This window comes from Streptomyces rimosus subsp. rimosus (assembly GCF_000720725.1).
Taxonomy (GTDB): Bacteria; Actinomycetota; Actinomycetes; order Streptomycetales; family Streptomycetaceae; genus Streptomyces; species Streptomyces rimosus_A.
The window spans coordinates 1-44,289 of record NZ_JOCQ01000070.1 but is presented as its reverse complement, the minus strand read 5'-3'; the positions used below and the strand labels follow the sequence as shown (position 1 = coordinate 44,289).

The following is a 44,289-nucleotide window of genomic DNA, read 5'->3' as shown; positions in this document are numbered from 1 at the left end:
GTCCGGGGATGGGGGGCCTGGGACGGGGGCCTGGGACGGGAGGGGGTCAGAACGTCAGCACCCCTCTGGCCAGCCGCCCCCGCCGCATGTCCTCCACCGCCTTCGGGAAGTCCTCGATCGCGTACGTCCTGGTCACCAGCTCGTCCAGGAGGAGGCGGCCCTCGGCGTAGAGGCGGGCGTAGCGGGCGATGTCGCGCTGCGGGCGGGCGGAGCCGTAGCGGCAGCCCAGGATGGACTTGTCCAGGTACATCGACGCGACCGGGAACGACGCCTCGGCGGCGGCCGGCGGTACGCCGAGCAGGACCGCCTGCCCGTGCCGGTCGAGGAGGTCCACGGCCTGCCGGATCAGCCGCACGCTGCCCACGCACTCGAAGGTGTGGTCGGCGCCGGTCGGCAGCACGGTCCGCACGGCCTCGACCGTGTCCGGCACCGCCGACGCGTCGACGAAGTGCGTCGCCCCGAACTGCCGCGCCACCGTCTCCTTCGCCGGGTTGACGTCCACCGCGACGATCACCGAGGCGTTGGCCAGCCGGGCGCCCTGGAGGACGTTCAGCCCGATGCCGCCCGTGCCGATGACCACCACCGTGTCCCCCGGCTCCACCCGCGCGCGGTTCAGGACGGCGCCGACCCCGGTCAGTACGCCGCACCCGATCAGCGCCGCCGAGGTCAGCGGGATCTCCCGGGCGATCCGCACCGCCTGCACGGCCTTGACGACCGTGCGCTCCGCGAAGGCCGAGTTGGACGCGAAGCCGTACACCGCCCGGCCGCCGTGCCGGAACGGCTTGCCGGGCCTGCCGATCGACGCGCGGCACATCGTGGGCCGGCCGCGGTCGCACTCCGCGCACGTCCCGCAGTTGGCCAGCGTGGACAGCGCGACATGATCTCCTGCCGCTACGTGTGTGACCCCGTCCCCCACCTCCTCGACCACGCCCGCGCCCTCGTGCCCCAGCACCACGGGCACCGGATAAGGAATCGTCCCATCGACCACTGACACATCGCTGTGGCACAGCCCCGCCGCCCGGATGCCGACCAGCACCTCGCCGGGCCCCGGCCCCCGTACCTCCAGGTCGGCCACGACCCGCGGCGGCTGCCCGCCCTCGAAGATGACGCCCCTCATCAGCGCTTCCGCCCTCCGTCGAGGCCGAGCACACGCCCGGCGATGATGCTGCGCTGGATCTCGTCCGACCCGCCGTAGACCGTGTCGGCCCGGCTGAACAGGAACCGCCGCTGTGCCGCGTCGAGTTCGTACGGGGCGTCCGCCGACCAGTCCCCCGGCCCGGACGCCGCGCCCGCTCCCCGTACGTGCATCGCCAGCTCCCCCATCCGCTGGTGCCACCCGGCCCACAGCAGCTTCGCCACACTGGGCGCGCCCGCGTCACCGGCGGCGGGCCCGAGGGTGCGCAGCGCGTTCCAGCGCATGACGCGCAGCTCGGCCCACTGCCGTACGAGCCGGTCCCGCAGTACGGGATCGTCCGCCGCGCCGGTCCGTACGGCCTCGTGGATTACTTCAGTCAACTCGCGTGCAAACGCGACCTGTTGGGCGAGCGTGGAGACGCCACGCTCCAGCGCCAGCAGCCCCATCGCCACCCGCCACCCGGCCCCGGGCCCCCCGACCACGTGCTCGGCCCGCGCCACCGCGCCGTCGAAGAACACCTCGTTGAACTCGGCCGTGCCCGTCAGCTGCCGGATCGGCCGCACCTCGATCCGCCCCGGCTGGTCCATGGGCACCAGCAGGAAGGACAGTCCGCGGTGCCGGTGCCCGTCCGGGTCGGTCCGGGCGAGCACGAAGATCCAGTCGGCCTCGCGCGCCAGCGAGGTCCAGATCTTCTGCCCGGTGAGCCGGTAGACGGCCCCGTCCCGTACGGCCGCCGTACGGACCGCGGCCAGGTCGGAACCCGCGCCGGGCTCGCTGTACCCCTGGCACCACAGTTCCTCGCCCCGCGCGACGGGCGGGAGGAAACGATCCCGCTGCGCGGCGTCCCCGTACGCGAGCACGGTGGGAGCGAGCAGGTGCTCACCGATGTGCCCCACCCGCTCCGGCGCACGCGCCGCCGCGTACTCCTCCGCCCACACCACCTGCTGCGTGAGCGTGGCCGCCCGGTTCCCGTACGAGCCGTGGGCACGGTCCCACCCGATCCCGATCCACCCGGCCCGGCCCAGCTCGCGCTCCCAGGCCAGACGAACGCGCCAGTCGTCAGAACGAGCAACCGAGCCCAGGTGCCGCACGAGCCAGCCACGGGCCTCCTCCCGGAAGACCGCTTCCTCTTCCCCGAACGAGAAATCCACCGTAAGCCCCCCCCCACGTCGCCACGACCCGGTCCAGCCCGGCTACTGGTTGGGGCGCTGCCCCTCGGCCGCCGCCGCAGCCATCGCCTCCACCCGCTCCAGCAAAGGCATCGGATCCACCCCCACCGCCCCCGGCAGCACCTCCGCGATCTTCTCCGGCGTCCACCCGCCCTCCGCGTACGCCGAGCGCAGTTCCCTCGGCTGGGCCCAGACCGCGATCTTCGGCCCGGCGGCCGTGTAGACCTGCCCGGTGATCCGTTCCGCCGCGGCGCGCTCGCTGAGCAGGTACACGACCAGGGCCGCGACGTCCTCGGGCTCGCCGATCTCCGTCAGCTCCATCGGTACGCCCGCGGACATCCGCGTCCGGGCGACCGGCGCCACCGCGTTGGCGGTCACGCCGTACCGGCTCAGGCCGAGTGCGGCGCTGCGTACCAGGGAGATGACGCCGCCCTTGGCCGACGCGTAGTTGGCCTGGGAGACGCTGCCCTGGTGGTTGCCGCTGGTGAAGCCGATGAGGGTGCCGGACCGTTGGCGGCGCATGACGGCGGAGGCCGCGCGGAAGACGGTGAACGTGCCTTTCAGGTGCGTCGCGACGACCGGGTCCCACTCCTCCTCGGTCATGTTGAACAGCATGCGCTCGCGCAGGATGCCGGCCACGCAGACCGCGCCGTCGATGCGCCCGTACCGGGTGAGCGCCGTGTCCACGACGCGCTGGCCGCCCGCCATGGTGGACACGTCGTCCGCCACCGCGACCGCCTCGCCACCGGCCTGCTCGATCTCCTTGGCCACCGCTTCGGCGACCTCGCTGCTCGGCTCGGCGCCCGCGACGGACACCCCGTAGTCGTTGACGACCACCCGGGCGCCCTGCCCGGCGCAGGCGAGGGCCACCGCGCGGCCGATGCCGCGGCCCGCGCCGGTGACGGCGACCACCTTGCCCGCCAAGAAGTTCCCCATGCCGCGCCCCTTCCCGGAGTTTCTGACGGCCCGTTAGATTTTTGAGCAGACCGGTACCGAGCACAAGACCCGGCGCAGCCCGGCACGATCCGGCACGACCCGGCGCAGCCCGACCGGACCCGGCACGACCCGGCGCAGCCCGACCGGACCCGGCACGACCCGGCGCAGCCCGACCGGACCCGGCACAGCCCAAGGAGGGCCCATGACCATGCCCGCCGAGTTCCACGACCTCGCCGAGCGCGTGAACAACTGGGGCCGCTGGGGCGCGGACGACGAGATCGGCACGCTGAACCTGCTGACGCCCGAGGTCGTACGGGAGGCCGCCGCCACCGTGCGGACCGGCCGCCGGATTCCGCTCGCGCTGCCGCTACGGCAGGACGGCGTACAGACCGGCCTGATCCCCGGCCGGATCAACCCGCTGCACACCATGATCGCGATCAATCAGGAGCTGTTCGGGCCCGGTACGGTCGCCACCTCGGACGATGCCGTCACCATGGGCCTCCAGGCGGGCACCCACTGGGACGGCCTCACCCACGTCTCACACTCGGGGCGGCTCTACAACGGCCGCCCCGCCGCCTCCGTCACCGCGCACGGCGGCGCCGCCGTCCTAGGCATCGAGAAGGCGCCCCCGATCGTCTCGCGCGGCGTACTGCTCGACGTGGCCCGGGTGCGCGCCGGCGCCGCCGGGCCGCCCGGACGGCTGCCCGCCGCGCACGCGGTCAGCCCGGACGATCTCGATGCGGCGGAGGAGTTGGCGGGGACGGCGGTACGGTCCGGCGACATCGTTCTCGTACGTACGGGGCAGATGCGCCACTATCTGGCGGGCGACCGGGACGCGTACGCCCTTCCGTCCCCGGGGCTGTCGATCCGTACGCCCGAGTGGTTCCACGCGCGGGATGTCGCGGCCGTCGCCAACGACACCCTCACCTTCGAGATCTTCCCGCCGGAGGTCGACAACCTCTGGATGCCCGTGCACGCGCTGCACCTGGTGGAGATGGGCATGATCCAGGGCCAGAACTGGAATCTGGAGGAGCTGGCGGCGGCCTGCGCCGAGGAGGGCCGCTACGCGTTCTTCCTCACGGCGATGGCCGAGCCGTTCGCCGGCGGCAGCGGGAGCCCGGTGGCACCGGTCGCGGTGCTGTGAGGCGGGCCGGGCGTACGAAACAGCGAGGCGGTCCGGCCGTACCGACCGGGAAAAAATCCGGGGAAAGAAAGCCGCCTGCCCCAGCCGGGCGGCGGTACGCCCATGCGTACCCCGAGCGTCGCACCGCGGACCACCACCCGGCTACGGGACACGACCCGCTCTCGCCGAGGCACCGGCCCCCGTGGCCTCGACGTCCCCTCGCGGCGAATCGCTCCACCCAAGCGTGATCACGCGAACACGTCACGTCAACACCTGGTCTGGACTTTCCTCCGGTTACCCGCGGCCGGTCACGCGCGGTGCGGCACGGCGCAGTGGGTGTCGTACGCGCCCAGGTCCGACCCCGCCGCCAGCAGCATCGACCGGCCGCGGTCCACCTCGCACCAGATGCTCTTGCCGGTGCCCTCGGGCCGCCAGCCCCAGCGGTCCGCGAGCCCGTCGACCAGCTCCAGGCCACGGCCGTTCGTGTCGTCGCCGTCCGCGCGCCGGGGGCGTGGGGCGCGGGCGCTGCGGTCGGCGACTTCGACCCGTACGGTGCCCACCGCGGCGCCGGAACCCGAGAAGCACATCCGCAGCTCGGCGGGGTTCCCGGTGTGGACGACGGCATTGGTGACCAACTCGGAGATCAACAGGATCAGTGTCTCCGCCAGCGGCTCGTCGGCCCCTATGCCCGACCCGGCCAGCCGCGACCTGGCCCACCTCCGGGCCCGCCCCACCTCCGAGGGGTCGGGCCGGACTTCCAACTGCACCTGAAGCACCTGCACCGCTCACACCATCCGAACCGGCGGACACATCGCCTCGCGCCTCATCGAGGTCACACTCCGTGACCCCGGTGATGCACAGCATGGTTGACGTTCAGTCACCCCAACAAGCGCTTCGGGCATATTCCAGCGCAAGGGAGTATGCATGCTGCATACTGTGCGACGCGCTTTGCCGGGAGTCGAACAAGAGGGCCTTCCGCCCCTCCTTCGAGGGCGAGTGGAGCGCATTCGGTATCCCGGGTCGGTCTCCACGACCCCACGGGAACAGTTGCGCCTCAGAACCACTCGCACCCAAGGGAGCGTACCCGAGCACGGCGCCGACTCCCCCCTGTGACGAGTTACGCCTAGGACACAACCCGATATCGACCCTCTGTGACCGCTTGTGTGTACGGAATCCGACATTCCGCGCACAACGCACTACACGGCGGCGGCGTCGGCCAGCAGGGCCTCGGCGAGGGCTTCTTCCGCCTTTGCCCCGCTCTGCCATTGTTCGAGGCGCAACCACGCACGTTTGAGATGCAGATGTACATCGGCCTCCCAAGTGAAGCCCATACCGCCGTGCACCTGGAGGCAGTCCCGGGCGTTGCGCACCGCCGCCTCGTCGGCGAGCACCTTCGCTCCGATTACTGGGAGTGACTGTCCGGTGAGCGAAGCCGCATAGACGGCACTTCGCGCGATATCCACTCGTATCAGCATCTCGGCGCACAGGTGTTTCACCGCCTGGAACGCTCCGATCCGTACCCCGAACTGCTCACGCCGCCCGGCGTGTTCCACGGCCATCTCGACCGTACGGGCAGCGCTGCCTAGCTGGAGCGCGGCGGTCAGCAGAGTGGCTTCGCGGCGCAGCCGCGGTACGTCGAGCGCGCGCGGGGCACGGCGCGGGTAGGACACGACGCGCGCCAGCGGCGTGAGCGGGTCGATGGAGCGGAGGGGGGCCAGGGTGGGCCAGTCGGGAGCGTTCCAGTATGCGTCCGGCCCGTCCCCGGAGGAGGTGTCCGGCCCGCACCCGGAGGAGGCGCCCGGTCCGTCCCCGGAAGAGGCGTCCGGCCCGTCCCCACAGGAGGCGTCCGGACCCGCATCCTCAACCATGATCAACTCATCGCAGTCCTCAGGGTGTTCCCACAGCCGCGCCCCGCCCGTCCCCACGTCGCACAGCCCCACCACCCGCTCCCCGGTGGCCGCGCCCGGCACCACCCCCGCGAGGAGGTGCCCCGCCACCAGCGGCCCCGGCAGCAGCGCCCGCCCCGCCTCCTCGAAGACCAGCACCGCGTCCGGCAGCCCGAGTCCCACCCCGCCGTCCGCCTCCGGCAGCCGCAGCGCGAAGAACCCGGCCGCGCCCAGTTCGCGCCAGAGCGCGCGGTCGAGCGCCGGGTCGTCCACCGCAGCGCGCAGCCGGTCCCGCCCGAAGCGGCGCGCCAGCAGGTCCCGCGCCGACGTCTGCAAGGCCCGTTGATCGGCGGTGGGTCGCAGGTCCACGGGCCCGCTCACCGTCCCTTCGGCAGGCCGAGGATGCGCTCGGCGATGATGTTGCGCTGGATCTGCGACGTGCCGGCGGCGATCGTGTACGAGAGGGACGACAGCCGGGCCGCCGTCCACTCCTGGTCCGCGTCCAGCGCGCCGGACGCGCCCAGCACCTCGGCGGCTGCGTCGTACAGCTCCTGGCGGGCCTGTGAATAGCGCAGCTTGAACACCGAACCGCCCGCGCCCGGCGCCCCGCCCGCCTCCCCGCCCGCACCGACGTTCCACTGGATGAGCCGCCACAGCGCCGTGAACTCGGCGTTCAGCCGGCCCAGCCGGCGGCGCAGCACCGGGTCGTCCCAGCGGCCGTTCGCCCGTGCCGTACGGGCCAGCCCGCCGAGCGTACGGCGGCAGGCGACGACCTCGCCGACGAAGGCGGTGCCCCGCTCGAAGGACAGCGTGACCATGGTGACGCGCCAGCCGTCGTGCTCGGCGCCGACCCGGTTGGCCACCGGGACCCGCACCTCGTCGAGGAAGACCTCGGCGAACTCGGCGGGCCCGGCGAGCGTGCGCAGCGGCCGTACGGTGATCCCGGGCGCGTCCATCGGCATCGCCAGCCAGGAGATGCCCCGGTGCCGGGGCGCCTCGGGGTCCGTGCGCACCAGCAGTTCGCACCAGTCGGCGATCTCCGCGTGCGAGGTCCAGGTCTTCTGCCCGGTGATCACGTAGTCGTCGCCGTCCCGTACGGCGCGGGTGCGCAGGGCGGCGAGGTCGGAGCCCGCGTCCGGTTCGCTGAAGCCCTGGCACCAGACCGCCTCGCCGCGCAGGATCGGCGGCAGCCAGCGGGCGCGCTGCTCGTCCGTGCCCTCGGCGGCGATGGTCGGCCCGGCGTGCAGCAGCCCGACGAAGTTGGCGCCGACATACGGCGCTCCGGCGAGCTCCGTCTCCTCCAGGAAGATCAGCCGGAGGGCGGGCGGGGCGTCCCAGTGCAGGCTGCCGTACCCGGCGTCGTACAGCCGCCGCTGCCAGCCGAGGTCGTACGCGCGCCGGCCGGGCCAGTCCAGCGGATCGGGCCGCGCGGGCAGCTCCGGGAGCGCCTTGGCCAGCCACTCCCGCAGCCGCGCCCGGAAGTCCTCCTCCTCGGGCGTGTACGTGAGATCCATCAGTCGGCATCCATCGGTCGAGGTCCGTCGGTCGGAACCCGTCGGTCAGGGCCCGTCGGTCGAGGTCCGTCAAGTCGAGGTCCGTCGGTCGGGGCCCGTTTGGTCGAGGTCCGTCAGTCCAGGTCCAGCCCCAGCATGCGGATCGCGTTGCCGCGCATCAGCTTGAGGACGGTCTCGTCGTCCAGCCCCCGTACGTGGTCGAGGGCGACCTCCTTGGTGTGCGGGAACGTCGAGTCGACGTGCGGGTAGTCGGTCTCGAAGGTCGCGTTGTCCCGGCCGACCACGTCGAGCGAGGCGATGCCGTGCTTGTCGCGGAAGAAGCAGCAGAAGATCTGCCGGTAGTAGTACGTGGAGGGCGGCTCGGGGATCAGGTCGCGCACGCCGCCCCAGGCGCGGTGCTCCTCCCACACGTCGTCCGCGCGCTCCAGGGCGTACGGGATCCAGCCCATCTGCCCCTCGCTGTACGCGAGTTTGAGGAGCGGAAAGCGCACCAGCACGCCGCTGAAGAGGAAGTCCATCATCGACGCCATGGCGTTGTTGAAGCTCAGCGACGCCTGTACGGCGGGCGGCGCGTCGGGGGAGGCGGCGGGCATCTGCGAGCTGGACCCGATGTGCATGTTGACCACCGTGCCGGTCTCCTCGCAGGCCGCGAAGAACGGGTCCCAGTACCCCGAGTGGATCGACGGCAGGCCGAGGTAGGTCGGTATCTCGCTGAACGTCACGGCCCGCACGCCGCGCGCCGCGTTCCGCCGTATCTCGGCGACCGCCAGGCCGACGTCCCACAGCGGAATCAGGCACAGCGGGATCAGCCGCCCGCCGCTGTCCCCGCACCACTCCTCCACCATCCAGTCGTTGTACGCCCGCACGCACGCCAGGGCGACCTCCTTGTCGCGCGCTTCGGCGAAGGTCTGGCCGCAGAAGCGGGGGAAGGTCGGGAAGCACAGTGACGCCTCGACGTGGTTGAGGTCCATGTCCGCCAGGCGCGCCTTCGGGTCCCAGCAGCCGGGGCGCATCTGCTCGCGGGTGATGCCGTCGAGGGTCATCTCGTCCCGGGAGAAGCCGACGGCCGCGATGATCCGCTTGTACGGGAAGAGATCACCCTCGTACCGCCACCAGTCCGTCAGCTGGCCTTCCGGGTCCGTCGTGAACCTGTACTTCCCGCCGACGTACGCCAGCTCCCCGATCCCCGCGGTGAACGGCTGCGGCCCGAGCTCGCGGTACTTCGCGGGCAGCCAGGTCTCGAAGAGGTGCGCCGGCTCGATGACGTGATCGTCGACGCTGACGATGCGCGGTAGCTCCATCTGGTTCCCCTCACGCGGTTCCCCGGCCGGTGGCCGACGGGCCGTCGCGAGCTGAAACTGACGGGCCGTCAGTTATGACGGTAGCCGGACACCCGTAGGCCGACAAGGCGTCATACGGACCCGCCACACCGGGGGGCGACCGCCGTAGCGGACCACCTCCGCCCTACATCCCCCGTACGGTCACCACCATGAGCACCGCCGCCTCCCCGCGCCCCCGCATCGACGCCGCCCAGCGCCGGGCCCGCCTCGGGCACCGGCACCGGCTCGCCGCCTCCGCCAAGGCCGCCACGGCGGAGGAGGCCGCGGACGCGCTGCTCGGGCTGCACGCCACGGACGCCGCCACCGTCCACCTCTCGGTCCGCGCCCGGCTGGCCGACCCGGACCCGGCCGCACTGGACCGCGCCCTCTACGAGGACCGCACCCTCGTCCGGATGCTGTGCATGCGCCGTACGCTCTTCGCCGTCAGCACCACACTGGCCCCCGTGGTCGCCGGGGCCGCCGCCGTCGCGGTCGCCGCCAAGGAGCGGCGCGACCTGACCAAATGGATCACGGAAGGGCTGCCGGACTGGGACGCACGGCGGCTGGCCGAAGTGGAGGCGAGGACCCTCGCCGCCCTGGAGGCACGCGGCGAGGCCACCGCCGCCGACCTCGCCGCCGACGTCCCCGAGCTGCGGACGACGATCGTGTCCTTCCCCGGCAAGTCGTACGAGGCCACCGTCGCGGTCTCCAGCCGTATCCTGCGCACCCTCGCCGCCGAGGGCCGCATCCGGCGCGGACGGCCGCGCGGCGGCTGGACCAGCAGCTCCTTCCGCTGGACACCGGGCACCGTCTTCGCCTGCCCGGACGCACCGGACCCCGCCGAGGCCAGGACGCAGCTCGCCCGCCACTGGCTGGCGTCATACGGCCCGGCCACGGCCGACGACCTCAAGTGGTGGACCGGCTGGACCCTCACCGACACCCGCCGGGCCGCCGCCGCGGCGGGCGCGGTCGACGTGGACCTCGCCGAGGGCCCCGGCCTGGCCCTCCCCGACGACCTGTCCCCAGTCCCGGAACCGGCCCCGTGGGCCGCCCTGCTGCCCGCGCTCGACCCGACCGCCATGGGCTGGAAGTCCCGGGACTGGTACCTCGACCCGGATCACGTCCGCCCCCTCTTCGACCGCAGCGGCAACATCGGCCCCACCGTCTGGTGGAACGGCCACATCGTCGGCGGCTGGGCCCAGCGCGCGGAGGGGGACATCGTCTGGCGCCTGCTGACCGATGTCGGCCAGGAGGCGACCGAGGCCGTACGCCTTGAGGCGGAACGGCTGCGCGAATGGATCGGGGGCGTGCGGGTCACTCCTCGGTTCCGTACGCCTTTGGAGCGGGAGCTGAGCGCGTAGAAGCGACGGCCGGGACAACGCTCCCTAAAAGCACGCTAGTTGGGCCGGTACGACCCCGTCGCCTGCTCGTACATCCGGTCCACCTCGCGCCGTTCGTTGTCCGGGCCGAGGACCTGGATGATGTGGTAGCGACCGTTGTGGATCATGGCTAAGTTACGTACGTAGACCTGTCGGCCGCTGGTGTCCTGCCAGGTGAAGGTGCCCTCCGCCATCGCGGCCTTGCCCACGTCGATACGGCGCAGGCCCGAGGAGCCGGACCAGCTGGACTCGCGGTACGGGGCGAGTTCGGCCTCCTTGTCCTGCTGGTAGGCCATCGGATCGGTGCCGTAGCGGGACGTGGTGTCGCGGCCGGGCACGATCAGCAGCTCGAAACCGTTGCCCAGGTAGCGGGTCTGGCCGCGTTCGTTCTCCCCGCGGCGCTGCCAGCCCTTGTGGACGGCGACCTGGAAGCCTTTCGGGTCCTTGCGCACCTCGAAGCCCTCGGCGAGGTCGGCCGGTTCGGTGGTCTGCGGCTGCCGCGCGCGCGAGCCCTGGTCGTCGGGGCGGGTGCCGGGACCGTTGTCCGGCGTGGAGTTCCGCGTGCCCACGGAGGCCTCGCGCTGGCGGACGCTGGCCGCGCCGCGCTCGTCCGACCCGGCTTTCGGCATGAACAGCACCGCGTACAGCACCGCCCCCGTCAGCAGCAGGAACACCAGCCCCACGAGCAGCCGCCCCAGCCGGCGCGGGCCGCGTCCGCCGCCCGGTGGCGTCGCCCCTTGGATACGCCGGATCTGCTTGGCGGGGCGCGGCGGCTTGGGGGCGCGGGCCGGTTTGGGCTGCCGCGGGGGACGGGCGCGGGGTGGGAGGGGTTGTTCGGAGTGGTGCTGCTCGGACTGGTACTGCTCGGAGTGGAGCTGTTCGGAGTGGCGCTGCTCGGGGTGGTGGGCCTCTGCGGGGTGGGGGCGGGCGGTCGGCTGTGGCGGGAGCGTCGCCGCCAGGTGGGGTGCGTGGGCTCCCGGCTGCTGGGCGGGGGCCTCGGTGAGGCCCGGCTGGGTGTGCTGGGTGGTTTCCCGGTACGCCACGGCCTGGCGCTTGCCCTTCGGCTGCCGCGGAGGCTTCGCGGGGCGCGGCGGCCGGGACTGGCGCGCCTTCTTGTGCCGCCCCTTGCGGACCAGTTCGCCCCGGCGCCGCAGGATCGGCAGCCGCCGGGAGTCGACGGGTCCCTCCAGCGACGGTACGGTCACGACCCGGCTGCCCACCTCCGGCTCCGGAGCCGTACGGATCAGCGACCGCAGCCAGCCGCGCAGTTCCTCGAAGTCCGGACGGTCGGCCGGGTCCTGCCGCATCAGCGACTCGACGACCGGCCGCAGCGCGCCGCACTCCTCGGCGTACGAGGGCGGCTCCGAGCACACCAGCTGCACCAGTTCGGCGGCGCTGTCCTCCGGGTACGGGGAGTGGCCCTGCACGATGCGGAACAGCAGCGCGCCGACCGCCCACAGGTCGGTGGCGGGACCGACCGGGGGCGCGAGCTGCCAGTTGGCGTGCACCGGGCCGGCCTGCTCCGGCGCCCAGCGCTCGGTGACCGGGCCGACGACGTTGATGCGTACCTGGCGGGCGCGCTCGGCGGCCAGGGCGGCGCCGGGGCGTCCGTAGGAGGGAGTGGGGGTGGGAGTGGAAGTGGGATCGGGGGTGTTGGGTCTCGGGTCGGTGGTGCCGGGCTTCGGGGCGGTGGTCTTCTCCAGCCGGGCGTCCGCTGCCGGTGCGGGCGACTGCGCGGGCAGCTGGGGAGCGGGCAGGTGCGGAATCGTGCCGCCCCCGGTGCGCGGCCCCGGGCCCGGCAGGCTGCCGCCGTACGTGGCGCTGCCCGGCTGCTCCGGCACCGTCGGCGCGGCGATGTGATCGCGGTACGGGCTGAAGTGCGCGTCGGCGGGGTGGCCGGTGGCGGAACCACTGTCCTTGGCGGGTGGGTGGGGTTGCCCGGAGGCGTGGGGGGCCTCGGGCGTACGAGGGGCCTCAGTGGACGTACGGGCCGCCGCCGCCCGGGCGCCCGCCTGGTAGGCGGCGATGGCGCCCGCGCGCGCCCGGCGGGCGTCCGCCTCGGGCGGGGGCGCGGCACCCGCTCCGGGAGCCCGGTCCGGCGCCGTGGCCTGGTGCGGAACCGGTGCCGATGCCGTGGTCCGGTGCGGCACCGGCTCCGACGCCGCGGTCTGGTGCGGCACCGGCTCCGACGCCATGGCCTGGTGCGGAACCGGCGCCGCGGCATGGCCCGGCGCCGACGGCCGCTCCTCTTCCCCCGGCACCGGGTCGTACCCGCACAGCGCCTCCTCCGCCGCGCCCGCGGCCAGGCCGGTCAGGATGGCCCGGCCGTCGTCGCAGACCAGGACCGTGCGGACGGTGATGTTGCGGTGTGTCCAGCCGTGCGCGTGCAGGGCGCGCAGTGCGGTGAGGAGGTCGGCGGCGACCTCGGCGGCGCGGTGCGGGGTGAGGGTGCGTTCGGCGAGCAGCGCGGCGAGCGGCCGGGCGGCGACGCGTTCGCTGACGATCCACAGGCTGCCGTCCTGGGCGAAGACGTCGAAGACCTGGTCCAGCTGCGGGTGGTCGGGCAGCCGGGCCGCGGCGGTCGCGGCCTCCAGGGCGCGGCGTACGGCGGGGTCGTGCGGCGTACGGTCGGCGCCGGACGTCCGGTGTCCGCGGGCGCCCGGCGCGGGCCGCCCGGCCGGTCCCCCGGCGTCCAGCAGCTCCGCGTCCACGACCTCGGGCAGCGGCACCTGGCGCACCAGGACCTCCTGGCCGCTGTAGGTGTCGAAGGCGCGGGTCTCGGCGAACTCGTACTCGTCCGACGGCGGCACCGGCAGGCGGTAGCGCTCGGCGAGCACTCTTCCCGCGTACTCGTCCACGACGCCTCCCCAGCGCGCGATTCACGCCGCCTGCCCGTTTTTGTCCGGGAGCGCCCGGTCCCACCGGTTACCCACGGTGGTCAAAACCGGTCGCATTCCTTCCGATTGCGGCTGCGTACGGTCTTCGGGGTCTCACGATACGTGCCGGAGGCGTGGGTTGAGGAGCGCTCCGGCCAACAGCTTCCCCACGACTTCGCCGCCGCCCGGCGGCCGTCACCGCGCACACCGCGTCGGCCTGCGCACCTCTGCGGTACGGGCGCCGCGGAAGGTCAGTCCTTCACCTGGAATGTCGCGAAAGCGGTGTCCCTCAACTGGCGGCACTCCGCCGCGTCCCAGGCGTCCGCCTTGCAGGTGATCATGATCGCGTAGCCGTGCTGGTCGTCGGCGCGGAAGCCGCGGTTGAGCACGCGGACGTCCTGGCCGCCCTGCTTGCGGGTGAACGACCAGTCGGCCACCGTCGGGTAGCCCCGCCAGGCGACCGGCTTGATGTCGATGCGGTGGTAGTTCTCGCTGCTGCGGCCGACCGCCGGCTCCAGGCTGCGCCAGGCCGCCGCCGCGTCGCTGCCGGGCTTGGCGTTGTAGTCGATCTGGACGCGCGGGAAGCCGCCTCCGGCGCTGTAGATGGCGCCGGAGTTCTGGCCGGCCGTGTCCGTCTGCTTCCAGCCGGGCGGCAGCGCGACGGAGAAGTGGAACCCGGCGTTCGAGACGGTTCCGTACCCCTGCGGCAGGCCCGCCTTGTCCTTGCCGCCGCCGCCCGGCTTGCCGCTCCGGCCGCCCCGGGCGCCCGGCTTGCCGTCCGTCGGCTGTGCCGCATTGCCGTCGGCGGCCTTCCCGGAACCGTCCTTGGACGGGTCGGCCTGCCCGGTGGCGGCCGTGCCCGCGGCCTTGCCGCCGCCTTTCTCGTCGTCACCGCTCAGCGCGAAGGCCAGCACCGTGCCCAGGACGGCGAGCACCACGACCACCGCGGCGATGACGAGCGTACGGCGCGGCACGACGTCGGTGACGGACGCCTTCGGCGGGCCGGACGGGCGCGTGCCGTCGGACGGCTTGGCCTCCGGGCGGGCCGCGGCGGCAGCGGCGGTCGCCGCCTTGCGCACCGCCTGGAGCGCGTTGCGGACCTTCTCCTTGGCACTCTCCGACTCGAAGCCCGTACGCCCGGCGGAACCGACCGCGGTCGGCCAGTTCTTCGGCCCGTTGGTCGAGTCGGTCCGCGACTGGCCGGTGGTGGTGCCGCGCGTCGTCGAGGCGGTGGACGCCGCCCTGGGGCCCGAGCCCGTACCCGCACTCGTACCTGTACCTGTACGAGAAGTGTCCGTGAGCGGGGCGGACGCGGAGGCCGCGCGGGCGCCCGGCGCCCCGGTCGCGCTGCCGCGGCCCGTCCCCGGCGCGCGTCTCTCGTCCTCCTTCGCGCGCGGCTTCGGCTTCCACTGCGGACGCGACGCCGGCGGCTTCGGGCGCGCCTGGTCCCGGTCCTTGTCGCGGGCGCGGTCCTTGGCCTTGACCGGAGGCTCCTCCGGTACGACCGGCAGCGCCATCGCGCGCGTGGCATCCGGAGCGGGCGGTTCCGGGCCGGTGTCCTCCGGCGCGTTGGCCGCGTCCAGGAGCAGCGCCCGCGCACCCCGGTCGTCGAGGCGCGCCGCCGGGTCCTTCACGAGCAGCCCGTAGATGACCTCTTCGAGCATGCCGGCGCTCTTGGGCGGCTCCAGCGGCTCGGTCATCACCGCGGTCAGCGTGGCGATCGCCGAGCCCTTGTCGTACGGGGGCACGCCCTCGACGCACGCGTACAGCAGGCCGCCCAGCGACCACAGGTCGGCCGGGGGGCCGGGCTTCTGGCCGCGCGCCCGCTCGGGCGATATGTAGGACGGCGCGCCGACCAGCATGCCGGTCGAGGTCAGCGAGGGGTCGCCCTCCACCTGGGCGATGCCGAAGTCGGTGAGCACCACCCGCCCGTCGTCGGACATCAGGACGTTGGAGGGCTTCACGTCGCGGTGCAGGATGCCCTCGCGGTGCGCGGCACGCAGCACGTCGAGGACGGCGAGGCCGACCTCCGCCGCCCGGCGCGGCGTCAGGGCGCCGTCGTCGCGCACCACCTCGGCGAGCGAGCGGCCCTCGACCAGCTCCATGACGATCCACGGGCGGTCGTCCTCGTCGACCACGTCGTAGACCGTCACCGCGCCGTTGTTGCGGATCCGGGCGATCGCCTTGGCCTCCCGCAGCGTACGGGTGATCAGCCGGCGCTTCTCGTCCTCCTCGACCCCGCCAGGGAAGCGCAGTTCCTTGACCGCGACCGTACGGCCGAGCACTTCGTCCGTTGCGCGCCAGACCGTACCCATTCCGCCCCGGCCGAGGACTTCGGCGAGCCGGTACCGGCCGGCGAGCAGCCTGCCCTCCTTGCCGTCCATCTCGACCTCGTCGCCCACTGAATCCCCTCTGCAATCCAGCCGAGTTGGCATCTCGAACACACGTCGATCACCAAACTGGCCCAACTCGGACAACCCACCCTGGCGGAGCCTTCATTCTCTCTCATCCGCGCCTGTGGGGAAGGCCAGGGTCCACGACTCGGCGCCTGTTGTGCACCCGCCATGATGGCCCGTACGGGCGGCGCTGTCGCCGACGAGGGCATCGTCGGCGCGGTGCGGCCGGGCTCCGGGAGGCGAACACGAGGGCAGGAACGGGGCCGGGAACGACACTGAGACGCACCCCCGCCGGCGCCGTCCACACCCCCGCCGGCGCCGTCCGCACCGCAGCCGGCGGCGGAATTCCGCCGCCGGCTGCAACCGGCTCGTGCGTATCGGCGTCTTCGGATTACAGCGGCACGATGTCCGGCGCCCCCAGCCGCGCCGCGTCGGCCGTCAGGTCGTCCGGCTGCCGCTGCGACTCCCGCTCCGCCTCGACCCGCTTCTCGTAGTGCTCGACCTCGCGGTCGATCTGGTCCGCGTCCCAGCCGAGCACCGGGGCCATCAGCTCGGCGCACTCGCGCGCGCTGCGGGTGCCCCGGTCGAAGGTCTCGATGGAGATGCGGGTGCGCCGGGTGAGGACGTCGTCGAGGTGGCGTGCCCCTTCGTGGGTGCAGGCGTAGACCACCTCGGCGCGCAGGTAGTCGTCGGCGGCGGCGAGCGGCTCGCCGAGGCCGGGGTCGGTCACGATGAGGTCGAGGAGTTCGTCGGCCAGTGCGCCGTAACGATTCAGCAGGTGCTCGACGCGCACCACGTGCAGACCGGTGCGTGCGGCGGTCTGGGCGCGGGCGTTCCACATCGCCTTGTAGCCCTCCGCGCCGACGAGCGGTGTGTCCTCCGTGACGCACTCGGCGACCCGCTGGTCGAGCGCGTGCACCGCCTCGTCCACCGCGTCCTTGGCCATGACGCGGTACGTCGTGTACTTGCCGCCCGCGACCACCACGACGCCCGGCACCGGGTGCGCGACGGTGTGCTCGCGCGACAGCTTGCTGGTCGCGTCCGACTCGCCGGCCAGCAGGGGGCGCAGGCCCGCGTAGACGCCCTCGACGTCGTCGCGGGTCAGCGGCGTCGCGAGCACCGAGTTCACATGCTCCAGCAGGTAGTCGATGTCGGCGCTGGACGCGGCCGGGTGGGCCTTGTCCAGGTCCCAGTCCGTGTCGGTGGTGCCGACGATCCAGTGCCGGCCCCACGGGATCACGAACAGCACGCTCTTCTCCGTGCGCAGGATCAGCCCGGTCGTGGAGTGGATGCGGTCCTTGGGCACGACCAGGTGGATGCCCTTCGACGCCCGTACGTGGAACTGGCCGCGCTCGCCGATCAGGGCCTGCGTGTCGTCGGTCCACACGCCGGTCGCGTTCACGACCTGACGCGCCCGCACCTCGTACTCACCGCCCGCCTCGACATCCTCGACCCGCGCGCCGACGACGCGTTCGCCCTCGCGCAGGAAGCCGACCACCCGGGCCCGGTTGGCGGCCTCCGCGCCGTACAGCGCGGCGGTCCGTACGAGGTTCATCACGAAGCGGGCGTCGTCCACCTGGGCGTCGTAGTACTGCAACGCGCCCACCAGGGCGTCCTTCTTCAGGCAGGGCGCCACTCTGAGGGCGCGCTTGTGCGAGAGGTGCCGGTGTACGGGCAGGCCGCGGCCGTGCCCCGAGGAGACCGACATGCCGTCGTAGAGCGCGACGCCGGAGCCCGCGTACCAGCGCTCCCAGCCCTTGTGGGTGAGCGGGTAGAGGAACGGGACCGGCTTGACCAGGTGCGGCGCGAGCCGCTCCAGGAGCAGGCCGCGCTCCTTCAGCGCTTCCCGTACGAGCGCGAAGTCCAGCATCTCCAGGTAGCGCAGGCCGCCGTGGACGAGCTTGCTCGACCGGCTCGACGTGCCCGAGGACCAGTCGCGGGCCTCGACCAGCCCGGTGTCCAGCCCGCGGGTCGCCGCGTCCAGCGCCGTACCGGCACCGACCACCCCGCCGCCGACCACCAAAACATCCAGCTCCCGTTCCGCCATCCGGGCGAGCGCTTCGGCACGCTGGGCCGGTCCGAGTGTCGCTGTCCTCACCGCTGCCTCCCGCTGTGGTCGGGGCCACACTCCCCGTCCGTCGATTCTGGCCGCGCCACCGGCCCGGATCCACCCTCCGGCGGCCGGGCGACACCCGGCCGCTGCAATCCCCATTCTGGGCCAAATGTCCGCTTAGTCTACTTATGGTCTTATGCTTCACCGCCCCATCCGGAACCGCTCGGGAAGGACGGCAGCCAGCCATGCCCGCAGACCTCGCCGTCATCGGACTAGGCCACATCGGCCTCCCCCTCGCCCAGGCCGCCACCGCCGCCGGCGTCCGCACCATCGGCTACGACCCCGACCCGCCGGCCGCGTCCGCGTCCGCGGAAACGCGCCCGCCCGCCACGCACGGCGCGCTCACCGCGCCCGAGATCCGCCGGCTGCTCGCAGCCGGTTTCCGCACCACCGGCGATCCCGCCGTGCTCGGCCGGGTCCGTACGGCTGTCATCTGCGCCCCCACCCCGCTCGGCGAGGACGGCGCCCTCGACCTGACCGCGGTCGCCGACGCCGCCCGTGTACTGGCGGCGCACCTGCGCCCGCACACCACGGTGATCCTGGAATCCACCGTCTACCCGGGCACCACCGAGGAATTCCTGCGCCCCCTCCTGGAAGCGGGCTCGGGCCTGACCGCGGGACGCGACTTCCACCTCGCCCACTCCCCCGCCCGCAACGACCCCGGCAGCCGCGCCCACCGCTACGGCGGCATCCCGAAGGTCATCGGCGGCCTGACGCCCGCCTGCACGGAGGCCGCGGCGGCGTTCTACGGGCGGCTCACCGACAAGGTCGTCCGCGCGCGCGGCCCGCGCGAGGCGGAGACGGCCAAGCTGCTGGAGACCAACTACCGGCACCTGAACATCGCGCTCATGAACGAGATGGCGGTGCTCTGCCACGACATCGGCGTGGACCTGTGGGACGTCATCCGCTGCGCCGAGACCAAGCCGTTCGGCTTCCAGGCGTTCCGCCCCGGCCCCGGCGTCGGCGGCCACACCGCGCCGATCGACCCCAACTACTACTCGTACAAGGGGCGTTCGATGGGCTACCCGCTGCGGCTGGTCGAGCTGGCGCAGGAGGTCAACACCCGGATGCCGCGGTACGTCGTACAGCGCTGCGCCACCCTGCTCAACGAGCACGGCAAGTCGGCGCGCGGCGCCCGCGTCCTGCTGCTCGGCGTCACGTACAAGCCGGACATCGGTGACGAGGAAGGCTCCCCGGCCCGCGAAATCGGCTCCCGGCTCATGGAGTTGGGCGCGCACATCACGTACCACGACCCGTACGTCCACCAGTGGCAGGTCCTCGGCCGGCCGGTCCCGCGCGCGGACGCGCTCTACGAGGCCGCCGCCGGGGCCGACCTCACGCTGCTCCTCCAGCACCACCGCACGTACGACCTCCAGGGCCTGGCCGTGAAGGCCCAGCTGCTGCTGGACACCCGGGGGGCGACGCCGACCGGCGCGGCACACCGGCTCTGAACGCGGCTCCGAGCCGCGGCTCCGGAACACCCCGCGGATACCGTCCGGGATATATTCATAGTGGACATGTCAGACCGGTCTGTTAATTTGTGACCGCGCATCACCCGTATGCGCGTCCATCACACCGACCGGTCCCCGGTGCCGCACGGGCACCGCGACGGTCTCTCCCGGGGGAAGAACATGAGCCAGCCCTGGCCGTCCGCGCCTCAGCAGCCGCAGCAGCCCCACCAGCCGCCGCAGGCTCCGTACGGCGCTCCCGCACCGGGCGGCTTCCCGGCACCGATGGCCCCGCCGCCCGCGCGCCGCGGCAGCGCCGGACTGGCCGTGCTGCTCGGCGTCGTCACCACACTGGTCGCGGCCGGTGTGTACGGCGCGGTGCTCAAGGCCGTGGACGGCGCCTCGATCGGTTACGCGGCGCTCGCCGTCGGCGCGCTGATCGGCGCCGTACTGGGCAAGGTGGGCGGCCGCAGCGCGGCGCTGCCGGTGGTCGGCGCGGTGCTCGGCCTGGCCGGCCTCTACCTCGGCCAGGTCTTCGGCATCGCCCTGATCACGGCCGATGTCCTGCACATCGGGCTGCCGGAGGTCGCCACCGGCCACCTCGACCTGGTCCACGCCGCGTGGAAGGACTACCTCGGCCCGATCGACGCGGTCTTCTACCTGCTGGCCGGGGCCGGCGGCTTCCAGGTCACCAAGAAGCTGGGCGGCTGACACCCGCACGACGGGAAGGGCCCGGACCGCACGGAGTGTGCGGTCCGGGCCCTTCCCGTCCACGAGCTGTGGCTCAGCGCTTGTCGTGCTGCGACGGCGCCACCGTCACCTCGACCCGCTGGAACTCCTTCAGCTCGGAGTACCCCGTGGTCGCCATCGCCCGGCGCAGCGCACCGAAGAAGTTCATCGAACCGTCCGGCGTGTTCGAGGGACCGCACAGGATCTCCTCGGTGGTGCCGACCGCGCCCAGGTCCATGCGCTTGCCGCGCGGCACGTCCGGGTGGACGGCCTCCATGCCCCAGTGGTGGCCGCGGCCCGGCGCGTCCGTGGCGCGCGCCAGCGGCGAGCCCATCATGACCGCGTCCGCGCCGCAGGCGATGGCCTTGGGCAGGTCGCCCGACCAGCCCACGCCGCCGTCCGCGATCACGTGGACGTAGCGGCCGCCGGACTCGTCCATGTAGTCCCGGCGGGCGGCGGCCACGTCGGCCACCGCGGTCGCCATCGGCACCTGGATGCCGAGCACGTTACGGGTGGTGTGCGCGGCGCCGCCGCCGAAGCCCACCAGCACACCCGCCGCGCCGGTGCGCATCAGGTGCAGGGCCGCGGTGTACGTGGCGCAGCCGCCGACGATCACCGGGACGTCCAGCTCGTAGATGAACTGCTTCAGGTTCAGCGGCTCGGCGGCCGAGGAGACGTGCTCCGCGGAGACGGTGGTGCCGCGGATCACGAAGATGTCCACGCCCGCGTCCACGACGGCCTTGGAGAACTCGGCCGTCCGCTGCGGCGAGAGCGCGGCGGCGGTGACCACACCGGAGTCGCGCACCTCCTTGATGCGCTGCCCGATCAGCTCTTCCTTGATCGGCGCGGCGTAGATCTCCTGAAGTCGCTTGGTGGCGGCCTCGCCGTCCAGCTCCGCGATCTCCGCGAGCAGCGGCTCCGGGTCCTCGTAGCGTGTCCAGAGCCCTTCCAGGTTCAGCACGCCCAGGCCGCCCAGCTCGCCGATGCGGATCGCGGTCTGCGGCGAGACGACCGAGTCCATCGGGGCCGCCAGGAACGGCAGCTCGAAGCGGTAGGCATCGATCTGCCAGGCGATCGAGACCTCCTTCGGGTCGCGGGTGCGCCGACTCGGTACGACGGCGATGTCGTCGAAGGCGTAAGCCCGGCGGCCGCGCTTGCCGCGCCCGATCTCGATCTCAGTCACGTGTTGGCCCTTCCATACGATTACGTCCCCAGTATCCCCGACCGGGGACGCCGGGGACGTATCAGGGCTTGATCACTCCTCGTTTTCGAGGAGCACCCGCGAGGTGTCCACGACACGGACCATGAGGACGATCAGCAGGCCCTCGCTGATGACGTACTCGATCGCGATGTTCTCGGTGAGCGCCAGCGACCGGGTGTTCCCGTCCTTCGAGAGCGGTAGCGAGACCTCCGGCCGCGGGTCGTCCGCCAGCTTCCTGAGGCCCCGCTCCAGCAGAGCTCCGCGGTCTTCGGGAAGGCCGTCACGGACGTGGGCCGCACGTTCGCTGTAACTCACCGAGTACAACATCCGCCCCCCTCGAACCGGTGCCCGGATCTACCGGCTCACCGCCGCGCGTAGTTCGGCGCCTCGGTCACCATCTGGACGTCGTGCGGGTGGCTCTCCTTCAGGCCCGCGGCCGTGATGCGGACGAAGCGGCCCTTGTCCTTCAGCTCCTCGATGTTCGCGGAGCCGACGTAGCCCATGGAGGCGCGCAGGCCGCCGACGAGCTGGTGGGCCACCGAGCCGAGCGGGCCGCGGTAGGGGACCTGGCCCTCGATGCCCTCGGGGACGAGCTTGTCCTCGGACAGGACGTTGTCCTGGAAGTAGCGGTCCTTGGAGAAGGAGCGCGCCTGGCCGCGGGACTGCATCGCGCCGAGCGAGCCCATGCCGCGGTACGACTTGAACTGCTTGCCGTTGATGAAGACCATCTCGCCCGGCGACTCCTCGCAGCCGGCCAGCAGCGAGCCCAGCATGACGGTGTCCGCGCCGGCCGCGATGGCCTTGGCGATGTCACCGGAGAACTGCAGGCCGCCGTCGCCGATCAGCGGGACGCCCGCCGCGTTCGCCGCCTGCGCGGCCTCGTAGATCGCGGTGACCTGCGGTACGCCCACACCGGCGACGACACGGGTGGTGCAGATCGAGCCGGGGCCGACGCCGACCTTGATGCCGTCCGCGCCGGCGTCGATCAGCGCCTGGGCGCCGTCGCGGGTGGCGACGTTGCCGCCGACCACGTCGACCTGGATGTTGGACTTCACCTTGGCGATCATGTCGAGGATGCCGCGGCTGTGGCCGTGCGCGCTGTCCACGACCAGGAAGTCGGCGCCGGCCTCGACGAGCGCCTGGGCCCGGTCGTACGCCTCGGCGCCGACGCCCACCGCGGCACCGACGACCAGGCGGCCCTCGGAGTCCTTGGCCGCGTTCGGGTACTTCTCGGCCTTCACGAAGTCCTTGACCGTGATCAGGCCCTTGAGCACGCCCGCCGCGTCGACCAGCGGCAGCTTCTCGATCTTGTGGCGGCGCAGCAGCTCGATGGCGTCCTCGCCGGAGATGCCGACCTTGCCGGTGACCAGCGGCATCGGGGTCATGACCTCGCGCACCTGGCGGCTGCGGTCCAGCTCGAAGGCCATGTCGCGGTTGGTGACGATGCCCAGCAGCTTGCCCGCCTCGTCGGTGACCGGCACGCCGCTGATGCGGAACTTCGCGCACAGCGCGTCCGCCTCGACCAGGGTGGCGTCCGGGCGGACCGTGATCGGGTCGGTGACCATGCCGGACTCGGAGCGCTTGACCAGGTCGACCTGGTTGGCCTGGTCCTCGATGGACAGGTTGCGGTGCAGCACGCCCGCGCCGCCCTGCCGCGCCATGGCGATCGCCATCCGCGCCTCGGTGACCTTGTCCATGGCGGCGGACAGCAGCGGGATGTTCACCCGGACGTTGCGCGAGACCCGGGACGAGGTGTCGACCGCGTTCGGCAGCACCTCGGAGGCGCCGGGCAGCAGCAGCACGTCGTCATATGTCAGACCGAGCATCGCGAATTTGGCGGGCATTCCGTCGACGTTGTCAGTCATGACACCTTCCCAAATGGTCTTGCCTCAGCGCGGACACCCATGCTAACGGCCACCACAGGCGTCCCATTCCACCACCGGTGAGGAGCACATCACTTGTGTGTTCCTATGAATGGGCGGCGGCGCGGACGTGCGTTCCTACGGCTGCATGTTGCTTCGACTGTACGTTCCCCCGGGCCGCCCGCCCGCCCGGACTCCGGCATCCGCCGAACACCGGCCCGCGCAACGGCGGACCGCGCCCGTACGCCTACTGCTCGGCCAGCGCCCGCAGCCGGCTCAGCGCCCGGTGCTGCGCGACCCGCACCGCGCCCGGCGACATCCCCAGCATCTGCCCGGTCTCCTCGGCCGTCAGCCCGACCGCGACCCGCAGCAGCACCAGCTCGCGCTGGTTCTCCGGGAGGTTGGCCAGCAGCTTCTTGGCCCACTCGGCGTCGCTGCTGAGCAGCGCCCGCTCCTCGGGGCCGAGCGAGTCGTCCGGCTGTTCGGGCATCTCGTTGGACGGCACGGCCGTACTGCCCGGGCCGCGCATCGCGGCCCGCTGGAGGTCGGCGACCTTGTGGGCGGCGATGGCGAAGACGAACGCCTCGAAGGGCTTCCCGGTGTCCCGGTAGCGCGGCAGCGCGCAGAGCACCGCGACGCAGACCTCCTGCGCCAGGTCCTCCACGAAGTGGCGCGCGTCACCCGGCAGCCGGGACAGCCGGGTACGGCAGTAGCGCAGCGCGAGCGGATGCACGTGGGCCAGCAGGTCGTGGGTGGCCCGGCGATCCCCTTCCACGGCGCGTGCGACGAGATCGCCGATCTCCTGAATCCCGTCATCGCGCATCGGTCCATGGTGCCTTGGCGCGGCGCGATCCGCGGCATCAGGTCCGTACTTGTGCACCGAAGCGTTATGAGCGGCAGGTGCGCCGGCTGTCATCTCCCGCGCCCTCCCCTCGCACCGGATCGGCCCGTCCCCGAGGAACTCCATACCTCAAGGATGCGGCACCGCGCGCGGAACCGAGATGCCGCTCGGTGACCGGCGCCCGCGAGGCCGCCCGCCGCCCCGCCCGCCACAGGGCGGGCGGGGACCCTCATTCCCCCGCATCGCTGCACGTCACGGCCGTCCTAGCGGACCAGGCCCCAGCGGAATCCGAGCGCGACCGCGTGGGCCCGGTCGGAGGCGCCGAGCTTCTTGAACAGCCGCCGGGCATGGGTCTTGACGGTGTCCTCGGAGAGGAACAGCTCACGTCCGATCTCCGCGTTGGAGCGGCCGTGGCTCATGCCCTCCAGAACCTGGATCTCGCGCGCGGTCAGCGTCGGCGCCGCCCCCATCTCGGCGGACCGCAGCCGGCGCGGGGCGAGCCGCCAGGTGGGATCGGCCAGCGCCTGGGTGACCGTCGCGCGCAGCTCGGCGCGCGAGGCGTCCTTGTGCAGATAGCCGCGGGCACCGGCGGCGACCGCCAGCGCGACCCCGTCCAGATCCTCGGCGACCGTGAGCATGATGATGCGGGCGCCCGGATCGGCGGAGAGCAGGCGGCGCACCGTCTCGACACCCCCCAGTCCGGGCATCCGCACATCCATCAAGATCAGATCGGAGCGGTCGGCGCCCCAGCGGCGGAGGACTTCCTCGCCGTTGGCCGCCGTCGTCACACGCTCTACACCGGGCACGGTCGCGACCGCGCGGCGGAGCGCCTCTCGGGCAAGCGGGGAGTCGTCACAGACGAGGACGGATGTCATGACCGCCCTCCGCAGCTGATGCGCGTCACCTTGAGCCTCCAGGCTGGTACGTATCGTCACCTCAGCGATCGACGGCGTCGGACACCTGCCCGAGGACTACCTCCATCAACCGCTTCCGCCCTCTCAACGATGGTCACTCGAAAGAGTTACGGGTTGGCCGGCCGACTTCGACACTCTACGTGAGGGCCCGGACACGCAGAAGACCGAAGGCCGATTACCGACCCACTTCCCGCCGCTATGCCCTATTTGGTGGCTTTTCTTCCATTTTCACAGTGTCTGTGGCTAGATTCGCAATGAGTCATATTTACATCTACTTAGACAGTAGATGTACGGTCGTGAGCACCGAGCCCGAACCGGTACCGCTTCGAGGGGACTAGCAATGGCCGATTTCTCCCGCCTCCCGGGCCCGAACGCAGACCTGTGGGACTGGCAGCTGCTCGCCGCGTGCCGTGGCGTGGACAGTTCGCTCTTCTTCCACCCCGAGGGCGAGCGCGGCGCCGCCCGCAGCGCGCGCGAGACCTCGGCGAAAGAGGTGTGCATGCGCTGCCCGGTACGCGCCCAGTGCGCGGCCCACGCGCTCGCGGTCCGCGAGCCGTACGGGGTCTGGGGCGGGCTGACCGAGGACGAGCGCGAAGAGCTGATGGGCCGGGCGCGGCACCGGCTGGTCCCGGCGACGGCCGCGGTCGGGCACCGTGGCGCCGACAGCGCCTGAAGAAACGTTTCCTCGGATATTTCACCCGGACGGCGCAGCGGGGGCGCGGCGATCCGGAGCAGGTGGCAGCAGGGCGCGGCCCGGCCCCCGGCCCCGCCGCTTCTCGCAGCCTCCCCGGCGGCTCCCGCCAGCCCCCGCGGGTCCCTGCCCGACTCAGCGGCGCACAGCCCCCGCGAGCCGCCCGAGCATCGCCTCGACCGCCGGGACCTGCGCCAGGTCCGGCAGGGTGAGCGCCACGACCTCGCGCTGTACGCACGGCTCCATCGTGACCGTACGCACCCCCTTGGCCCGTACCGACTCCAGCGCCAGCTCCGGCAGCACCGCGACCCCCAGGCCCGCGCCGACCAGGCCGATCACCGCCGGGTAGTCGTCCGTCGCGAAGTCGATGCGCGGGGTGAACCCGGCGCCCTCGCAGACCTCGACCAGGTGCCGCCGGCAGCGCGGGCAGCCCGCGATCCACGGTTCGCCGGCCAGGTCGGTGAAGCGCGCCGTACCGGCCCCGGCGAGGGGATGGGCCTCCGGGACCAGGCCCACCAGCCGGTCGACCAGGACGGGACGCACGATCAGGTCGTCCCACTCCGCGTCGGCGGCGGGGTCCGCGCCGCGCACGTCCGGGTAACGGAAGGCGAGCGCGATCTCGCAGTCGCCGTTGCGCAGCATCTCGATGGAGCGCGGCGGCTCGGCCTCGACCAGGGAGACGCGGGTGCCGGGGTGGGCGGCGCGCATGGCGGCCAGCGCGGTGGGCACCAGCGTCGAACTGCCGGAGGGGAAGGAGACCAGCCGTACCCGCCCGGCCCGCAGGCCCGCGATGGCCGCGACCTCCTCCTCGGCGGCGGTCAGCCCGGCCAGGATGCCGGTGGCGTGCCGTACCAGCGCCTCGCCCGCCTGCGTCAGGCGCATCTCGCGGCCCGTACGGATCAGCAGCGGCGTGCCCGCGGACTGCTCCAGCGCCTTCATCTGCTGGCTGACGGCGGGCTGGGTGCAGCCCAGCTCCCGCGCCGCGGCGGAGAAGGAGCCGGTCCGGGCGACGGCGCGCAGCACGCGCAGATGACGGGCCTCGATCATGCTTTGAGCATAAGCGAGCCTTGGGGCGGACGGGAAATAATGACTCGCGACTTTGGCCCGGTGGGCCCTAGCGTGTCGCCATGGAGCTTCTGTCTGTGAACACGGGGCGGTCGCGGAACATCGATTTCCGCGGCGCCGAAGACCGTACGGGCATCTTCAAGGAGCCCGCCGAGGGCCCGGTCTCGGTGTCCGCGCCCGGCCCGAAGGGCGTCGGCGGCAGCGGTCTGGCCGGTGACGATGTGGTCAACCGCAAGCACCACGGCGGCGACGACCAGGCGGTGTACGCCTACGCGCGCGAGGATCTGGACGCCTGGGAGCGGGAGCTGGGCCGCGAGCTGCCCGCCGGGATGTTCGGGGAGAACCTCACCACCCGGGGGCTGGACATCACCCACGCCCGGATCGGCGAACGCTGGCGTATCGGCCCGCGCCTGCTGCTGGAGGTGACCTCCGCGCGCATCCCCTGCATGACCTTCCAGGGAAAGCTGGGCGAGCCGGGCTGGGTCAAGCGCTTCACACAGGCCGGCGTGCCCGGCGCGTATCTGCGGGTCGTCGAGCCGGGCGAGATCCGCGGCGGGGACCCGATCACCATCGAGCACCGCCCGGACCACGACGTGACGATCGCGCTCGCCTTCCGCGCCATGACCACCGAACGCCGGCTGCTGCCGCGGCTCCTGGAGGCGGGTGCGGCGGTCCATCCGGAGCTGCGCGAGTGGGCGCTCAAGTACATCCGTGACCAAGAGGCTTGAACCGGGTGAACGGGGCGCCGTGGGCCCGGCCGGTGCGTACGGCCGGGGCGAGTGACACGCCCGTCTGCGGATAGCGTGCCCGTATGACGACTGCACTGATTACGGGAGCGACGGCGGGCATCGGCGCCGCGTTCGCCCGCCGCCTGGCGGGCGACGGCCACAACCTGGTGCTGGTGGCGCGCAACGAGAAGCGGCTGCGCGAGCAGGCCACCGAACTGCACGACCGGCACGGTGTCGAGGTGTCCGTCCTGGTCGCCGACCTGGCGACGGACGACGGTATCGCCGCGGTCGAGAAGCGGCTCGGCGACCGCACCCACCCGGTGGACCTGCTGATCAACAACGCGGGCTTCGGCAACAAGGGTGAATTCCTGGAGGTGCCGATGGCCGACGAGCTGAAGATGCTCAAGGTGCACTGCGAGGCGGTGCTGCGGCTGACCTCGGAGGCGGTCAAGGGGATGCGCGAGCGGCGCCGCGGCGGGGTCGTCAACGTGGCCTCGGTGGCGGCCTTCGTGCCGCGCGGCACGTACGGGGCGAGCAAGGCGTGGGTCGTGCAGTTCACCCAGGGCGCGGCGCGCGACCTGGCGGGCAACAACGTGCGGCTGATGGCGCTGTGCCCCGGCTTCGTACGGACCGAGTTCCACGAGCGGGCCGGGATGGGCACGGACAGCATCCCCGACTGGATGTGGCTGGACGCCGACAAGCTGGTGGACGCGGCGATGAAGGATCTGGCGCGCGGTAAGTCACTGTCCGTTCCGGACCCGCGCTACAAGGCGCTGATGGGCGTGGCGAAGCTGGCGCCGCGCAACCTCCTCGGCGGGATCACGTCGAAGACGGGGCGCAAGTACGGCCCGCAGTGAGGCGGGCGGCGGTGAGATGGTGCGGTACGGGCCGCGGGCGGGGTGCCCGCGGCCCGTTCGCTGCCTGATGGCCCGTCAGCCGTCGAGCTCGTCCAGTGACAGCGTGCTGACGGAGCCGTCCTCCCAGGTCACGTGGAGGGTGTGGCGGTCGGTCAGGCGCACCTCGGCCAGTTTGTGCACCGGGGCCGGCGCCGCCTCGGCGGTGAGCGAGGCGAGCGAGACGAAGAGGGCGCCGTCGGGGGCGTCGGGCACCGTGCCGTCGAGGCAGGCGGTGCGGGTGTGCTCCCCGAAGGGCGTACTGCCCGTCCGTACGGTCCGCGCGTCCGCGTCGAAGCCGTGTACGGGGTGGAGCTGGGCGGTCGGCCCGTCGTCCGTGACGGCCCAGCCGGTCTGGCGTACGGGGGTGCCGGGCGCGGCGCCGGTGACCAGGTGGGCGCGCACCTCGGCGCGGCCGTGCGCCAAGGTCGCGGACAGGACCCGTACGCCGGGGATGTCGGACCCGTCCGCGCGGCACGGGATGTGCGCGGAAGCCGCCCAGCCGGGGCCGCCGCCGAGCGCCCGTACGGTGCCGCGGCCGGTGGGCGCGTCGTCCACGAGCAGGGCGAAGTGGTTGTCCGGGGTCGGGTTGAGGGTGGTGTCCGAGCCGGGGTTCGCGGCGGTGTCCATGACGGCCGGGGCGTCCTCGGCCGCCGACGGGCCCGTACGCGTCGAGTAGGCGAACCGCGCGTAATTGGGGTCGGCCGGGCCGAAGACCGAGGCGCTGCCGTGGTTGTGCAGCCTGACCAGCCCGTCCGCCACGGTGGACTGCACGAGCAGGCCCGGCGCGCGCAGCGTGGTGACGGCGTCCGCGGTCTCGGCGGGCAGGGGCTCCTCGGTCTCCGTCCAGACCGGGTGGCCGTCCGGCAGCAGCAGGCCGGCCAGGCCCTTGGACGCCCAGTACGGGGAGGCGGGCCCCGAGTAGCCCTGGAGCATGGGCGCGTACGGGCCGTACCAGCCGAGCGGCAGCAGCCCCTCGTCCGACACGGCGCCCCGGTCGAGGAAGTGGCGCAGGGTGCCGGAGGTGAGCCGGCGGGTGGCGCCGGGGCTGAGCGGGGTGTGGCCGGTGAGCGCGCCGAGCCAGGGGGCGGCGAGGGTGGCGAAGCGGTAGGTGAGCGAGCGGCCGAACGGCATCGGGGCGCCGTTGGCGTCGAACATGCGGCGGTAGCCGTCGAGGTGGGCGTGCAGCCGCTCGCCGTACGTGTCGAGCAGGGCGCGGTCGCCGGAGAGATGGGCGTGCAGGATGGGATAGAAGTGCAGCGCCCAGCCGTTGTAGTGGTCGAAGGACTGGTTGGGGCCGTCGCTGTACCACCCCTCGCCGCGGTACCACTTCTCGACGCGCTCCAGTGCCCGGTCCACGGACGCCTGCGCGCGCTCCGTCTCGACGCCCGCGTCCAGCAGGAAGCCGCCGACGGTCAGGCCGAAGAACCACCAGTTGTTGTCGATGGGCGGCGGGTCGAGGGCGGGCAGCAGCCAGTCGACGGTGCGGGAGCGCACGTCCTCGTCCAGGGTGTCCCACAGCCAGGGCCGGGTCAGGCGCAGGCCCAGGGCGACGGAGGCGGATTCGACGATGGCCTGGCGGGTGCCGGGGATCAGCGGCCAGGCGTCGGGGTGCGTGTCGAGGCCCGGCTCGTCGACCGGGTGCTCGGTGCCCGCGGCGAGCCCTTCGGCGTACCGGGCCAGCAGGCCGTGCGGGTCCTCGCCGCGGCTGCCCGCCACCCGGAAGGCCGCCGCCAGGAACGTACGGGCGTAGCCTTCGAGGCCGTCGGAGCGCGGGCCGGACCAACTCGGGCGGACGCCGGGGAGGTTGATGAGCCCGTTGCGGGGCGAGGCGTAGGGGGCCACGGCCCGCAGGAGGGTGTCCGCCGTGGTTTCCCAGTGTGCGCGGGTCCAGCCCGTGTACGGGCTGCGCTCGCGGTCCTCGGGCGGCAGGGACACGGCCTTCGGGCCGGTGGGGTGCGGTAAGGACGGCACGGTCATGAGCGGTTTCCTTGCGGTCGGCGACCCTGGAAATCCTCCGGCTCGCAACGATCGAAGGTCAAGAGGGCCTGATCGAATGACCGGTTCCTGCGCCGTTCGATCACGTTGGTCTAGGGTGCGTGCTCATCCGTTCCGGATGGGCCGTTCCGGGTGGGCGACGGGATACGCGTCCGGGGGCGGGGACGACGGGTCCGGTGCCGGCCGGCCGGCACCGGACCACCACACCGCGAGGGGGCTGCCGCCGTGCGCGAGCGTGCTGTGCAACGTCATGACCGTCTGCTGGCCCTGGTACGGCAACGCGGCTCGGCCCGCGTCACCGACCTGGCCGGCCAGCTCGGCGTCTCGCCCGTCACCGTACGGCGCGATGTCGAGGCGCTGGCCGGGAAGGGGCTGCTGGAGCGGGCGCACGGTGCGGTGTCCTGGCCCCGGCCGGGCGCCGGCGGGCGCGCGCCCGTCGGCGAGGGGCGCGTCCTGGGCCTGCTGGCGCCCTCGGCCACGTACTACTTCGCCGACGTGATCCGCGGTGCGCACGAGGCCGCGGCGCGGGCCGGGACGCGGCTGATGCTGCGGATCTCGGACTACCGCCCCGAGGAGGACCCGGCGCGCGCCGAGGGGCTGATGGCGGCCGGTGCGGAGGGGCTGCTCGTCGCGCCGGGCTGGCGGGGGCCCGGGGACCCGGCCGAGTACGGCGGCTGGGTGGCCGAACTGCCCGTACCCGTCGTTCTGTTGGAGCGGAACGTGCCGCCGGGCGGTCCGCTGGCCGGGCTGGACCGGGTGTGCTCGGACCACGGTCACGGCGTGCTGCTGGCGCTGCGTCACCTGATGGGGCAGGGGCACGGGGCGCCGCTGCTGGTGGCGCGTGCGGACAGTCCGACGGCGCTCGCGGTGCGCGAGGGGTACGCGGCGGCGCTGCGCGCCCTCGGCGTGCCGGGGCCGCGGCCGGTGATCGACTCCGTACCGGCCGAGACGGACCCGGAGGGATTCGAGCGGGCCGTACAGGAACTGCACGTGGCGGTGGCCTGGGGGGAGGCGACGGCGGCGCTGGTGCACAACGACGTGGACGCGATCCAGATGGTGCAGCGGCTGGCCGAGCTGGGCGTACGGGTGCCGGACGACCTGGCGCTGGTCGCGTACGACGACGAGGTGGCGGCACTGGCGGACACGCCCCTGACGGCGGTGGCGCCGCCGAAGCGCGAGGTGGGGCGGCAGGCGGTGCGGCTGCTGGTGGAGCGGTTGCGGGAGCGGGCGTACGAGGGTGAGGGCGGGGCCGCTCATGGGGCCGAGGGCGGGGGCGGCCACAGGGCCGAAGGCGGAAGCGGGGCCGCCGTCGGGGAGCCCGCACCGCGGCGGCATCTCGCCCTGCTTCCCACCCTGCGGATACGGGCCTCGTGCGGCGCGGGGCGGGGTGCCGCTGCCGCGGGCGGTGGTGGTTCGGCGGGCGTTGGCGGCTCCGCTTCCGCGGGTGGTGCCGCTGTCGCGGGCGGTGGCGGCTCCGCGGGTGGTGGCGGTTCCACCGCCGACGGCGGCTCCGGCTGACCCCCGTACGCCGCACCCGCCTCCCCCATCCTGTTCTTTTTTCGCTCAATCAATCTTTCGCTCTTGACTTCGCTCAGGGCCGGCCCAAGGATCGCGGATCGCGGCCACCCCCTTCGCGCCGCGCCCCTTCACCGCTCAGGAGCCGCGCCATGAGCACCAGTTGGAGCAGGAGACGCACCACTTACGCGCTAGCCGGCGGCCTCACCGCCCTGACCCTGCTGACGGCCTGCGGCGGCGGTGGCGCCGCAGGGAGCGAAGGCCCCGTGACCCTTACGTACTGGGGCTGGACCAAGGGCACCAAGCAGGCCGTGGATGCGTTCAACGCCGCGCACCGGGACACGAAGGTGCGGTTCGAGGAGATCCCCTCGGGCACCGCGGGCGGCTACGCCAAGATCTCGAACGCGGTCAGGGCGGGCAACGCGCCCGACCTGGTCAGTATCGAATACCCGACGCTCCCGGAGTTCGTCAGCCAGGGCGCCGTCAAGGACATCACCCCGTACGTGACGCCCGAGCTGAAGAAGAAGCTGCTGCCGCAGGCCGTCCAGCTCACCACCCTCGGCGGGCGGAACTGGGCCGTACCCTTCGACGCCGCGCCGCAGGTCTACTACTACCGCAAGGACTTCTTCACCCGGCACAAGATCGAAGTGCCGCGTACGTGGGACGACTTCCGCACCGCCGCGGCCGCGGCCAGGAAGGCCGACCCGAAGGCCCGTATCGGGACGTTCTTCCCCGACGACCCGACCACCTTCGAGGCGATGGCCTGGCAGGCGGGCGCCCGCTGGTTCGCCACCCAGGGCGACTCCTGGAAGCTCGACACCACCGACCCGGCGACCCGGAAGGTCACCGCCTACTGGCAGGGCCTCCTCAAGGACGGCCTCGTCCACACCCATGTCTCCTTCAGCCCCGCGTGGACCAACTCGCTCCGCAGCGGCGGCACCGTCGGCTACCTCGGCGCCTCCTGGGGCGCGGGCGTGCTGAAGGGCACGCTGCCGGACCAGAGCGGCGCGTGGGCGGCGGCGCCCGTGCCGACCTGGAACGGCAGGCCCGCCAGCGGCATGCTCGGCGGCTCCACGACTGCCGTGACCAAGGGCAGCCGCCACGCCGGGGCCGCGGTGCGGTTCGCGGCCTGGATGTCCACCGCCCCCGAGGCCGTCCGGGCCCGGGTCGCCTCCGGCGAGTCCAGCGCCTACCCGGCCGCCACGGCCCTGCGCCCGGTCGCCAGACAGGCCTTCGACACCCGCTACTACGGCGGCCAGGACGTCTACGCGCTCTTCGACGCGGCCGCCGCCTCGGTCAACGGCGACTGGGGCTGGGGCCCGGCCACCAGCACCACCAACACCACGCTCAAGGACGAGTTCGGCAAGGCGGCGGGCACCGGGGGCGGCGCGGGCTCGCTGGCCGACGCCGTACGCGCCGGCAGCGACGCGACGGTGCGCGAGCTGCGGAGGCGCGGCCTGAAGGTCATGGGCCGGTGAACGCCAAAGCGCGCGCCGCGGTCGTCCTGCTCGTCCCCTTCTTCGCCCTGTTCGTCGTGGTCATGGTCGTCCCGATCGGGTACGCGGTCTGGCTCAGCCTCTTCACCGAGCAGCAGTCCGGCCTCGGCTTCGGCGGTACGCACACGGTCTTCAGCGGACTCGGCAACTACACGGCGGCGCTCGGCGACCACGCCTTCCGCGACGGCTTCCTCGTCCTGCTCGGCTACTGCGCCCTCTACATCCCCCTCCTGCTGGCGGGCGCGCTGACGCTCGCCCTGCTGCTGGACTCCGCGCTCGCCCGTGCCCGCCGCTTCTTCCAGCTCGCCCTCTTCCTGCCGCACGCCGTGCCGGGCATCATCGCCGCCCTGATCTGGGTCTACCTCTACACGCCCAGACTCAGCCCGGTCGTGGCCGCGATGGAGTCCGGCGGCCTCGGCTTCGACTTCCTGTCCCCTTCCGGCGCGCTGCCCTCCGTCGTGAACATCGCGCTGTGGGAGTGGCTCGGCTACAACATGGTCATCTTCTACGCCGCCCTCCAGGCCGTCGACCGCTCGGTGATCGAGGCGGCGACCGTGGACGGCGCGGGCGCCTGGCGCGTCGCGACCGCCGTCAAGCTCCCCCTGATCCGCTCCTCGCTCGCCATGGTGGCCCTCTTCACCGTCATCGGCTCGCTCCAGCTCTTCACCGAGCCACTGATCCTCAACCAGGGCTCCGGCTCCGCCGTCACCTCCTCCTGGACGCCGAACATGTACGCCTACACCGCCGCCTTCGGCCGCAACGACTACGGCCTCGCGGCCGCCTCGTCCGTCCTGCTCGCCCTCGCCGCCGCGCTGCTGTCCTTCTTCGTCACCCGCCTCTCCGGCCGATCCGCGCGGTCCGGCCGATCCGGCCGGTCCGGCCGCCACCCGTCCCGCGCGTCCGGCCCCCCGGCTGCCGGGCGCCCCGTACGCGGTCCCCGTCCCCCGCTCGCCCACCCGGAGGGCAGGCCCTGATGGCGCTCTCGCCCCGTACCGCGGTCACCGGCCCGGCGGCCCCCACGTCTGTGCGCCCGTCCCGCACCCCGGCCGTACACACCCCCGCCCGCCGCTCCCGCAACCGCTGGCTCTCCCCCACCGCCGTCAACGCGGCCCTCGCCCTGGCTGTCCTCTACACGCTCTTCCCCCTCGTCTGGCTGGTCACCGCCGCCACCAAGGACGCGGGCGGACTGCTGGCCGGTGACGCCCTGTCCTTCGAGGGCTTCGACCTGGCCGGCAACCTCTCCCGCCTCGCCACGGAGGGCGACGGCATCTACTTCCGGTGGTACGGCAACAGCCTTCTGTACGCGGGCGCCGGAGCCGCGCTGTGCACGCTGATCTGCGTGGCCGCCGGCTACGCCTTCGACAAGTACCGGTTCCCCGGCAAGGAGCAGCTGTTCGGCGCCGTCCTGCTCGGCGTGCTCGTGCCCACCACGGCGCTGGCCCTCCCCCTCTACCTGCTGGCCAGCAGGACCGGCGTGGTCAACACCTACTGGTCGGTGCTGGTGCCGGCACTCGTCAACCCGTTCGGCGTCTATCTGGCGCGGGTCTTCAGCTCCGCCTATATCCCCGACGAGGCCCTCGAAGCGGCCCGTATCGACGGCGCGGGCGAGTTGCGCGTCTTCTGGTCCATCGGCCTGCGTATGGTCGCGCCGGGCCTGGTGACCGTCTTCCTCTTCCAGTTCACCGCGATCTGGAACAACTTCTTCCTCCCCCTGGTGATGCTCTCCGACCAGCGGCTCTTCCCCGTGAGCCTCGGCCTGTACGCCTGGAACGGCAACGCCCACGGCGAGCCGTCCTTCTACCCCCTCGTCGTCACCGGCTCCCTCCTCGCCGTCCTCCCCCTGATCATCGCCTTCGTGACCCTCCAGCGGCACTGGAAGGCCGGACTCACCGCCGGAAGCGTCCAGTGACGCCCCCGGACCAGGAGCACGCTTCCACCATGCACCACACCACTGACAATCGCCCTGACCAGCACGTTTCCCGTCCCGCCCTGCTGCTCGCGATGGAACCGGGCCTCGCCGGGCGGCTGCTCACGGACCATCACCACGCCCGTCTGACGGCCCTCACCCACACCGACCCCGGCCTGGTCGCCCATGACCTGGCCACGCCGCCCCCGGCCGTGGCCGCCGCGCTGGCCGACGCCGAGGTCCTCCTGACCTCGTGGGGCGCCACCCGGCTGACCGCCGCCGTCCTGGACCGGGCCCCGCGCCTGCGCGCCGTCGTCCACGCCGGCGGCTCGGTCAAACCGTATGTGGGAAGCGCCTGTTGGGAACGGAACATCACCGTCGCCTCGGCAGCGGAGGCCAATGCCCGCCCCGTCGCCGAATACACCCTCGCCGCGATCCTCTTCGCCAACAAGCGCGTCCTGCACACCGCGCACCGCTACCGTGCGCTGCGCGCACCCCACAACTGGCACCCCGACCTGGACGGCGCCGGAAACCACCACCGCACGGTGGGCGTCATCGGCGCCTCCCGCATCGGCCGCCGCGTCATCGAACTCCTGCGCCCCTTCGACCTGGCGGTCCTCCTCCACGACCCGTACGTGGACGAGGCCGAGGCCGCGCGCCTCGGCGTCACCCTCGCCCCCCTCGACGACCTGTGCGCCGCCTCCGACGTGGTCACCGTGCACGCGCCCGAACTGCCCGCCACCCACCACCTGCTCGGCGTACGCCAGTTGGGGCTCATGCCCGACGGTGCCACCCTGATCAACACCGCCCGCGGCGCCTTGGTGGACGAGGCGGCGCTGCTGCCCGAACTCGTCACCGGCCGCCTCAACGCCGTCCTGGACGTGACCGACCCGCCGGTCCCGGCCGCCGCCTCGCCCCTGTACGACCTCCCCAACGTCCTGCTCACCCCGCACATCGCCGGCTCCCTCGGCGGTGAACTGCACCGCATGGCGGACCAGGCGCTGGACGAGATCGAGCGATACACGAAGGGGTTGCCGTTCGCCGATCCCGTGCGTCCGGAGGGACTCGACCGGTCGGCCTGAAGCGGGGCCGTCCGGGCTGGAACGGGAACGCAACGCCCCGGCCGGACACGGGAACGCATTGCCCCGGCCGGATACAGGAACGCATGGCCCCGGCCGTCAACGGGACGAGGCCCGGCCCCCTCGAAAGGGGACCGGGCCTCGTAAGGCTGAGCTGCGCTCAGGCAGAGGTGCCTCAGTGGGCGTGGCCGTGGCCGTGACCGGCCTCGGGCTCCTCCTCGGCCGGCTTCTCGACGACCAGGGTCTCGGTCGTGAGCAGCAGGGAGGCGATCGACGCGGCGTTCTCCAGCGCCGAGCGGGTGACCTTGACCGGGTCGATGACGCCGGCCTTCACCAGGTCGCCGTACTCGCCGGTGGCCGCGTTGAAGCCCTGGTTCTTCTCCAGCTCCGCCACCTTCGAGGTGATGACGTAGCCCTCCAGGCCCGCGTTCTCGGCGATCCAGCGCAGCGGCTCGACGGCGGCGCGGCGGACGACGGCGACACCGGTGGCCTCGTCGCCCTCCTTGCCGAGGTTGCCCTCCAGCACCTTGACGGCGTGGACCAGAGCGGAGCCACCACCGGAGACGATGCCCTCCTCGACCGCGGCGCGGGTCGCGGAGATGGCGTCCTCCAGACGGTGCTTCTTCTCCTTGAGCTCGACCTCGGTGGCCGCACCCACGCGGATCACGCAGACGCCGCCGGCCAGCTTCGCCAGACGCTCCTGGAGCTTCTCGCGGTCCCAGTCCGAGTCCGTGGTCTCGATCTCGGCCTTGATCTGGTTGACGCGGCCCTCGACGTCGGCGGAGTCGCCGCCGCCGTCCACGATGGTCGTGTCGTCCTTGGTGACGGTCACGCGGCGGGCGGTGCCCAGCACGTCCAGGCCCGCCTGGTCGAGCTTGAGGCCGACCTCCTCGGCGATGACGGTCGCGCCGGTCAGGGCGGCCATGTCGCCGAGCATCGCCTTACGGCGGTCGCCGAAGCCGGGGGCCTTGACGGCCACCGCGTTGAAGGTGCCGCGGATCTTGTTCACGACCAGCGTCGACAGGGCCTCGCCCTCGACGTCCTCGGCGATGATCAGCAGCGGCTTCGAGGAGCCGGCCTGGATGACCTTCTCCAGCAGCGGCAGCAGGTCCTGGATCGAGCCGATCTTGCCCTGGTGGATGAGGATGTACGGGTCCTCCAGGACGGCTTCCATGCGCTCCTGGTCGGTGACCATGTACGGCGACAGGTAGCCCTTGTCGAAGGCCATGCCCTCGGTGAAGTCCAGCTCCAGACCGAAGGTGTTGGACTCCTCGACGGTGATGACACCGTCCTTGCCGACCTTGTCCATCGCCTCGGCGATCAGCTCGCCGACCTGCTTGTCCTGGGCGGACAGGCCGGCCACGGCGGCGATGTCGGACTTCTCGTCGATCGGGCGGGCGGTCGCGAGCAGGTCGTCGGACACGGCCTTGACCGCGGCGTCGATGCCCTTCTTCAGGGCGGCCGGGGAGGCGCCGGCGGCGACGTTGCGCAGACCCTCGCGGACCAGCGCCTGGGCCAGCACGGTGGCGGTGGTGGTGCCGTCACCCGCGATGTCGTTGGTCTTGGTCGCCACCTCCTTCACCAGCTGCGCGCCGAGGTTCTCGTACGGGTCCTCGACCTCGACCTCACGGGCGATGGTCACACCGTCGTTGGTGATGGTGGGGGCGCCGAACTTCTTGTCGATGACGACGTTGCGGCCCTTGGGGCCGATCGTCACCTTCACGGTGTCGGCAAGCTTGTTGACGCCGCGCTCAAGGGCGCGACGGGCGTCCTCGTCGAACTTCAGGATCTTCGCCATGAGTTACGTGTCCTTAGTCGTTCTCTCCAACGAACTGCGCCCCGGGCGACCGGTTGTTTAGACGCGGGAACCAGGGGCGCAGAACAAGGCAATCTTCGGTGAATTACTTCTCGACGATCGCGAGCACGTCGCGCGCCGAGAGAACGAGGTACTCCTCGCCGTTGTACTTCACCTCGGTGCCGCCGTACTTGCTGTAGAGCACGACGTCGCCGACGGTCACGTCGAGCGGAAGGCGGTTGCCGTCCTCGAAGCGGCCCGGGCCCACGGCCAGGACGACGCCCTCCTGGGGCTTCTCCTTGGCAGTGTCCGGAATGACCAGGCCCGAAGCCGTGGTCTGCTCGGCGTCGAGCGGCTGGACCACGATGCGGTCCTCAAGCGGCTTGATGGCAACCTTGGAGCTGGCGGTCGTCACGATCCGACCTCCCCCTTCGGAGATCTCACGGGGTTAACTGTCTGAGGTGGCGACCAGGTGGATCCGTCGTCGCGGGTGCCGGACCTGCCCGTCGCTGTGTTTGGCACTCCCCGGTGGAGAGTGCCAGAGCCGAGACTATGACGCGGTTAGCACTCGGTCAAGCGGAGTGCCAATTTGCCTCGCGGCGCGTCTGGCGGGGGACGGCGGGTGCGTCGACCACTTGGGGTGGGGGGGTGTCTGGACCGCGCTTCGCGCGGATGCGCATTCGCTTGGTCTGTGGGGCGGGGGCGCGCAGGGGGCCAACTCCTCGGCACCGTGCACGGCGTCCAAAGGTTAATAGTGAACCGAGGGCACCCGGCTGCCTGCGGGGATGGCCCCCTACACGCCCCCTCCGGCCGGTTCGGCGAGTGCGGGCCGGTGGGGGAGGTGAAAAGAAGCCTGGTGCGCGCCCACCATGTGGTGACGCTCGCGCATGTGCAGGCGCAGGCCGGGGGCGCCTCCACGTCATGCGTAAGCCGCCGCCCGTGTCGTTTGTGGGACCGCAGCCACGGCGGCGGGATAGCCGCAAACGGAGCGGCTCGGGGACACGTAGGGGTCTCCCCGCAGGCGACCGAGGCCCCGGCCGCGAATGAACACAAGGTCGCGTCCCCGGCAACGAGGAGTGACCCCTGCGGGGCCCCGAGCCCCCACCCACCGGACCGACCGCGCAGCACCCGCACCCCCACAGGGCAGACCGCGCCAGACGCGCACCCCCACCCAGACCAACGGTGCCGGCCTTAAGCGCGCGTAGCGCGCAGCGCGCAGCGCGCAAAACAGGGCACACCCGCCACAATGACCCCATGCACATACTGGTCGTGGAGGACGAAGAAGGCCTGGCCGACTCCCTGCGGCGGGGGCTGTCCGCCGAGGGGCACTGGGTGGACGTGGCCCGGGACGGGCATCGGGGGCTTGAGTTGGCGCTTTCCGCGGCGTATGACGCGATCGTGCTGGACGTGATGCTGCCCGGGCCCAGCGGGTACGAGATCTGTGGGCGGCTGCGGCGCCGCGACGACTGGACGCCCGTGCTGATGCTGACCGCCAAGGACGGCGAGTACGACGTGGCCGAGGGGCTGGACGCGGGCGCCGACGACTACCTCACGAAGCCGTTCTCCTTTGTCGTGCTGCTGGCCCGGCTGCGCGCCCTCACCCGGCGCGGACGAGCCGCCGAGCGCCCCCGTACGCTCCAGTGCGGCGATCTCACCCTCGACGCCGAGGCCCGCCGTTGCCGCCGCGGTGACACCGACATCGAGCTGACCGCCCGCGAACTGGGCGTACTGCGCTGCCTCATGGCGGGCGACGGGCAGGCGGTCGCCAAGCGGGACATCCTGGACGAGGTCTGGGACTCGCCGGCCGACGTGGACCCCAACATCGTCGAGGTGTACGTCTCGTCCCTGCGCAAGAAGGTCGACACCCCGTTCGGCCGCCATTCGATCCGTACCGTGCACGGCACGGGCTACCGGATGGCACCCGGTGAGGACTGAGCCCGGTCCGCAGAGCCAGAAGCAGAGCCAGAACCGGACCACCCGGTTCTGGCATCGGTTCCGACCCGCGTCCATGCGCGGCCGCACCGCCACGGCCGCCGCCCTGGCCATGGCCCTCGTGCTGGCCGTCGGTGGCGGCTGGCTCTACGTGCTGCTGCGCGCCAACCTCCTGGACAACACCACCAGCCGCACGGAGGTGGCCGCCCGCAAGGTCGCCGCGCAGGCCGACACCGGCGCGCTGCCCGAGGTCCCGGCGTCACCCGCCGACGTCCTCGCCTCGCCCGCCGACGGTGTCGATCTGGTGCTGGTGCTGGACGAGGCGGGACGGGTCGTCGCCACCAGCCTGCGGTCCGCCGATCCGCTGGCCGCCGCGCTGCGGGACCTGCGCCCGCCTCCGGGCCAGGACTCCGCCGACCGCGTCCTCACCGGCTCCCCGGCCGCGGCGGCGGGCGGCTCGCGCGCGGACGTGGTCGTGGTGCGCGCCACGCCGCCGGGCCACGGTGGCCGGGTGCGGTACGTGTACGCCGTCACCGTGCTCTCGGACGTGGACGACGCCACCCACGCCATCGGTGTCGCCCTGCTCGCCAGCGCCCCGCCGCTGATCGCGCTCGCCGCCGCCATCGCCTGGGCGGTCACCGGGCTGGCGCTGCGCCCGGTGACCGCGATCCGCAGGGAGCTGGCCGCGGTCAGCGAGAGCGAGCTGGACCGGCGGGTGCCGGACCCGGCGGGCGGTGACGAGATCGCGCTGATGGCCCGTACGGTCAACGCCACCCTGGACCGGCTGGAGCAGGCCGTCACCCGGCAGCGCCAGTTCGTCGCCGACGCATCGCACGAGCTGCGGAACCCGATCGCGGCCGTGCGTTCTCGGCTGGAGGTCGCGCTCGCGGCCGGTCCGGCATCCGAGGGGCCCGACGGCCCCTCCGTACGCGCGGCCCTCCGCGACACCGAGCGGCTCCAGCGGATCGCCGCCGACCTGCTCCTCCTCGCCCGTCTCGACGCGCATGCGACGCGCGCCGCCGAGCCGGTCGACCTGGCCCTGGTGGCGGCCGAGGAAGCCGCGCGACGGCCGGCGGGCGGCGGGCCCCGGCTGGTGGTGGTGGCCGGCGAGCCCGTACCCGTACGGGGTGACCCGGTGCAGCTGGAGCGCCTGCTGGCCAATCTGGTCGACAACGCCCTGCGGTATGCGGCCTCCGAGGTCCGGATCATCGCGCGGGGCGGGGGCCCGGAGCACGCGGCTCACGGCGTACTGGAGGTGGTCGACGACGGTCCCGGCGTCCCGCCGCCCGCCCGCGACCGCGTCTTCGAACGCTTCGCCCGCCTCGACGCGGCGCGCGCCCGCGAGACCGGCGGTACGGGGCTGGGCCTGGCCATCGCCCGGGGCATCGCCCGTGCGCACGGCGGCGACTTGACCGTACGGGACCGGGAGGACGAACGCCCCGGCGCGCGCTTCGTGGCCGTACTCCCCGCATCGCCCGCCCGCGTGCCCGCCTCCTCCTGAAGCCGTCTTCAGAACCTTCAGGCTTCTTTCAGCCCTGTCCGGCCAGCCTGTTCGGATGAAGCACCGTCGCAGGCCCACCGCTCCGGACGCGCCCCGCCCGCAGGGGCGCCGGCACGGGCGCAGACCGCGGCGCCGTGTGCTGCGTGGGCTTGTGCTGTGCTTCTGCCTGGTGCTGCTGTGCACTGCCGGTGCGGGCTGGTATTTCTACCGGGATCTGGCCGGGCAGATCGGCTCGTCGCGGGCGCTCGGCGACGGCGTGCCGAAGTCGTCCGGCGGGGCGACCAACATCCTGCTCATGGGGCTGGACAGCCGTAAGGACCGCGATGGCGACGACCTGCCGAAGGATGTGCTGGCGAAGTTGCACGCGGGCGCGTCGTCGGACATCGGCGGCTACAACACCAACACTCTGATCCTGCTGCATGTGCCCGCCGACGGCGGCCGGGCCACCGCGTTCTCGATTCCGCGCGACGACCTCGTGGACGTCCCAGGCCACGGCAAGGACAAGATCAAGAAGGCGTACGGGCTGGCCAAGGCCGCCGCGGAGGACCGGCTCGCGCGTCAGGGCGTGACCGACCACCACCGGCTGGAGCACGAGGGGCGGGAGGCGGGCCGCCGCGCCGAGATCGAGACGGTACGGGCCTTCCTGGGCGTGCCCATCGACCACTTCGCCGAGGTCAGCCTGGTGGGCTTCCTGCACATCGCGGACGCGCTCGACGGCGTACCGGTGTGTCTGAAGCACCCGGTGAAGGACCGGTATTCGGGTGCCGATTTTCCGGCCGGGCGGCAGACCCTCGACGGGCCGCAGTCGCTGGCGTTCGTACGGCAGCGGCACGGCCTGCCCGCGGGCGACCTGGACCGTACGCGCCGCCAGCAGGCGTTCCTCGCCTCCGCCACGCACAAGCTGAACTCGGCGGGCACCTTCACCGATCCGCTGCGGCTGCTGCGGCTGATGGACGTGGCGAAGGAGGATCTGGTGATCGACGAGGGGTGGGACCTGATGGCGTTCGTCAAGCAGGCGAAGAACCTCTCGGGCGGGAACGTACGGTTCTCCACGCTGCCCGTCGAGGGCTTCGCCAAGCACCGCGGCGAGGACGTGAATGTGGTCGATCCGGTGAAGATCCGGCGGCTGGTCGCCCGGGAGATCGGGCACGCGAGCGGCGGCTCCGGCGCGCCCGGCACCTCGGCGGGGCCCGGTGACAAATCCGACACCGCATCCGTCGCACCTTCCTCACCTGCGGGAACCCTGCAACCGTCGCCCTCGTCTTCTTCATCGGCGGCGGAGTCCGGTTCCGGGGCGGGAGGTTCCGGGCAGACGGCTCCCATGATCGATGGCGGAGGCATCCCGTGCGTGGACTGACGAGCTCGCTCCGGCCCCAGGAGGGCCCGGAGAGCGACGCCGAGCGCACGATGACGTTCGCCGCCCTGGCCCAGGCCCCCAACCGGCGGCGTACGGAGATGTGGCTGCTGGCCTTCGCCGTGCTGATCACGGTGTTCGGCTACACGTACACCGGCCTGTCGATGACCGGGAAGCTGCCCGACGGGCTGCCCGGCTTCGCCGCCGCGATGTTCTTCATGGCGCTCGTCCCGCACCTGGTCGTGCGCCGCTTCGCGCAGCGCGCCGATCCGCTGATCCTGCCGCTCGCCACGCTGCTGTCCGGCATCGGCCTGGTGCTGCTGAACCGCCTCGACACCACGTACGCGGCCAAACCGAGCCTGCACATGGCACCGGCGGCGGGCGGGCAGCTGGTGTGGACGGTGATCGGGGTGGCGGTCTGCACCGGCACGCTGATGCTGCTGCGCGACCACCGCTTCCTGCAGCGCTACATCTATCTGACGATGGCCGTCGCACTGGTGCTGCTGATGGCCCCGGCGTTCTTCACCGCGGACACGTACGGCGCCAAGCGCTGGATATTCGTCGGGCCGCTGTCGCTGCAGCCCGGCGAGTTCGTGAAGATCATGATCGCGGTGTTCTTCGCGGGCTATCTGACCGCGAACCGCGACGCGCTCGCGCTCACCGGGCGCCGCGTGCTGGGCGTCCAGCTGCCGCCCGGCCGCCAGCTCGGGCCGATCTTCACGATATGGATCATCAGCCTGCTGGTGCTGGTCTTCGAGCGCGACCTCGGTACGTCGCTGATCTTCTTCGGGCTCTTCGTGATCACGCTCTACATGGCCACCGAGCGCACCAGCTGGGTGCTGTGCGGGCTGGCCATGGCGGTGGTCGGCGCCGCCGTCGTCGGCACCACCGAGCCGCACGTCAAGGGCCGGGTCATGGCCTGGCTGCACCCCATGGACATCTTCCTGCCCGAGAAGGAGCGGCCGCCGGGCCTGATATCCGACCAGGCCGCACAGGCGCTGTTCAGCTTCGGCAGCGGCGGCATCAGCGGCACGGGCCTGGGCCAGGGCCACCCCGAGCTGATCGGCTTCGCGGGCAACAGCGACTTCATCCTCACCACCGTCGGCGAGGAACTGGGCCTGGCCGGCGTGATGGCCATCCTGGTCCTGTACGTCCTGCTCGCGCAGCGCGGCCTGCGGGTGGGGCTCACCGCCCGCGACCCCTTCGGCAAGCTGCTGGCGGTCGGCCTGGCCAGCGCGCTGCTGCTCCAGGTCTTCGTCGTCTCCGGCGGCGTCACCGGGCTGATACCGCTGACCGGCAAGGCGCTGCCGTTCCTGGCCAAGGGCGGGTCGTCGCTGGTCGCGAACTGGGTGATGGTGGCGCTCCTCATCCGTATCAGCGACAGCGCGCAGCGGCGGCGCGAGCCGGTGGGGCCGCCGGGCGGCGCGCGGCGCGGGCGGCGCGCACGGGCGGCCGACCCGGACGAGACCGAGACGCAGGCCACGCCGCGTGTGGT

At 72.6% G+C, this 44,289-nt stretch carries 35 protein-coding genes; 16 read left to right on the top strand and 19 right to left on the bottom strand.

Annotated features, from left to right (window positions below; genetic code table 11):
• Positions 1 to 46: 46 nt before the first annotated feature.
• From IH45_RS0129420 to IH45_RS0129410, 3 genes are read right to left on the bottom strand one after another with little or no spacing between them, the layout of a single operon-like run.
• On the bottom strand, positions 47 to 1,117 hold the full coding sequence (locus IH45_RS0129420) for a Zn-dependent alcohol dehydrogenase (protein WP_030675123.1): 1,071 nt from the start codon (positions 1,115 to 1,117) through the stop codon (positions 47 to 49).
• Positions 1,117 to 2,286 (bottom strand): acyl-CoA dehydrogenase family protein, encoded by a 1,170-nt coding sequence (locus IH45_RS0129415; protein WP_030675120.1) that lies wholly within the window; start codon positions 2,284 to 2,286, stop codon positions 1,117 to 1,119. The genes IH45_RS0129420 and IH45_RS0129415 overlap by 1 nt, the downstream gene beginning before the upstream one ends.
• A gap of 42 nt (positions 2,287 to 2,328) precedes the next feature.
• Positions 2,329 to 3,240 (bottom strand): SDR family oxidoreductase, encoded by a 912-nt coding sequence (locus tag IH45_RS0129410; RefSeq protein ID WP_030675118.1) that lies wholly within the window; start codon positions 3,238 to 3,240, stop codon positions 2,329 to 2,331.
• Positions 3,241 to 3,442: 202 nt separating this feature from the next.
• On the opposite strand from IH45_RS0129410, the gene IH45_RS0129405 reads away from it, so the two are divergent.
• A complete protein-coding gene (locus tag IH45_RS0129405; protein ID WP_030675115.1) occupies positions 3,443 to 4,384 on the top strand; it encodes a cyclase family protein in 942 nt (313 codons plus the stop codon).
• A gap of 287 nt (positions 4,385 to 4,671) precedes the next feature.
• On the opposite strand, the gene IH45_RS0129400 is transcribed toward IH45_RS0129405, so the two are convergent.
• The 4 genes from IH45_RS0129400 to IH45_RS0129385 all read right to left on the bottom strand — a co-directional run bounded on the left by IH45_RS0129400 (position 4,672) and on the right by IH45_RS0129385 (position 9,064).
• Positions 4,672 to 5,145 (bottom strand): ATP-binding protein, encoded by a 474-nt coding sequence (locus IH45_RS0129400; protein WP_030675112.1) that lies wholly within the window; start codon positions 5,143 to 5,145, stop codon positions 4,672 to 4,674.
• A 414-nt stretch (positions 5,146 to 5,559) separates the two neighbouring features.
• Positions 5,560 to 6,618 carry an acyl-CoA dehydrogenase family protein gene (locus IH45_RS0129395; protein WP_032918655.1) on the bottom strand — a complete coding sequence of 353 codons (1,059 nt, stop codon included), beginning with the start codon at positions 6,616 to 6,618 and terminating at the stop codon, positions 5,560 to 5,562.
• Between the two features lie 8 nt (positions 6,619 to 6,626).
• Positions 6,627 to 7,763: an acyl-CoA dehydrogenase family protein gene (locus tag IH45_RS0129390; RefSeq protein ID WP_030675105.1), complete on the bottom strand. Its 1,137-nt coding sequence runs from the start codon at positions 7,761 to 7,763 to the stop codon at positions 6,627 to 6,629.
• A gap of 113 nt (positions 7,764 to 7,876) precedes the next feature.
• A complete protein-coding gene (locus IH45_RS0129385) occupies positions 7,877 to 9,064 on the bottom strand; it encodes an amidohydrolase family protein (RefSeq protein ID WP_030675103.1) in 1,188 nt (395 codons plus the stop codon).
• Between the two features lie 188 nt (positions 9,065 to 9,252).
• Between IH45_RS0129385 and IH45_RS0129380 the strand changes: the two genes are divergently transcribed.
• Positions 9,253 to 10,443: a winged helix DNA-binding domain-containing protein gene (locus IH45_RS0129380; protein ID WP_030675100.1), complete on the top strand. Its 1,191-nt coding sequence runs from the start codon at positions 9,253 to 9,255 to the stop codon at positions 10,441 to 10,443.
• 35 nt (positions 10,444 to 10,478) lie between these two features.
• Here IH45_RS0129380 and IH45_RS0129375 read toward each other — a convergent pair whose 3' ends face one another.
• From IH45_RS0129375 to IH45_RS0129365, 3 genes are all read right to left on the bottom strand, one after another.
• Positions 10,479 to 13,319, bottom strand: a complete 2,841-nt coding sequence (locus IH45_RS0129375; RefSeq protein ID WP_030675098.1) for a protein kinase — start codon at positions 13,317 to 13,319, stop codon at positions 10,479 to 10,481.
• Positions 13,320 to 13,588: 269 nt separating this feature from the next.
• Entirely contained in the window at positions 13,589 to 15,739 is a 2,151-nt protein-coding gene (locus tag IH45_RS0129370) for a serine/threonine-protein kinase (RefSeq protein ID WP_030675095.1), read from the bottom strand.
• Between the two features lie 385 nt (positions 15,740 to 16,124).
• Complete coding sequence (locus IH45_RS0129365; RefSeq protein ID WP_030675092.1) at positions 16,125 to 17,831, bottom strand: glycerol-3-phosphate dehydrogenase/oxidase; 1,707 nt, start codon at positions 17,829 to 17,831, stop codon at positions 16,125 to 16,127.
• Between the two features lie 200 nt (positions 17,832 to 18,031).
• Between IH45_RS0129365 and IH45_RS0129360 the strand changes: the two genes are divergently transcribed.
• Both IH45_RS0129360 and IH45_RS0129355 read left to right on the top strand, forming a co-directional pair.
• Positions 18,032 to 19,297, top strand: a complete 1,266-nt coding sequence (locus tag IH45_RS0129360) for a nucleotide sugar dehydrogenase (RefSeq protein ID WP_030675089.1) — start codon at positions 18,032 to 18,034, stop codon at positions 19,295 to 19,297.
• 108 nt (positions 19,298 to 19,405) lie between these two features.
• Positions 19,406 to 20,005 (top strand): hypothetical protein, encoded by a 600-nt coding sequence (locus tag IH45_RS0129355; RefSeq protein WP_050515267.1) that lies wholly within the window; start codon positions 19,406 to 19,408, stop codon positions 20,003 to 20,005.
• Positions 20,006 to 20,078: 73 nt separating this feature from the next.
• Here IH45_RS0129355 and IH45_RS0129350 read toward each other — a convergent pair whose 3' ends face one another.
• From IH45_RS0129350 to IH45_RS0129330, 5 genes are all read right to left on the bottom strand, one after another.
• Positions 20,079 to 21,206 carry a GuaB3 family IMP dehydrogenase-related protein gene (locus IH45_RS0129350; protein WP_030675082.1) on the bottom strand — a complete coding sequence of 376 codons (1,128 nt, stop codon included), beginning with the start codon at positions 21,204 to 21,206 and terminating at the stop codon, positions 20,079 to 20,081.
• Positions 21,207 to 21,278: 72 nt separating this feature from the next.
• A complete protein-coding gene (locus tag IH45_RS0129345) occupies positions 21,279 to 21,539 on the bottom strand; it encodes a hypothetical protein (protein ID WP_234440721.1) in 261 nt (86 codons plus the stop codon).
• A gap of 47 nt (positions 21,540 to 21,586) precedes the next feature.
• The gene (guaB, locus tag IH45_RS0129340; protein WP_030675077.1) at positions 21,587 to 23,089 is read right to left on the bottom strand and encodes an IMP dehydrogenase; all 1,503 of its coding nucleotides are present in this window, start codon (positions 23,087 to 23,089) and stop codon (positions 21,587 to 21,589) included.
• A gap of 244 nt (positions 23,090 to 23,333) precedes the next feature.
• Positions 23,334 to 23,909: a sigma-70 family RNA polymerase sigma factor gene (locus tag IH45_RS0129335; protein WP_003984493.1), complete on the bottom strand. Its 576-nt coding sequence runs from the start codon at positions 23,907 to 23,909 to the stop codon at positions 23,334 to 23,336.
• A gap of 281 nt (positions 23,910 to 24,190) precedes the next feature.
• A complete protein-coding gene (locus tag IH45_RS0129330) occupies positions 24,191 to 24,802 on the bottom strand; it encodes a response regulator transcription factor (RefSeq protein WP_003948568.1) in 612 nt (203 codons plus the stop codon).
• A gap of 379 nt (positions 24,803 to 25,181) precedes the next feature.
• On the opposite strand from IH45_RS0129330, the gene IH45_RS0129325 reads away from it, so the two are divergent.
• On the top strand, positions 25,182 to 25,514 hold the full coding sequence (locus IH45_RS0129325; protein ID WP_030675075.1) for a WhiB family transcriptional regulator: 333 nt from the start codon (positions 25,182 to 25,184) through the stop codon (positions 25,512 to 25,514).
• A gap of 153 nt (positions 25,515 to 25,667) precedes the next feature.
• Here the strand turns inward: IH45_RS0129325 and IH45_RS0129320 are convergent, their stop codons facing one another.
• Positions 25,668 to 26,579, bottom strand: a complete 912-nt coding sequence (locus IH45_RS0129320) for a LysR family transcriptional regulator (RefSeq protein ID WP_030675074.1) — start codon at positions 26,577 to 26,579, stop codon at positions 25,668 to 25,670.
• Positions 26,580 to 26,659: 80 nt separating this feature from the next.
• On the opposite strand from IH45_RS0129320, the gene IH45_RS0129315 reads away from it, so the two are divergent.
• Entirely contained in the window at positions 26,660 to 27,325 is a 666-nt protein-coding gene (locus IH45_RS0129315) for an MOSC domain-containing protein (protein WP_030675071.1), read from the top strand.
• A gap of 83 nt (positions 27,326 to 27,408) precedes the next feature.
• Positions 27,409 to 28,182: an SDR family NAD(P)-dependent oxidoreductase gene (locus tag IH45_RS0129310; protein ID WP_030675069.1), complete on the top strand. Its 774-nt coding sequence runs from the start codon at positions 27,409 to 27,411 to the stop codon at positions 28,180 to 28,182.
• Positions 28,183 to 28,257: 75 nt separating this feature from the next.
• Here IH45_RS0129310 and IH45_RS0129305 read toward each other — a convergent pair whose 3' ends face one another.
• Entirely contained in the window at positions 28,258 to 30,198 is a 1,941-nt protein-coding gene (locus IH45_RS0129305; protein ID WP_234440720.1) for a DUF2264 domain-containing protein, read from the bottom strand.
• Between the two features lie 243 nt (positions 30,199 to 30,441).
• Between IH45_RS0129305 and IH45_RS0129300 the strand changes: the two genes are divergently transcribed.
• From IH45_RS0129300 to IH45_RS0129280, 5 genes are all read left to right on the top strand, one after another.
• Entirely contained in the window at positions 30,442 to 31,734 is a 1,293-nt protein-coding gene (locus IH45_RS0129300; protein WP_078897834.1) for a LacI family DNA-binding transcriptional regulator, read from the top strand.
• A gap of 149 nt (positions 31,735 to 31,883) precedes the next feature.
• A complete protein-coding gene (locus IH45_RS0129295) occupies positions 31,884 to 33,209 on the top strand; it encodes an ABC transporter substrate-binding protein (RefSeq protein ID WP_030675061.1) in 1,326 nt (441 codons plus the stop codon).
• Positions 33,206 to 34,201 (top strand): carbohydrate ABC transporter permease, encoded by a 996-nt coding sequence (locus IH45_RS0129290; protein ID WP_078897833.1) that lies wholly within the window; start codon positions 33,206 to 33,208, stop codon positions 34,199 to 34,201. The genes IH45_RS0129295 and IH45_RS0129290 overlap by 4 nt, the downstream gene beginning before the upstream one ends.
• The gene (locus IH45_RS0129285) at positions 34,201 to 35,136 is read left to right on the top strand and encodes a carbohydrate ABC transporter permease (RefSeq protein ID WP_030675054.1); all 936 of its coding nucleotides are present in this window, start codon (positions 34,201 to 34,203) and stop codon (positions 35,134 to 35,136) included. Before IH45_RS0129290 ends, IH45_RS0129285 begins: the two co-directional genes overlap by 1 nt.
• Positions 35,137 to 35,165: 29 nt before the next feature.
• Entirely contained in the window at positions 35,166 to 36,215 is a 1,050-nt protein-coding gene (locus IH45_RS0129280) for a hydroxyacid dehydrogenase (protein ID WP_030675051.1), read from the top strand.
• 172 nt (positions 36,216 to 36,387) lie between these two features.
• On the opposite strand, the gene groL is transcribed toward IH45_RS0129280, so the two are convergent.
• Together groL and groES are read right to left on the bottom strand one after the other, a co-directional pair.
• The gene (gene groL / locus IH45_RS0129275) at positions 36,388 to 38,010 is read right to left on the bottom strand and encodes a chaperonin GroEL (RefSeq protein WP_030675048.1); all 1,623 of its coding nucleotides are present in this window, start codon (positions 38,008 to 38,010) and stop codon (positions 36,388 to 36,390) included.
• Positions 38,011 to 38,113: 103 nt separating this feature from the next.
• Positions 38,114 to 38,422 (bottom strand): co-chaperone GroES, encoded by a 309-nt coding sequence (gene groES, locus IH45_RS0129270; protein WP_010986397.1) that lies wholly within the window; start codon positions 38,420 to 38,422, stop codon positions 38,114 to 38,116.
• An 839-nt stretch (positions 38,423 to 39,261) separates the two neighbouring features.
• On the opposite strand from groES, the gene IH45_RS0129260 reads away from it, so the two are divergent.
• From IH45_RS0129260 to IH45_RS0129245, 4 genes are all read left to right on the top strand, one after another.
• Positions 39,262 to 39,942 (top strand): response regulator transcription factor, encoded by a 681-nt coding sequence (locus IH45_RS0129260; RefSeq protein WP_030675044.1) that lies wholly within the window; start codon positions 39,262 to 39,264, stop codon positions 39,940 to 39,942.
• A gap of 73 nt (positions 39,943 to 40,015) precedes the next feature.
• Positions 40,016 to 41,440, top strand: a complete 1,425-nt coding sequence (locus tag IH45_RS0129255; RefSeq protein ID WP_030675042.1) for a sensor histidine kinase — start codon at positions 40,016 to 40,018, stop codon at positions 41,438 to 41,440.
• Between the two features lie 136 nt (positions 41,441 to 41,576).
• A complete protein-coding gene (locus IH45_RS0129250) occupies positions 41,577 to 42,797 on the top strand; it encodes an LCP family protein (RefSeq protein WP_032918653.1) in 1,221 nt (406 codons plus the stop codon).
• 50 nt (positions 42,798 to 42,847) lie between these two features.
• The coding region (locus IH45_RS0129245) for an FtsW/RodA/SpoVE family cell cycle protein (RefSeq protein WP_030675036.1) at positions 42,848 to 44,289 on the top strand (1,442 nt) is incomplete at its 3' end.

Coding starts and splice junctions, on each gene's coding strand:
- IH45_RS0129420 (WP_030675123.1), bottom strand. CDS start 1,117: ATGAGGGGCGTCATCTTCGAGGGCGGGCAGCCGCCGCGGGTCGTGGCC.
- IH45_RS0129410 (WP_030675118.1), bottom strand. CDS start 3,240: ATGGGGAACTTCTTGGCGGGCAAGGTGGTCGCCGTCACCGGCGCGGGC.
- IH45_RS0129405 (WP_030675115.1), top strand. CDS start 3,443: ATGACCATGCCCGCCGAGTTCCACGACCTCGCCGAGCGCGTGAACAAC.
- IH45_RS0129390 (WP_030675105.1), bottom strand. CDS start 7,763: ATGGATCTCACGTACACGCCCGAGGAGGAGGACTTCCGGGCGCGGCTG.
- IH45_RS0129385 (WP_030675103.1), bottom strand. CDS start 9,064: ATGGAGCTACCGCGCATCGTCAGCGTCGACGATCACGTCATCGAGCCG.
- IH45_RS0129380 (WP_030675100.1), top strand. CDS start 9,253: ATGAGCACCGCCGCCTCCCCGCGCCCCCGCATCGACGCCGCCCAGCGC.
- IH45_RS0129360 (WP_030675089.1), top strand. CDS start 18,032: ATGCCCGCAGACCTCGCCGTCATCGGACTAGGCCACATCGGCCTCCCC.
- IH45_RS0129355 (WP_050515267.1), top strand. CDS start 19,406: ATGCGCGTCCATCACACCGACCGGTCCCCGGTGCCGCACGGGCACCGC.
- guaB (WP_030675077.1), bottom strand. CDS start 23,089: ATGACTGACAACGTCGACGGAATGCCCGCCAAATTCGCGATGCTCGGT.
- IH45_RS0129335 (WP_003984493.1), bottom strand. CDS start 23,909: ATGCGCGATGACGGGATTCAGGAGATCGGCGATCTCGTCGCACGCGCC.
- IH45_RS0129330 (WP_003948568.1), bottom strand. CDS start 24,802: ATGACATCCGTCCTCGTCTGTGACGACTCCCCGCTTGCCCGAGAGGCG.
- IH45_RS0129325 (WP_030675075.1), top strand. CDS start 25,182: ATGGCCGATTTCTCCCGCCTCCCGGGCCCGAACGCAGACCTGTGGGAC.
- IH45_RS0129320 (WP_030675074.1), bottom strand. CDS start 26,579: ATGATCGAGGCCCGTCATCTGCGCGTGCTGCGCGCCGTCGCCCGGACC.
- IH45_RS0129315 (WP_030675071.1), top strand. CDS start 26,660: ATGGAGCTTCTGTCTGTGAACACGGGGCGGTCGCGGAACATCGATTTC.
- IH45_RS0129310 (WP_030675069.1), top strand. CDS start 27,409: ATGACGACTGCACTGATTACGGGAGCGACGGCGGGCATCGGCGCCGCG.
- IH45_RS0129305 (WP_234440720.1), bottom strand. CDS start 30,198: ATGACCGTGCCGTCCTTACCGCACCCCACCGGCCCGAAGGCCGTGTCC.
- IH45_RS0129295 (WP_030675061.1), top strand. CDS start 31,884: ATGAGCACCAGTTGGAGCAGGAGACGCACCACTTACGCGCTAGCCGGC.
- IH45_RS0129285 (WP_030675054.1), top strand. CDS start 34,201: ATGGCGCTCTCGCCCCGTACCGCGGTCACCGGCCCGGCGGCCCCCACG.
- IH45_RS0129280 (WP_030675051.1), top strand. CDS start 35,166: ATGCACCACACCACTGACAATCGCCCTGACCAGCACGTTTCCCGTCCC.
- groL (WP_030675048.1), bottom strand. CDS start 38,010: ATGGCGAAGATCCTGAAGTTCGACGAGGACGCCCGTCGCGCCCTTGAG.
- IH45_RS0129260 (WP_030675044.1), top strand. CDS start 39,262: ATGCACATACTGGTCGTGGAGGACGAAGAAGGCCTGGCCGACTCCCTG.
- IH45_RS0129255 (WP_030675042.1), top strand. CDS start 40,016: ATGCGCGGCCGCACCGCCACGGCCGCCGCCCTGGCCATGGCCCTCGTG.